Below are 57,534 nucleotides of genomic sequence, written 5' to 3'. Positions count from 1 at the left end.
TAGGGGTAGGCGTTGCCGCGCCGGGCGGCGCGCAGCACCTTCTGGCGGTAGTCGTCGAGCGGCTGGACCGGCTCGTCGGACGGCTTGCCGACGTGCAGGCTGGCGCCGTGGCCGGGGCCGAGCGTGATGCGCACGGCGACCTCGCTCAGCTCGCCCGAGGGGGTGCGCTGGCGGGCCACGAACTGGACCTCCTCCAGCCCGGCGCCCGCGGTGGTCGGCAGGATGCGCTGGACCAGCATGTTGAGCTCGTCGGTGGTCAGCTCGGTGGAGGGCCAGACGTACATCATGATGCGGTTGGTGTCGAAGCGCTTGTTCTGGGGGCGCTGGGCCTGGATGTTGCGGATCGCGTCGAGGCCGGCGTTGAGTGCGTCCTCGACGGCGGGCAGCGCGACCAGGCGGCCGTCGGCCTCGCGCAGCGGCGTCAGGTCGCGGACCTGGCCCATGGCGATGAGCCGCTCGTCGGCCGGGTTGCTCTTGGCGACGGCCTTGAACAGGTAGAGCTCCTCGTCGACCGAGGGCAGCCGGGTGAGGTCGAACTCCTGGAGCCGGTGCAGTTGCAGGCGCTGGGCGATCTGCGGGTGCAGGCCGCGGATCAGGCGGTCCTCGGCGAAGCCGGCGCCGTCGGGGCGGAAGGTGAAGTGGTGGTGCATGACCGCGCCGCTGGTGCCCAAGACGGTGGTGGTGATCCGCCGTACGCCCGCGATCTGCGGGCGCTCGGCCAGGACCTGCCCGAGCCGTACGGCCATCTCCTCGGCGTCGGGCTGGTCGTCCCAGGTGAGGTAGAGGTCGGCGACGAGCCCGCGCCCGCCCACGCCCTCGGCCAGCGCGCCGACGGCGTCGACGGCGGCGGGCAGGGCGGCGATGTCGACGGCGGTGGTGACCAGGCGGGTCACGCCGCGCGGGCCGCTGTGCTCGGCGGTGACGAACCGGCAGCCGGCGCTGTCGCGGGTGGCGACCTGCGACAGCCCGCGGTTGCCGTAGTAGCGGCGGGTCAGGACCTCCAGCAGCGGCGCGAGGTCGCGTTCCGGCCGGCCGATGCGCTGGCCGAGCAGCCGGACGAGCGGCTCGGAGCTGGCCACCATGGCCTGGATGCGCTCGGCGCGGTCGGGCGCGTCGGGGTCGCGGTCGAGGTGACGCAGCTCGTCGCGGACGGCGGCGTAGACCTTGGCGCGGTTGCGGCGCAGCAGCGGCTGGGCGAACCAGCGGAACACGACGCCGCGGGCCAGGTCGGCGACCACGGGGAAGCGCACCTGCGTGGCCTCGACCAGGTGCTCCAGGGCGAGCCCGGCCCGCTCGCCGAGCGACTCGCGCGGCGGCGCGCCGGCCAGCCAGGTGCGCAGCAGCTCCGACACGACGGCGACGCCGGCGGTCATCCGCTGCTGGGCCAGGAAGATCCGGAAGACCGCGGCCTCCAGCTCGGGGGTGCGGTCGAGCTCCTCGACGCCGTAGTGCCTGAGCATGCGGCGCAGCTTGGCCTGGAACGCCTCGGGCAGGCCGGCGCGCTCGACGTCGAGGCTCTGCAGGTAGCTGTGGAAGTACTCGCGCGGGCTGTGCACCGGGCTGCCCGGCTCGACGTCGAGCTCGCCGCCCGGCTTGTTGCGGCTCAGCTCGGACAGGTCGGCGAAGACGGTGAGCAGGTCGAGCTCGCCCTCGATCACGCGGTCGTCGAGCTCGGCCCGCGCGGCCAGGTAGCCCGACACCATGCGGGTGCGCTCGTGGCGGTCGGCGTCGAAGCCGAGCAGCAGCTCGCGCAGGTCCTGGACGCCGCGCTCGGCCCGTTCGGCGGCCGAGGCCCGCGGCGGGGCGGCGGGCAGGTCGATCGCGGGGGCGCCGGTCGCGGCGGCGGACTGCTCGGCCTCGGCGCCGGCAAGGGGCTCCAGGCGCATCAGCGGCGCGCCGGCCTCGACCTGGCTGCCGACCGAGACGCCGCACTCGCGGACGCGGGCGCGGAACGGCGCGCGCAGCACCGTCTCCATCTTCATGCTCTCCAGCACCAGGATCGGCGCGCCCGCCTCGACCTCGTCGCCGGCCGACAGGGGCGTCGCCACCACCAGCGCGGGCGCGGGCGAGCGGACGACGCCGCCCTCGTCGCGGCTGATGCGGTGGGTGACGCCGTCGACCTCGACCAGGTGGATCGGGCCGTGGGTGGCCGACATCAGGCGGAAGCGGCGGCCGTTGACGGTGATGCGGCCGCTGTGCTCGTCGAAGCGGTCGATCTCGACGTCGAGCGGGTGGGAGAGGTCGCCGTCGGAGATGCCGACGCGGAAGCGCCGCTGCCCGGCCCTGGCCACCGTGAGCCGGTAGCCGGCGCCGCGGAGCTTGAGTGTCAGCGGGCGGCCGGTCTCGTGCTGCACCTGCGGGCGTCCGCCGTGGGCCGTGGCCAGCAGCCGGTTGCGGCTGACCTCCTCCTCGTCCTGGTACGCCTCGATCGCGGCGGCGGCCAGGGCGACCGCGGAGTGGCGGTGGCTGACCAGGCGGCCCTCGGCGCGCACCCGGTCGATCCAGCCGGTGTCGGCGACGGCGTCGACGACCTCGGGCTGGTCGAGCAGGTCGAGCACGAAGCTCTTGTTGGTGGCGCCGCCCTCGATGATCACGGTGGTGGCGGCCATCGCGCGGCGCAGGCGGGCCAGGGCCTGCTCGCGGTCGCGGCCGTAGGCGATGATCTTGGCGATCATCGAGTCGAAGTCGGCGGGGATGGTGTCGCCCTCGCTGACGCCGGTGTCGACGCGGATGCCGGGCCCGGCGGGCAGCACCAGGCGGGCGATGCGGCCCGGCGCGGGGGCGAAGTCGCGGTCGGGGTCCTCGGCGTTGAGCCGGGCCTCCACGGCGTGGCCGCTCTCGGCCGGGCGGGGGCCGTCGAGGCGGCCGCCGGCGGCGACGTGCAGCTGCAGCCGGACCAGGTCGGTGCCGGTGGTCAGCTCGGTGATCGGGTGCTCGACCTGGAGCCGGGTGTTGACCTCCAGGAAGGCGAACATCTTGTCGCCCGGGTGGTAGAGGAACTCGACGGTGCAGGCGCCGCGGTAGCCGACGGCCACGGCGAGCCGCGCGGCCGACGCCTTCAGCTCGTCGGCCTGGTCGCCGGTCAGGACCGGGGAGGCGGACTCCTCGATGATCTTCTGGTTGCGCCGCTGCACCGAGCAGTCGCGCACGCCCAGCGCCCACGCGGTGCCCTGGCCGTCGGCGATGACCTGCACCTCGACGTGGCGGGCGCCGGTGACCAGGCGCTCCAGGAAGACCACGCCCGAGCCGAACGCGCGCTCGGCCTCCTGGCTGGTGCGCTCGTAGGCGTCGGCCAGCTCGTCGGCCGAGGCGACCATGCGGATGCCGCGCCCGCCGCCGCCGGCGGTCGCCTTGAGCATCAGCGGGTAGCCGATCTCGTCGCCGGCGCGCAGGGCGTCGGCGAGCGTGGCCACCTCGCCGCGGCTCCACGGCGCGACCGGGACGCCGACCTCCTCGGCGATGAGCTTGGCGCCGATCTTGTCACCGAGCCGGCGCATCGCCTCCGCGCTCGGCCCGACGAAGGTGACGCCGATCTTCTCGCACAGCTCGGCGAAGGCCGGGTCTTCGGCGACGAACCCCCAGCCGACCCACGCGGCGTCGGCCCCGGTCTCGATCAGCGCCCGCTCCAGCACGGCGTGGTCGAGGTACGGGCGCGCCGAGGCGGGCCCCAGCGGGTAGGCGACGTCCGCCTCGCGGACGAAGGTCGCGTCGCGGTCGGCGTCGGTGTAGAGCGCGATCGTCTCGATCCGCTTGCCGGTCTCCGCCGAAAGATCCCGGACGGCGTGGATGAGCCGCATCGCGGCCTCTCCGCGGTTGACGATGGCGACACGATTGAACACCGGTTGAGCCTCCCACGTACCCCGTACAAGTAGGCGAAGTCCGGGGGGTGTCCCGGAGCCTCGCCTGTCACTGTCTCTACCGTGCTCGATCACCGCCGCGTGTACCAATGTCCGCATAGTGCACGCCTGGGCTCCTGCTTTGTGCGGATCCCACAAAAACAGACCCCGCCACAGGGTTCGAGCGCCGGTTCCCGTGGCAGCCTGCCACAAGCCGTCACGGTACCGACGACTGTACCGGCGACCCGGGTCGCGCCTGCGCAGCCCTCGCCCGCCGAGCCGCTGCCCCAGGACGGAACGTCCGTGAATGTGGCAGAGTGCGGGCAACTACAAGATCGAAAGGTGCGTGCCTTGGCCGTCCCCCTCGCCGCCTCCCTCGCCGCCCTGACGCTGGCCTCCTCGCTCACCTCACCCGCCGCAGCCCTGCCCGCCGCAGCCCTGACCGCAGCGCTGCCCGCCTGCCCCCTGATCTTCGGGCACGGCGGCTACCCGACCGGCGCCAACGCCTGGGAGCGGGACCAGGTGCGCCAGCCCAACAACCCCACCGCGGTGAAGCGCTACAAGGGCTGGGGCGCCTCCGGCGTCGAGGCCGACCTCCAGCTCACCAAGGACGGCACCAAGGCCGTCATGTGGCACAACACCTCGACCTGGGGCCTGTCGGGCACGAAGAAGAACATCACCGAGATCTGGTGGGCGGCGGGCGACACCGCGCTCAAGGGCCGGACCATCGTGCGCGGCCTGTTCAAGGGCGAGACCGTCTACACCTTCCGCGAGTGGCTGGCCGCGATGAGGTCGGCCGGCATGATCGGGCTGGTCGAGATCAAGCCCGAGGCCCGCCAGTCGCTGCTCAGCTCGAACGCCACCGTCAAGGCGCAGGCGTGGAACGAGGTGCTCGGGCCGGTCAAGGAGAACTACCGGTCGCAGGAGATCATCCTGTACTCCCACGACAGCGCGATCGCCGCCGAGCTCAGGAGCCGCGTGACCGCCGCGGGCCTGAGCCAGGTGCTGACCGGCGGCCCGATCTGGCCGGAGGTGACCAAGTGGGAGGAGCCGCCGCCCTCCTGGACCCTGAACGAGAACGCCTGGAAGTCGGCGCTGGCCGGCGGGGCCAAGCGGGTGGCCACCGACTACACGCCGGAGTTCAGCGCGTGGCTGAAGGGCAGGTGCCAGTGACCGCGTCCTGAGGACGCGGGCGTCGTCGCCGATGGTGACGACCTCGCCCTGGGCCGGCCCGCCCGGCGGCCGGAGCCCGTCGCTAGCGCGGCTGGGCGTCCGGGGCGGGGGCGGGCAGCGGGAGGCGCAGGGCGAAGCAGGGGCCGTCCGGGGTGTCCTCGATCTCCAGGTCGCCCTGGTGGGCGCGGGCGATGGCGCGGGAGATGGCCAGGCCGAGCCCGCTGCCCTGGGGGTCGCGACGGCGTCCCTCCGACAGGCGGACGAAGGGGTCGAACACCCGCTCGCGGTCGTCGGGCGCGACGCCCGCGCCGTCGTCGCGGACCGAGACCACCGCCTGGCCGTCGCGGCGCTCCACCCGGACCTCGACCACCGTACGGGTGTGCCGCTGGGCGTTGACCAGCAGGTTCGTCAGCACCTCGCCGAGCTGGACGCGGTTGCCGAGCACCTGGAGGTCCTCCTCGACGTGCACGCGGATCAGCAGCCCCGCCCGCCGGCTCGCGACCTCCTCCCGGACCAGCTCGCCGAGCCGCACCGGCTCCCGGTCGTGCGGGGAGGCCGTGCGGACGCGGGCCAGCAGCAACATCTCCTCGATGATCGCCTGGAACCGGTCGGCGGTGGACAGGGCGTCGCGCAGGGCGGCGCGGGCGTCCACGTCGGGGTAGGTCAGGGCCTCCTCCAGCCGGGCGCGCAGGCCGGTCAGCGGCGTGCGCAGCTCGTGGGAGACCATGGAGGAGAAGTTGCGCTGCTGCTCGACCGCCTCCTCCAGGCGGGCCAGCGTCCTGTTGGCGGTGCGCGCGAGCTCGGCGACCGCGTCGCCGCCGGGCGGCTCGGGCACCCGCTTGCTCAGGTCGGTGACGGTGATCTCGGCCATCCTGGCCCGCATCGCCTCGACCGGCCGCAGCGTACGCCCGATCAGGAACGCGGCGATCCAGGTCAGCGACGCGCTGACGGCCAGGCCGCCGGCGACGATGATCAGCTCCAGGCGGTGGGTGGACAGCAGCGGCGGCTCCACCCGGGCGGCGTAGACGACGTGGGACGCGCCGTGCCACAGGAGCCGCTCCTCCTGCGGCGAGGGCCGGGTGGCGGTGAACATCAGGCACTCGCCCCCGTGGCAGGCCACGCCGTGCCGGATGCGGTCGTCGGAGGGCGGCCAGAGCGTGCTGACGGGCGGCCTGCCCAGTGCGGCGCGGTTGGCGGCGACCACCTGGCCGCGGGCGTCCACGAGCTGGAGGAGGTCGACGTACGACGTGGTGACCGGGGGCGGGAAGGTGGTGCCCATCGAGCCGATCCACTCGGTGGTGGCCCGCTGGGTGTCGGCGAAGACGTCCTGCCGCATCCTGTCGCGGATCAGCAGGTCGAGGGCGACGCCGATCGCCGCGCAGACGATGAGCGACAACACGGCGGTCGCCAGGATGAGACGCGCCTGGACCGAGAGCCGAAGCGGCCGCAGGGCCCCCACCCCCTCCCCGGTCTCGCCCGGGACTCCTGCCGCCCACATGCTCTCAACCCGGCTCTCATGGCACGCCCAAGGAGCGGCAATGGCCGCGTCGGCGGCGATACGCGGTTCAGCAATTGATCCCACAATGGCCACGCATATACACGATGAGCTGATTTACCGTGACATATACCGACCGTCAGGGCTGCCAATACAAATGCCGGGTTTGTTTCATGGCGACGGCCCGACTCCTGCTGTACGATCGCCATTCGTGGCAGCGGGGCTTTCCGGTGGCGTCGAACGGGTCGGGGGTTCTCGCGCGGGCAGTCAGGAGAGCATCGTGAAGATCGCACACGCCGCCGCCGCGCTGGCTCTCGTCGCGGGCCTGGCGGCCTGCGGCGGCGGCACGGCACCCACCCCCACCAGCGGCTCGGCGAGTTCCGGCGGGCTGGAGAAGACACAGCTCCTCGTCGGCGTGGTGCCGGTGCCGTCGGCGGCGCCGCTGTTCATCGCCGAGAGACGCGGTTTCTTCAAGGCCGAGGGCCTGACGGTCAAGACCGAGATCATCCAGGCCCCTCAGGCGGTCATGCCGAAAATACTCAACGGCAGCATGGACGCGTTCCTGACCTCCTACGTCTCGCTGCTGTCCATCAACGATTCCGGCGCGGCCAGGCTCAAACTGTTCCAGCACAGCCAGGATTCGGCCCCCGGAACCGCAGGCGTCGTCGTGCCCAAGGGGTCGCCGGTCAGATCCGCCGCCGACCTCAAGGGCAGGACGGTCGCGGTCAACGTGCTCAAGGCGCTGGGCCAGACGGTCACCAACGCCCACCTCCAGCAGGCCGGGCTCGCCCCCGACGCCGTCAAGTACGTGGCGATGCCGTTCAACGAGCAGCTCGGCGCGCTGGCCTCGGGCAAGGTCGACGCCGCCTGGCTGGTCGAGCCGTTCCTGACCGCCGCCAAGAAGGCGGGCGGCACCGAGGTGATCGACACCATGTCGGGCCCGACCGCGGGCATCCCGATCGACGGCTGGGGCGTGTCGGAGTCCTGGCTGGCCGCCAACCCCCGCACCGCCGCCGCCTTCCACCGCGCCCTGGCCAAGGCCCAGGGCGTCGCCGCCGCCGACCGCAGGGCGATCGACGAGGTCATCCCGACGTACACGCAGATCGACGCGGCGAGCGCGGCGGCCATGAAGCTCGGCGTCTTCTCGATGGAGCCGCCCCGGGAGGGCTTCCAGAAGCTGGCCGACCTGCTCGTCGGCTACGGCTACCTGAAGAGCAGGCCCGACGTCGGCACGCAGATCGCGACCGGCCTGGAATGATCACGCGCGGCGGGCGGCTGGTCCTCGGGACGGCGGGGGTCGCCGGGGCGCTGGTCCTGACCGAGGCCGCGGGCCGGGCGGGGCTCATCGACCCCGGGGTGCTGCCGTACGCCTCCGACGTCCTGGCCGCCGCGGCCGGGCTGGCCGCCGACGGCGCCTTCCACGCGCAGGTGCTGGCCACGCTCGGCGCGTGCGCGGCGGGCCTGCTGATCGCCATCGCGGTGGCGGTGCCGGCCGGGCTGCTGCTCGGCACGGTGCCGGTGGTGGAGCGCTCGGCGCGGCCGCTGGTGGAGTTCCTGCGGCCGATCCCGTCGGTGTCGCTGATCCCGCTGGCCATGTTCCTGTTCCCCGACAGCGCCGACGCCAAGACCTCGCTGATCGTCTACACCTGCTGCTGGCCGCTGCTCGTCAACACCATGTACGGCCTGTCCGACGTCGACCCGCAGGCCAAGGAGACGCTGCGCAGCTTCGGCTTCGGCCCGCTGGCGGTCGTGCTGCGGGTCTCGCTGCCCAGCGCCGCGCCGTTCGTCGCCACCGGCGTGCGCATCTCCGTCGGGGTCACCCTCATCGTCGCCGTGAGCGTGGAGCTCATCGCGGGCGGCGACGGCATCGGCACGTTCCTGCTCCAGGCCGGCAGCGCCAACCACGTCGACCGGGTGCTGGCCGGCACGCTGTGGGCGGGCCTGCTCGGGCTGGCGGCCAACCTGCTGGTCACCACGGCCGAGCGGCGGCTGTTCCGCTGGCACCACGCCCGCGCGCAGGTCGCGGCGTGACCCGGCCGGGGCCGGGCGGGGCCGTGGCGGCCGTCCGGCGGTGGGCGCGCCGCCACTGGCTGCTGCCCGTGGTGGCGGTGTCGTGGGAGCTGGCCGCCCGGCAGGCGGCGGCCGTCTACTTCCCGCCGCCCAGCACGATCCTGGCGCGGCTGCGCGAGATGTGGTTCTCCGGCTCGCCTGGCCGGCTGTTCCTCACCGACGAGGCGGTCGCCGACCTGCTGCCCAGCCTCGGGCGGCTGGTGGCGGGGTGGGCGCTGGCCGCGCTGGCGGGGGTGGCGCTGGGCCTGGCCCTGGGCCGCCTGGAGTGGCTGGCGGCGCTGGCCGAGCCGCTGCTGCACCTCGGCCGTTCGGTGCCGCCCGCGGCGCTGCTGCCGGTGTTCCTGCTGCTGTTCAAGATCGGCACCCCGATGCAGCTCGCCTCGATCGTGTACGGGGTCGTGTGGCCCGTACTGATCAACTCGATGGACGGCGGCCGCCACGTCGACCCCGGCTACCTCGACACCGGCCGGGTCTTCCGCCTGTCGGCGGCCACCCGCCTGTTCCACGTCGTCCTGCCCGCGGCCGCGCCGAAGATCCTGGCCGGGCTGCGGCTCAGCGTGTCGCTGGCGCTGATCATGATGGTGATCTCCGAGCTGTACGGCAGCAGCGAGGGCATCGGCCACCGGCTGCTGGAGGCGCAGAGCCAGTTCGACATCCCGGCCATGTGGGCCGGCATCGTGCTGCTCGGCGTGCTCGGCGTGGCGCTCAACTCGACCTTCCTGGCGGCCGAGCGGGGGCTGCTGCGCCGCTACGCCCGCGCCTGACGCTCAGCCCCGGCCGTGCAGGCGGTCGATGACCTCGCGCTGCCGGGCGACGTGGAAGCCGCGGTCCGGGGCGGCGTCCAGGTCGGCGGGCCGTTCGACGTCGTGGGCGGCGTACTCCAGGGCCCACAGCCCGGTCTTGACCCGGCTGGGCAGGTTCGCCATGCCGGGCCTGCGGCGGGCGCGGCGCAGCGCGGCCAGGTCCAGCTCGGCGGCGGCGACCAGCGTCTCCCCCGGCCCGGCCTGGGCCAGCGCGCGGCCCTCGAAATCGATCATCTCCGAGCCGCCGTTGACCGAGTCGCCCGGGATCGCGATGCCGGACAGCCCGGCGGTGTTGGCCGAGACGACGAAGGCCAGGTTCTCCACCGCGCGGGCGCGGCGGGCGACGGCCTTGGGGGTCAGGGCGGGCGAGTACGCCTCGGAGGTCGGGTTGCAGAACACCTCCGCGCCGCGCAGCGCCAGCGCCCTGGCCAGCTCGGGCACCAGGATCTCTTCGGAGGCGAGCGCGGCCAGGTTGCCGATCTCGGTGCGCGCGACCGGCAGCACGCCGTCGAGGCCGTACCGGTCGAGGTAACGCTCCCACACGTCGTACGGCGTGGGCGTGAACAGCGAGTGCAGCCGCCGGTAGCGCAGCACCGCCTCCCCCGCCGGGGAGAGGATCACGCACGCCTGGAAGTACAGGCCGGGGAAGTGCTCGTCGCGCTCGTAGGCGTTGACGCACAGGAACACGTCGTTGTCGGCGGCGATCGCGGCCAGCGCCCGGTACTCGGGCCCCTCTACGTCGAGGGCGGCCTTCTCGCGCCACTCGGCCGGGCCCTGCCCGGCAGGGAAGCCGGTCAGGACGTACTCCGGCAGCACCACCAGCCGCAGGGCGGGGCCGAGCCACGCCTTGCTGCCGCCGACGCGCTCGGCCACGCGCCCGACGGCGGCGGCCAGGTCGGCGCGGTCGGTGACGGCCCTGGCCGCGATCTGGAGCGCCAGGGCGGTGCAGGCGGTCATGTCAGGCGGTCCTGCGCTCGTCGATCAGCGTGCGCCGGACGCACTCGCCGTTCCTGATCCACTGCCAGGTGCGGCTGCGGGAGTCGCCGTCCGGGCTCAGCACGATCAGCTCGAACAGCCGCAGGTCGTCGCCCTCGGCCTTGAAGCGCCAGGTCAGGTAGATGGTGCTGTCGTCGAGCTCCCAGAACCGGCCGGTCAGCCGGTCGGTGTCGAACGCGCACCGGCCGCCGCCCAGGTACGTGCCGGGGAACTCGTGCACCTCGGTGCGGCCGTCGTCCCAGCGGTAGCGGTTGGTCTGGTGGTAGGCCGTGTCGTCGACGATCGCGCAGGTCATCTCGACGTGGTGGCGGTCGATCACGGCGCCGTCCTTGTCGACGTGCACGTACTGGCCGGCCCACTCGCCCTCGTGGCGGGCCAGCAGCGGCATCTCGGCACGCAGTCCCATGCTCTATCCCTCCCTGGGGTGCCACCACGGGTCGGCGGCCCCGGACCGGTTGATCAGGTACGCCCTGCGGCGCAGGAACCGGCCGATCGAGGCGGCGCCCATGCGCGAGCCGCCGAGCCCCGACAGGCCGAAGGAGTTCTTCTCGCCCTCGTGGACGAGCGCCGTCAGCGCGGCGTCGTTGACGCTGACCGCGCCGGCGTTCAGCCGGGCCGCGACGGCCAGCGCCTCCTTCTCGGTGGCGGCGAACACGGCGGCCGACAGCCCGTACGCGCTGTCGTTGGCCAGCTCCACCGCCTCCTCCGCCCCGGACACCGCCATGACCGGCAGCACCGGCCCGAACGTCTCCTCCGTCATGACCAGCATGTCGTGCCGCACCCGCGACAGCACGGTGGGACGGCACCACAGCCCGCCGCCGTGCCGCTCGATCGCGCCGCCCGTGTGGGTCAGCGCGCCCTTGGCGGCGGCGTCGGCCAGGTGGGCCGCGATCACGCCGGCCTGCGCGGGGTCGATGATCGGCCCGATGGGGCCGCCCTCGCAGGTCAGCCGGGTCCGCGCGGCCCGGCCGGCGAGCAGGCCGAGGAAGGCGTCGTACGCGCCGCGCTCGACGTAGACGCGTTCGACGGACTGGCAGGACTGCCCGGCGTTGGCCGTGCCGCCCCACAGGACGGCCTCGGCCGCCCGTTCCAGGTCGGCGCCCGCCAGCACGATCGCCGGATCCTTGCCGCCCAGCTCCAGGTGGGCGGGGACGAACGCGCGCGCCGCGGCCTCGGCCACCCGGCGGCCGGTCGGCACGCTGCCGGTGAACACGACGGTGTCCACCAGGCCGACGAGCTGTTCGCCGGTCTCGGCGGCCCCTTCGACCAGCCGCAGCGGCAGCTCGGCGGGCACCAGCCGCATCAGCGGCTCGATGAAGCGCGGCGTCACCTCGCTCGGCTTGACCAGCACCGCGCAGCCGGCCGCCAGCGCGGGCACCGCGTCGATCAGGGCGAGCAGCAGCGGGAAGTTCCAGGGGCTGATCACCCCGGCCAGCTCGTACGGCACCGCGTCGCCGCCCACCGCGATCCCCGGCAGCGCGGCCGGCCGTTCGGGCGGGGGCGCGAGCAGGGCGGGGGCCTGGCGCGCCCAGCGTTCGGCGAGCCCGGCCGTGAGCTGCCGTTCCAGCCTGGACTCGGCCTCCCGGCCCGTGTCGGCCACCAGCGCGGCCAGCAGCTCGTCGTCGGCCGCCACCGCCCGGCCGAACGCGGCCAGCACCTCGCCGCGGTCGGCGGCCCGGTCGGCGGGCCGCCAGGCGGGGGCCATCGCGCGCAGCCCGGCCGCGATCTCCGCCAGCCGGCCGGGGCCGACGGGCGCGAGCGGCCGCTCGGCCCGCCCGGTGAGCGGGTCCCTGACGACGTGCGCGGTCGAAGGCGTCACGACGCCCATTCTGAACACGTTGACCATCGTGGTGTCCAGCCGTACGCTACCCCGAATGATCTTCGATGCCGGGGAGCTGCTGCGGGTGCGCGCGGCGCTGCGCGCGGCCGGCTGCCAGATGTGGATCGCCGGCGGCTGGGGCGTCGACGCCCTCGTCGGCCGGGTCACCCGCGACCACCACGACCTCGATCTGCTGCACCGGGCCGAACAGGAGCCGGGGGTGATCCGGGTGCTGGAGGCGCTCGGCTACACCGAGCGGGACGGCGCGGCGCCCGGCCGTCCGGCCCGTTTCGTCATGGCCGACGACCTCGGCCGCGAGCTCGACCTGCATCCGCTCCGCTTCGCCGCGGACGGCTCGGCCGTGCAGGACCTCGACGACCGGGGCGGCGCGCTTCGCTACCCGGCGGCCGCCTTCACCTCGGGCACGGTCGCCGGGCGGCGCGTGCCGTGCCTGTCGGCGGCCCAGCAGCTCGCCTTCCACCAGGGCTACGAGCCGAGGGAGCGCGATCTGCACGACCTGGCCCTCCTGCGGGACCTGCCCGGGGCCACCGGCGGCTGAACCGACCAACCGGGTCGACCAACCGGGCCGGTCAGCCGGGCCGGTCAGCCGGGGGGTCAGCCCTGGAGGAGTGCCGCGATCGTGGCCAGCAGCGCGATCGGCCCCATGACGGCCACCGTCACCACGGTCGCGCTGCGGCCGGGCAGGAGGCGGGCCAGCACGCGCGCGGCCCTGCGCCGCGCGGGCCCCGCGCCGGGCAGCACGAACAGCCCCAGCGTGAACGCGCCGGCGGCCAGCGCCTCGGCGTGGCTGGTGCTCGATCCGGCCGCCTCCAGCAGCCCGGCCACGCCCAGGCCGCAGGCCAGCGACAGCAGCAGGTTGCCCATGGCCACCAGCGCGGCGCGGGTCGGCGTCGGCCGTTCCTCGGACAGGAAGTGGTCGGCGGCGCGCAGCGCCAGCGAGAGCGCCACCGCCAGCAGGCCGCCGACGACCGGCGTGACGACGGTCGTGGCCGACAGCGTCACCAGCGCCAGCACGCCGACGAACGCGCTGCTGGTCACGAACCGCCGCAGGTCGAACGGCTCGGCGGGGGCGGCGGGCGCCGGGGCGGGCCGCGGGCGCTCCCACTGCCGGTCCGCGTGGACGGTCGGCGCGGGCGGCGCCGGCTGCTCGTGGTGGCCGCGCGGCGCGTACTCGACCGGCGGCAGCAGGGCGGAGACGGCGTCCATGGTGAGCGTGCTGGCGCCGGGCGGTTCGGGCGCGAGCGGGCGGCCGCCGGGGTCGAGCGCCCCGGCCTGCCGCAGCAGCTCCCGGGCGACGGGCCGGGCCGCCGGGTCGACGCGCAGCGCGCCGGCCAGCCAGCCGCGCAGCCACGCGGGCGCCTCGTCGAGCCGCGCCCGTCCCTCCATGGTGTTGAAGCAGACGGCCTCGAACGACCCGGTGCCGAACGGCGGCAGCCCCGTGGCGGCGAAGAACACCGTCGAGGCCAGCGCGTGCACGTCGGCCGCCGGGGTGACCTGCGAGGCCCGGATGATCTCCGGCGCGAGGTAGCCGGGCGTGCCGACGAACATGCCCGACTGCGTCAGCCGGGCCGCGTCGACCAGGTGGGCGATGCCGAAGTCGATGACCAGCGGCTCGCCGCCGACCAGCATGACGTTGGCCGGTTTGAGGTCGCGGTGGATCACGCCGGCCGCGTGGATGTCGACCAGCGCCTGGCACAGTCCCCGCGCGAGCCTGACGACCGCGTGGGGCTCCAGCGGGCCGTCGGTCAGGACGGCCTGCTCCAGCGTGCGCCCGTCGGCGAAGCGCGTCACGACGTAGGGCCGGTGGGCGTCGAACTCGGCGTCGACGACCTCGGCGACGTGGCGGCTGCGCACCCGGCGCATGGTCTCCACCTCGCGCACCAGGCGGTCGCGCGCCTTGAGGTCGGCGGCGACATGCGGATGCAGCACCTTGATCGCGACCTGGCGGCCCGCGCCGTCGAGACCGAGGTGGGCGACCCCCATGCCGCCCTCGCCGATCTTCCTGATCACCCGGTAAGGGCCGAGATGCTCCTGCGTCTGAGCACTCATCCTCGACGTCATCCTCCGTGTTCCCCCGTTGTTCCCCCGCTGGCCAAACACCGGCGCGCGGCGAGGAACATTCTCCCGCAGCGCACCCCCCGAGATGCACAGTAAGCGAAGATCGACCGAAGTGCGGCGATATGGACGGCGGTATGGAATCAGAGCCAGCCGCGGGCGGCCGCCTCCGCGCCCGCCTGGAAGCGGCTGGTCACGCCGAGGCTCTCCACCACGGCGGCGATCTTGCGGGTGGCCGTCCTGGGGCTGACGCCGAGGTGGCGGCCGATGGCCTCGTCCTTGAGCCCGGCATTGAGCAGGCGCAGCACGAGCAGGTCCGCCTCCGCCGGGCGTTCCTGCGCCGCCTGCGGCAGCCCGGTCAGCGGCCGGCCGCGCTCCCAGTAGACGTCGAACAGCTCGACCAGGGCGTCCAGCAGCCGCGACGGGTGCAGCAGGGCGATGTTGTCGTAGACGCCGTCCACCAGGGGGAACAGGCCGATCCTGCGGTCGGCGATGCGCAGCTTGAACGGCAGGTGCGCGACGAACCTGGACCGCTCGCCCTCCTCGGCCAGCCGGATCAGCGTCTCCAGGCGGCCGGGCCGGTCCAGGGACTCGGCGCAGTAGACCACCCGGATGTCCACGCCGCGCGCCAGCAGTTGCCGGGTGCCCTCCAGCTCCGACTCGTTGGTGTCGTGCGAGTCGTCGGGGCGGCCCACGTACGGGGGGCGGTCGAAGCCGAGCAGTTCCACGCCGACCGTCCGCTGCAACTCGGTGATCACCCGCTTGACGGCCTCCTCGCCGGCCAGCACCTCCACCACCCCGGCGGGCCCGGAGCCCATCCGGCCGGAGTGGTAGAGCTGGGCGAAGTCCGACACGACCGTCCGGACCGCCGCGAGCCGCGCCTCGGTCTCCAGGCGCCGGCGGTCCACCAGCCACTCGATCGCCGCCTCCGGCGGCACGGCCTCGTAGCGGCCGGGGCCGGTGCGGCGCAGCAGCCCGGCGTCGGCCAGGCGGGCCAGCCCGGCGCGCACGCGGGCGGGGCCGGTCTCCAGCGCGGCCGCGGCCTGGGCCGTGCGCAGGCCGGGCCCGCGCAGCAGCAGCCGGTAGAGCCGCTCGTCGAAGTCCGACAGGCCCACCGCGGCGAGCACAGAGCCGTCCGCCACAAAGCACCTTCCGAAAATGTCGTTTTTGGTCACATGGCCGAAAATGTCAGCACTATATCTCGACACCGATCTCCACTGGACGCTTGACTCCAGGACGGCCCTCCGGTGATCCTCCCCGGACGGGTGACCAGGCTCGTCCCCCCTTGAGGAGCAATGTCCCGCAACACCCGCGTTCATCGCGTACTGGCATCGGCCGCCGCGCTGGCGGTCACCGCCGCCGTCCCGGCCGTGGCCGGGCCCGCAGCGGCCTCCACAGCGGCTTCCACAGTGGCCTCCACAGCAGCCGCCGCCCCCTCCCCCTACATCGTCACGCTGGCCGAGTCGCCCCTGGCCACCTACGACGGCGGCGTCACCGGCATCGCGCCCACCAAGGGCGGCAAGGGCAGGAAGGTGGACACCACCAGCCCCCACGCCAGGCGCTACCGCGACCGCCTGACCACCCGGCAGGACGAGGTGGCCCGCAGCGTCGGCGCGTCGGCCACCGGCCACCACGTGGTGGCCTCCAACAGCTTCACCGCCGACCTCACCCCCGCCCAGGCCCTGCGGCTGCACGCCACCCGCGGCGTGCTCTCGGTCACCCCGGACGTCGTGCACAAGGCCCTGGACGACCGGAACTCCGCCGACTTCCTGCGCCTGTCCGGCGACCGCGGCCTGTGGGCCGCCCTCGGCGGCACGGGCAAGGCGGGCAAGGGCGTCGTCGTCGGCGTCGTCGACACCGGCATCTGGCCGGAGAACCCGTCCTTCGCCGGCCCCGCCCTCGGCACGGAGCCGCCCGCCGGCGCCGACCCGTACCGCCCCTACCTCAAGGACGGGGCCACCGTCATGCGGAAGGCCGACGGCTCCACGTTCACCGGCCTCTGCCAGACCGGCGAGCGCTACACCGCCGACCTGTGCAACGGCAAGCTGATCAGCGCCCGCTACTTCGGCGAGCAGTGGCTGCGGCAGACCCCGCCGGAGCAGCGCGGCGACTTCGTCTCGCCGCGCGACGCCCAGGGCCACGGCTCGCACACCGCCGGGACCGCGGCGGGCAACCACGGCGTCCCGGCCGCCGCGAACGGCATCGACTTCGGCGCGATCTCCGGGGTCGCGCCGGGCGCGGCGATCGCCGTCTACAAGGCGCTGTGGCAGGGCAAGGACGGCGGCACGACGGGCGGCTTCAGCTCCGACCTCATCGCGGCCATCGACCAGGCGGTGGCCGACGGCGTGGACGTGATCAACTACTCGATCGGCAGCACGATGTCGGAGTCGTCCGCCGACGACCCGATCCAGCTCGCGTTCCTGGCCGCCGCCCAGGCCGGCGTCTTCGTCGCGACCGCCGGCGGCAACTCCGGTCCCGGCGCCTCCACGCTGGACAACACCGCGCCCTGGACGACGACCGTCGCCGCCGGCACGATCGCGCCCCGCCGGGGCGAGGTCCGGCTCGGCGACGGCGCCGCCTACCGGGGCATCAGCACCTCGGTCGTCGCGCCGCTCGGCCCCCGGCCGCTGGTCACCGCCGTGTCGGTGAAGGCCGGCCAGGCGGCCGACGCCGACGCCGAGGTGTGCGCGGCCGGCTCGCTCGACCCGGCCAAGGCGGCCGGGAAGATCGTCTACTGCGCGCGCGGGACGACACCCCGCGTGGAGAAGTCGGCCGAGGTCCGGCGGGCCGGCGGCGTGGGCATGGTGCTGGGCAACCCGACCCCGCAGTCCACCGACGCCGACCTGCACGCCGTGCCGACCGTGCACGTGGACGCGCCCGACGCCGGGCGGATCGCGGCGTACGCGGCCACGCCGGGCGCGACGGCCACCCTGCTCCCGGCCCCCGCAGACGGCGTGGCCTACCCTGAGGTGACCAGCTTCTCCTCGCGCGGCCCCGCCCTGTCCGCCAAGGGCGACCTGCTCAAGCCGGACATCACCGCCCCCGGCGCGGCGATCCTGGCCGCCGTGGCGCCGCCCGGCAACGACGGCAAGGACTTCGACTTCTACTCCGGCACCTCGATGGCCACCCCGCACATCGCCGGCCTGGCCGCCCTCTACCTCGGCCGCCACCCCCAGATGTCGCCGATGGCGATCAAGTCGGCCATGATGACCACCGCCTACGACACCAGGACCCCGGACGTCTTCGCGCAGGGCGCCGGGCACGTGGACCCGTCCCGCATGTTCACCCCCGGCCTGGTCTACGACGCCGGGCCCGAGGACTGGTACGGGTTCCTGGAGGGTCTCGGCGTGGCCACCGGCACCGGCGTCGCGCCGCTGGCCGCCTCCGACCTGAACTACCCGACGATCGCGGTGAGCGAGCTGTTCGGCTCGCGCTCGATCACCCGCCGGGTGACGGCGCTCACGCCGGGCGTCTACCACGCCGCGATCGAGGTGCCCGGGGTCAGGGCGAAGGTCAAGCCGTCCACGCTGGTGTTCAAGGAGGCCGGTCAGGCCAAGGAGTTCACCGTCACGCTGGAGACGCTGCCCGAGGCCACCGGCGAGACCGCCACCGGCCGGCTCACCTGGACCGGGGCGGGCATCGGCGTGCGCAGCGCGATCGTGGTCACGCCGCTGAGCGCCAGGGCGCCCGCCGAGGTGCGCGGCGCGGGCGCGACAGGGTCGCTCTCCTTCGAGGTGACGCCGGCGCTGAAGAAGTTCCAGGTCACCCCGTACGGGCCGGTCTCGGGGGCCGAGACGCCCGGCACGGTCGGCCAGGACGAGGTGTGGGGCCGTGAGATCCCGGTCACGGTGCCCGAGGGCGCCAGGGTCGCCGCGTTCCGCATCAAGGCGGTGAACCCGCAGGCCCAGGTGGGCGGCCTGCTCGTCCGCGAGGACGCCGGCGGGCGCGAGTTCGAGGCGTGGCTGTCCAGCCCGGACGGCGACCACCGCGCCGTGCTGTCCCGCCCGCGGCCCGGCAGGTACACCCTGATCGTGCTCAGCCTGGGTGACCTGCCGGGGACGACGTCCACGGCGTTCACCACCCAGACCGACATCGTCGAGGCGGGCCACGCGCGTGGCGCGCTCACCGTGACGCCGGCCCGGCCGAAGGTGACCGCCGGCACGCCGTTCCCGCTGACCGTGTCCTGGACGGGCGCGACGCAGCGGGTCAACACGGGCTACGTCGAGTACCCCAACGGCGCCGGGACGATCGTCACGATCAACTAGCCGCCCGCTGCTCCGCCCGCTGCTCCGGCCGCCATGGGAGGACCCGTCCGAACCGGACGAGTTGCCCGTAGTGGCCGGGGTCCACCGGGCCGAGCGCCAGGTCGAGCAGGGGGACGGCGGCCTGCTCCGGCGAGGGCGCGCCGCTGACGTCCCACCACAGGCCCGACGTCGGCGTGTTGATCATCCCCGGGCAGACGGCGGCCAGCAGGATGCCGCGGCGGGCGTCCTCATCCCGCCGCCGTCCGGCCAGCGCCCGCACCGCGGCGACCTGCCAGACCTTGGACGGGATGTTGACGAACCCCGGCCAGGACTGGGCGCGGGCGCTGCCGTCCTTGACCGCGTCGCGCCAGGCCGCCACCTGAGCGTCCACCTCCTCCAGGCTGGTCAGCCCGTCGAACCGGTCGTGCAGGACGGGGGCCAGGTGGTGCAGCGTGCCCAGCGAGCTGCCGACCACCAGGAACCGGCCGCCGTCCCGGAGCAGCGGGGCGAAGGCGCGCAGGAGCCGGGTGGTGCCGAAGTTGTTGACCTCGGTGTAGGCGTCGATGAGGGCGCGCATGTCGTCGTCCGGTCCGACGCGCATGACGGCGTTGCCGGCGACGACGTCCACGCCGCCGTGCCGCTCGCGCAGCAGGGCGGCGAGCTCGGCGGCGGCCCGCGGGTCGGCCACGTCGAGCAGCTCGCCGCGGACGCGGGCGCCGGTCGCCGGCATCGCCGCCGCGGCCGCGGCCACGCGGGCGGCGTCGCGCCCGGTGAGGTAGACGGTGTCCTCCGGCGTCATCCGGCGGGCCAGCCCTTCGACGAGGGCCAGCCCGAGCCCCTGCGTCGCGCCGGTCACCAGGGCGACCTTCGGGGTGGTGCTCATTGTCGCTCCTTAGGGAAGTGCTTGTGCGGGCCGGTGCGCGCTCCCGGCACCGGTCACGTTAGGAGCGGACGGAGGCATTCGGGTAGCGAAAGTTCCTCAAGTCCGGTATGCGTGATCGTCATGGCCTTCACCGACGCGTCGCTCACCGCCCTGCGGGTCTTCCGGGAGGTCGCCGAGCGCGGCACGCTCACCGCGGCGGCCACCGCCCTCGGCTACACGCAGTCCGCCGTGTCCCGGCAGGTCGCCGCGCTCGAACGCGCGGCCGGGGCCCGCCTGCTGGAGCGGCGGCACGACGGCGTGCGGCTGACCGCCGCCGGACGGCTCGTGCTGCGCCGCGCCGCGGCCGTCGTGGACGAGGTCGACGCCGCGGCCAGGGAGCTGGCCGGGCTGCCCGGCGAGCCGGCGACCGTCCGGTTCGGCTGGTTCGCCAGCGCGGGGGCGGCGCTGGTGCCCCGCGCGCTGGCCGAGCTGCGCCGCACGCGTCCGTCCATCGCGGTCACCGGGCGGGAGGACGGCAGCTCGGCCCTGGTCCGCGCGTTGCGGGCCGGCACGCTGGACGTGGCCCTGCTCAGCTCGGCCCCGCCGTTCCGCGCCCCGGACGCCGAGACGCCGCCGCTGGAGATCGAGATCCTGACCGAGCGCGGCCTGCGCGTGGCCGTCCCCGCCGGGCACCCGCTGGCCAGGGGCGAGTACGTGGACGTCGCCGACCTGCACGGCCGCGCCTGGATCGCCGGCCCGGCCGCCCCGGCGGGCGAGACCCCCACCCTGGGCGTGTGGCCGGGCCTGGACGAGCGGCCGCAGACGGTGCTCGTCGTCCGCGACTGGCTGGCCAAGCTCGCCCTCGTGGCGGCCGGTTGCGGGCTGACCACGGTGCCGGCGTCGATGGGCCCGGCCGTGCCGGAGGGCGTACGGGTGCTGCCGGTGCGGGGCGGCCCGCGCGAGCAGCGGCGGCTGCTGCTGGCCCGCCTGCCCGGCCCCGTCCCCGGGCCGGTCGCGGACCTGGCGGGCGCGCTGCGCGCCGCCGCCGTCGGCTCCTGAGACGGCCACCGGTTATGGTGTGGCCTGTGATCCGTGCCGTGGTGGTTGATGTCGACGACACCCTGTGCCTCACCGAGGCCGCGTGCTTCGAGCTGGAGAACGAGGTCCTGGGGCGGCTCGGCCACGGGCCCATGTCCAGGGCGGCGCACGTGGCGACCTGGGGCCGGCCGCTGCACGAGGCCATGCCGCTGCGCTCGCCCGGCCTCGACCTGGCCGCCTACCTGCCCCTGCACCACGCCGTGCTGCGCGAGTACGTGGCGGCCGGGCTGGTCGACGTCGTCCCGGGGGAGAACCTGCGCGCGATCGACGAGCTCAACGCGGCCGGGCGCGAGGTCATGCTGCTGACCTCGCGCGACGAGGCCGAGATGGAGCACCTGATGGCGCCGGGCCACGCGCTCGACGGCCGGATCGCGGCCGTCTACCACGCCGGCAACACGCGCTTCGGCAAGCCCGACCCGCGCGCCTTCGACGAGCTGCTGGCCGCCACCGGACTGGCCCCCGACGAGTGCCTCTACGTGGGCGACTCCCCCACCGACGCCGCCGCGGCCACCGGCGCGGGCCTGCGGTTCGTCGCCTGCATGCAGAGCGGGCTGCGCAGGCCCGCCGACTTCGACCCGCACCCGGTCGACGCCTTCATCGACGCCTTCCCCGCCCTGACCGGCGCCGTCGCCCTGCTGGAGGAGGCCGCCCGCGGCCCGCTGACGACTGCCCTCGACTGACGCGTCCCGTCGTCTGGACACGGGGGCCGGGGTGGCGTGGAGCCGAGGGCATGAGCGCCTCGGAACTGCCGGACGACGAGCTGCGCGCCGCCGTCGCCGCTGAGGGGCCGGGTCAGCCGCGCCGCCGGATCCTCAGCACGTTGTCGACGCGGACGGCCGGCGTGCCGTCGGGGGCGGTCTGGGCGCGTTCGAACTCCTCGGCGCGCAGCACCTCCCACTCCCCCTCGGCCAGTTCCAGCGCGTCGAGCACCTGCCGCGGGGTGGGCAGCTCGACGCCGGCGTCGGGCTGCCACGGCGGGGGGCCGGCGTGCCCGAGCACCAGGAGCTGGCCGCCGGGCGCGACGGCCGCGGCCGCGGCGCGCAGCACCTTCTCGCGCGACAGCTCGGCCGGCGAGTGCAGGTAGCTGGCGGTGACCAGGTCGTACTCGCCCTCGGGGAAGGACTCGGCCAGGTCGTGGCGCTGCCAGTCGACGCGCTCGGCCACGCCCGCGTCCGCGGCGTGGGCGGCGGCGCGGGCCAGGGCCACGCCGGAGATGTCGGCGGCGGTGACCCGCCAGCCGCGGCGGGCCAGCCACACGGCGTCGGCGCCCTCGCCGCAGCCCAGTTCCAGCGCGGTGCCGGGCGCCAGGTCCGCGACCTCCTCGACCAGGCGCGCGTTGGGGTTGCCGCTCCAGATCCGTTCGGACTGCCCGTAGCGGTCGTCCCAGAACTGCTCGCCGGAGACCGGCGCGGCGGCGTGCACCGCGCGGCGGGTCTCCTCCTCGATCAGGTCGGCGTTGATCGCCGCCGCCGCCCTGACCCCCGCGGCGGCGGCGCCGATGACGTTCTCGCCCAGGTTGGCCACGTTCCCGGCCACCCACACGCCGGGGACGCCGGTCGCGCCGGCCGGGTCGGCGGGCACGTGGACGCCCATGACGTGCCCGTTCATGAGCTGCTCGGCCGTCTCGACGCCGAGCCCGGCCAGCAGGGCGGAGCGGGCGGTGAAGCGCGGGGCGACCACGAAGGCCCGGCACGGGACGACGTCGCCGTTCTCCAGGGTGACGCCGGTGAGCGGGCCGGAGTCCGGCGACAGGCCGGCGACCCGCCCTTCGACGACGGTGACGCCGCGCGCGGCCAGCCTGGCCCGGTCCTGCGCGCCGAGCGGCGGGGCGGTGTGCGTGAAGAGCGTCACGTCGTCGCTCCACTGCCGCCACAGCAGCGCCTGGTGGGCGGCGATCGACCCGGCGGCCAGCACGCCGATCGGCTGGTCGCGCACCTCCCACCCGTGGCAGTACGGGCAGTGCAGCACCTCCCGGCCCCACCGCTCGGCCACGCCGGGCAGGTCGGGCAGCTCGTCCACCAGGCCCGTGGTGACCAGCAGCCGGTCCGCCACGACCGCGGACCCGTCGGCCAGCCGCACGCGGAAACCGCCGGCGTCCAGGCGTTCGGCCGCCACGGCGGAGCCGGTGACGAGCTCGCCGCCGTACCCGGTCACCTCCTCGCGGCCGGCGGCCAGCAGGTCGAGCGGCGGGGTGCCCTCCCGGCCCAGGTAGGTGTGCACGCCGTCGGCCGGGGCGTTGCGCGGCCGGCCCTCGTCGATGACCAGCACCCTGCGGCGGGCCCGGCTCAGGGTCAGGGCGCCGCTGAGCCCGGCGGCCCCGCCGCCGACGACCACCACGTCGTACTTGTCGTCCATCTTGTCGTCCATCTTGTCGTCCACGCGTTCCTCCAGAGATGTGCCGATGGCACACTGTGCGTCCCGGGCGACGAGGTTGACAAATGTCGTTGCCGAAATGGCAAGCTGGGCGCATGGACGGGACACCGGATCTCGACGAGGTCCTGCGGGCGGTGGGGCCGCGGCTGCGGGCGTTGCGGCAGCGGCGGGGCGTGACGCTGGCCCAGCTCGCCGAGGCCACGGGCATCTCGGTCAGCACGCTGTCGCGGCTGGAGTCGGGCGGCCGCCGGCCCACGCTGGAGCTGCTGCTGTCGCTGGCGCGCGCCCACCAGGTGCCGCTGGACGAGCTGATCGACGTGCCGCCGACCGGCGATCCGCGGGTGCACCTGCGGCCGGTGTCGCGCTACGGCATGACCTACATCCCGCTGAGCCGGCGTCCGGGCGGGATCCAGGCGTACAAGCAGATCTACCCGCCGGGCTGGCCCCACGGCGAGTACGAGCAGCGGGCCCACGAGGGCTACGAGTGGCTCTACGTGCTGTCCGGGCGGCTGCGCCTGCTGCTCGGCGAGCACGACGTGGTGCTGACCGCGGGCGAGGTGGCCGAGTTCGACACCCGCGTGCCGCACGCGTTCGCCAATCCCGGCCCCGACCCCACGGAGGTGCTCGCCCTGTTCGGGCGGCAGGGCGAGCGCATGCACGTGCGCGCCCGCCCCACCGCCGCCGGATGAGCGACCGGCCGGGACGCGGCGGTCAGGAGGTGCCGAAGCCGTCCAGCTTCTCGCGCTCCTCGGAGGTGGCGAGCTCCTGGAAGACGGTGATGTGCAGGCCGCCGGGCGCGTCGAGGCGGGCGTTGAGCGACTGCCAGGGGGTGAGCGTGGGCGGAGCCACCTCGTCCGCGCCGGCCGACACCAGGCGGGCGGTGGTCTCGCGGGAGTCGTCCACCTCGAAGGCGACCCGGAGCTTGGGCGCCACCTGCCGGCCCACCTCGACGTCGTCGATCATCTTCTTCTGGGCCGGGTTCGCGATCTCCAGGGTGGCCCGTCCCGCGTCGAGGATGGCCACGCGGGCGCCGTCGCCGGAGGAGTAGGCGGCCTCCTCGGGCAGGCCGAGCACGTCGCGGTAGAAGGTCAGCGCCGCCTCGTAGTCCTCCGCCTCGACGACCAGCCGGAGCTGTCGGACGGCCGGGGCGTCGGGGTGGTCGTTCATGGGTTCTCCTCATCGGATGCGGACGATCACCCCCGCCAACCCGCGCCGCGGCCGGTAAATTCCCTTTCCGGGCCCCGTTCAGGCCGCGGTCAGGGCCTTGACCAGGTCGTCGAGGACGACGCCGGCGGCCAGCGGGGCGCCACGGGTGCTCCAGACCGAGCCGTTCACCGGCACGACGTGCCCGGCCTTGACCGCTTTCAGCTCCTTGAACGCGGGCGTCCGCCGCACCTCGTCGAGCGTCTTCTGGCCGTCGGCGGTCAGCGTGGAGACGAACAGCCATTCGCCGTCGATGTCCGACAGCGCCTCCAGGCTGAGCGGCATGGAGTGGGCGGTGCCGTCCTTGTCCTGGGCGGCGGGACGGGTCAGGCCGAGGTCGGTGGCGACGAAGCCGGCGAACTGCCGCTTCTCCATCCAGCTCGGGCCCTGCGGGTTCCAGCGCACGATGCTCACCTCGGCCGGCTTGATCCGGGCCTTGGCCGCGGCGACGCGGGCGTCGTAGTCGGCCATCACCTTCCTGGCCGCGTCCAGCTTGTTGAGCGCGTTGCCGACGCCCATGAACGACAGTTTCCAGTCGTCGGAGGGCGCCATCGTGACCACGGTGGCCGGGGTGACCTTGCGGAGCTGGTCCAGCAGCTGCTGGTCCTGGAGGTCGCCGGCGAGGATGAGGTCGGGCCTGGCCTCGACGACCTTGTCGATGACCGGCTGCAGCAGGTTGCCCACGACCGGGACGCCCTTCACCCGGTCGGCCAGGTAGGCGGGCGGCGTGCCGATGCCCTGGCCGTTGGTGATGCCCACCGGGGTCACGCCGAGGGCCAGGACGGCGTCCAGGTCCTCCTGGGTGAGGGTGACCACGCGCCTGGGCTCGGCCGGGACCTTGATCAGGGTGCCGGTGGCGTCCTTGACCTCCCGGACGGCCGGCGCGGCGGCGGACGCGCCCGGCGCGGCGGGTGCGGAGGACGCGCCGCACGCCACGGCGGTCAGGACGGCGGCGGCGGCGACGAGCAGTCCGCCGACCCTGCGGAGAGGGGCCATACGAGCTCCCGAGCTAAGAAATTAGGAAAGCCTTACCTTTTTTAGGTTAGCCTTACCTTATGTTTACGCAAGTCCGCGCCTTCGGACTCGGCGCCGCCGCGCTGCTGGCCCTGTGCGCGGCGTCCATGCTCACCGGCGCGGGCCGGGTCGCCCCCGGGCAGGTCCTCGGCTACCTGCTCGGCGGCGGCGGGGACGGCCACCTGCGCATGGTGGTGGACACCCTGCGGCTGCCCCGGACGCTGGCCGCCCTCGTCGTCGGCGCCGCGCTCGGGGTCTCGGGCATGCTGCTGCAGTCGGTCACCCGCAACCCGCTGGCCGAGACCGGGCTGCTCGGCGTGAACGCGGGCGCCGCCCTCGGCGTCGTGACCGGGATCGTCACCGCCGGGGCGCAGACCGGCGGCGCGTACCTGGGATGGGCGCTCGGCGGCGCGCTGCTGGCCACCGGGACCGTGCTCGCGGTCGGGGCCCGGCTCTCGCCCCTGAAGCTGGTGCTGGCCGGCGCCGCCCTGTCGGCCACGCTCACCGGGATCACCACGGCCGTGCTGGTGGCCGACCCGGTGACGTTCGACCAGTACCGGTACTGGATCCTCGGCTCGCTGGCCGGGATCCCCATGGACCGGGTGCTGGCGATCGCGCCGGCGGTCGCGGCGGGGCTGGTCATGGCGGCGGTCGCGGCCCGGCCGCTGGCGGCGCTGGCGCTCGGTGACGACCTGGCCGTCGCGCTCGGCCACCGGCCCGGGCGCACGCGGCTGTGGGTGACGGCGGCGGTGACGCTGCTCAGCGCCGCGGCGGTCGCGGTCGCCGGTCCGATCGGCTTCCTCGGCCTGCTGGCCGGATACCTGTCCAGGTCCCTGGGCGGGGGGCGGGTGGGGGCGCGGATCGTGCTGTCCGGGCTGGCCGGGGCGGTGGTGCTGCTGGGGGCCGACGTGCTGGCCCGGGTGGTCGCGCGGCCGTACGAGGCGCCCGTGGCGCTGCTGGTCGCCGTGCTGGGGGCGCCGGTGCTGGTCGTGGTGGCCCGGTCGCGGGCGGTGGCCGCCGGGCCCGGTGACCTGCTCCCGTCCGGGGCGCCGCGGCGGCGGCCCGTCCGCGGGGGCGCGCGGGCGGGCGGGCCGTCGCCTTCCGGCGCGCGGGTCGTGCGGGGGCGGGGCTGGTCGGTGCTGGTGCCCGTACGGTCGTCCGTGGCGGCGGCGGCGCTGCTGGCGGTCACCGCGGCGGCCGTGGTGGCGGCGGTGGCGGCCGGGCAGTCGGACATGACGGCCGGGCAGGCGCTGAGTGCGCTGGCGGGCTCGGGCGAGGGCGGGCACGTGCTGCTCGTCCAGGAGATCAGGCTGCCGCGGGTGGTGGCGGGGCTGGTGGCGGGGGCGGCGCTCGGGCTGTCCGGCTGCCTGACGCAGGCGCTGGCGCGCAACCGGCTGGCCACCCCCGACCTGCTCGGCATCAACCAGGGCGCGGTCATCGCCATCATGGTCGCCGGGACGGCGTCCGCCTCGGGCACGCTGTTCGCCCACTGGTGGATCGGCCCCGCGGGCGCGCTGGCCGCCGCCGTGGCGGTGTTCGCCGTCTCGGGCGGCGTCGGCCGGCAGGGCTACCGGTTCATCGTGACGGGGCTGGCGCTGACCACGCTGGCCGGCGCGCTCACCCAGTCGCTGCTGGCCTGGCAGGGGCTCGGCTCGGCCACGGCCGTGCACTCCTGGAGCGTGGGCAGCCTGGCCGGGCGCGGCTACTCCGTCGCCCTGCCGGTGGCCGCCGGGCTGGCGGTGCTGGTCCCGGCCGCGCTCGCGCTGGCCCGCCGGGTGGCCGTGCTGCGCTTCGACGAGGACGTCAGCGCCGGGCTCGGCGTCGATCCGGGCCGCACCAGGATCGCCCTGCTGGCGCTCGCCGTCGTCCTGGCCGGGCTGGCGGCCGGTGTGGCCGGGCCGGTCTCGTTCGTGGCCCTGGCCGCGCCCGTCGTCGCCGCCCGGCTGGCAGGACCGGCCCGGCTGCCGCTGGTCGGCGCGCCGCTCACCGGCGCGGCGCTGGTCGTGATCGCCGACACGGCCGGGCGCGTGGCCGCCGACGGCGCCGAGATCCCCGTGGGCGTCGTGACCAGCATCCTGGGCGGCCCCTTCCTGCTGTGGACCCTGCTGTCGGACCGGAGGCCGTGACATGACACCCGCAACCACCCCGATCGTCGAGCCCGGCGGCACGCCCGGCCGGTGCAAGGTGACGTTCCTCTGGCGGCCCAGGTCGCGCGGCGAGCAGGCGGTCGTGCTGATCAACACGATGACCGACCGCGACCGGCACGCGGGCGACATCAGCCGGCATGTCATGACCCGCCGTCCGGGCAGCGACCTGCTCCACCTCACCTACGAACTGGACGCCGACCTGCGCGCCGGCTACCAGATCCTGCCTTGCGACCGGCTGCCGGGCACCGACCGGGACTCCTGGCTCCAGGTCCTGCGCGCGGCCGTGCCGGATCCGGGCAACCCGCTCACCGTGCCAGGACCGCCGGACCGGCGTCCGTCCTCGCTGCTGGAGCTGCCGCAGGCGCCGCCGCAGCCGTACCGGGAGCGCCGGCCGGGCGTGCCGCGCGGCCGGGTCGGTCAGGCTCGGTCGGGCGGGCGGCGGGTGTGGGTCTACACGCCGCCCGGCCCGGCCGCCGGTCCCCTTCCCGTCGTGGTGCTGCTGGACGGCGAGGTGTGGGCCGGGCGCGTCGCGCCCACCCTGGACAACCTGGTGAACGAGGGCCGCCTGCCGCCGCTCGTCGTGCTGATGCCCGACTCGGTGGACCGGCCGTCCCGGCTGCGGGAGCTGGCCTGCCACGAGCCGTTCGTCCGCTACCTGGCCGACGACCTGCTGCCGTGGGCGGAGCGCACGTGGCGGGCGACGAGCGATCCGGGGCTGACCGTGATCGCGGGGCAGAGCCTCGGCGGGCTGACCGCCTCCTACGCCGCGCTGCTCGCGCCCGGACGGTTCGGCAACGTCCTGTCGCAGTCGGGGTCGTACTGGTGGCCGGACGAGGATCCGGAACGGCTGACCCGCCGGTACGCCGCCGTCCCGAGGCTGCCGGTGCGCTTCCACGTCGAGGCCGGCCGGCTGGAGTGGATGCTGCTGGAGGAGAACCGCCGCTTCGCCGGCGCCCTCGCCGCCCAGGGGTACGAGGTGAGCTACACCGAGTACAACGGCGGCCACGACCCGGCCTGCTGGCTCGGCGGCCTGGCCGACGGCCTCACCGACCTCGCGGCGGGCTGGCTGTGAACGTCAGGGACGCCGTCCGCCGCCGCGCCGAGGCCCGCGCCCCCGAGCTGGTCGCGCTCAGCCACCGGATCCACGCCCACCCCGAGACCGCGTTCGAGGAGCACCGGGCGGCCGCCTGGACCGCGGGCCTGCTCGAAGCGGGCGGCTTCGCGGTGACGGCGGGCGCGGGCGGCCTGCCGACGGCCTTCTCCGCCGTCCGCGGCAGCGGCCCGCTGACCGTGGCCTTCTGCGCCGAGTACGACGCGCTGCCCGGCCTCGGCCACGCCTGCGGCCACAACGTCATCGCCGCCGCCTCGACCGGCGCGGGCCTGGCGCTGGCCCCGTTCGCAGACGAGCTGGGGCTGACCGTGAAGGTCGTCGGCACCCCGGCCGAGGAACGCGGCGGCGGCAAGGCGCTGCTGCTGGAGGCCGGGGTGTTCGACGGCGTGGACGCCGCGATGATGGTGCATCCCGGGCCGTTCGAGACCGTCCGGTTCCGCTCGTTCGCGCTCGGCACCCTGGACGCCGAGTACACCGGACGGGCCGCGCACGCGACCCTCGCCCCGCACGAGGGCCGCAACGCGGCAGACGCGATGACGCTGGCCCAGGTGGCGATCGGCCTGATGCGCCAGCAGCTCCCGCGCGACCTGCGCGTGCACGGCGTGGTCACCTCGGCGGGCGAGGCGCCCAACGTCATCCCGGCCAGGTCCACGGCCTCCTACGAGATCAGGGCCGCCGCCGCGGCCGGCCTGGCGGGGCTGCGGGCGCGGGTGGAGTCCTGCTTCCGCGGCGCGGCGACGGCGACCGGCTGCGAGCTGCGGCTGACCCGGCCGGAGCCCGACTACCTGGACTTCCGCGACGACGCCGCGCTGGCCGGTCTGTACGCGGCCAACGCCGCCGCGCTGGGCCGTCCGGCGGCGGTGGAGCGTGAGCCGTTCGCGGTGACGGACATGGGGAACGTGTCGCACGTCGTGCCGGCCGTCCATCCGATGCTGGACATCGGGGCGGGCGGGGCCGCGCCGCACGAGCCGGGGTTCGCGGCCGCCGCGGCGGCCCCGGCGGCCGACCGCGCGCTGGTCGAGGCGGCCGTCCTGCTCGCGCTGACGGCCGCCGACCTGGCCCTCAGCCGGTAGTCCCGGGCCCACCAGGCTCTCAGCCGGTGGTCCCGGCCTCTCGGGCGACGGTGGCGGCGGGCCGCAGCAGGGCGGCGGCGCCGTAGGCCGCCAGCAGGAACGCCGCGGCGGCCAGCAGCGCGGCGGGGTACCCGGCCAGGGCCGCCGCGGCGGCGCACACGCCGACGCCGAGCCCGCCGCCGAGCATGCGCAGCGACTGGAACAGGGTCATGGCCCGGCCCATCACCCGCGGCCCGACCGTCGTGAACGCCGACACCTGCACCGCCGTCACGGCCTGCCCGAGCACCAGGCCGACGGCGAACATGACGGCCCGCAGCGTCCACGGCCCCGGCTCGGCCAGCGCGAGGAACGCGAACAGCGCCGCGCCGCCGAGCAGCCCGGCCGCCACCACGCGCCGCTCGCCCCAGCGGGCGCAGGCGCGGTCCACCAGGAACCCGGCGGCCATGAGCCCCAGCGCCTCGGGGAAGACCACGAGACCGGCGTCGGTGGCCGTGGCCGCCAGCGCGTCCTGGTACATCACGGGGAAGGCGAACAGCATGCCGAGCAGGCCGGCGGCCGACAGCGCGGCGGTGGCCGCGCCGCGCAGGAAACCGCGGTCGGCCAGCAGCCCGAGGTCCAGCAGCGGCGGCTCGGCGCGGCGCGCCTGCCTGACCAGCGCCCACACCAGGGCGGCCCCGGTGGGCAGCGCCGCCCAGGCGAGCGGCGACATGCCGGCCGCGGCCTGGTTCAGCCCGTACATCAGCAGGCCGGACCCTCCGCCGGCGAGCAACAGGCCGCGCACGTCCAGCCGCCCGCCGCCCGCGCCCCCACCCATGCCGGGGGCGGGGGCGGGGGCGGGCCGCGGGGGGGGGGGGGCCCCCCCCCGGCGGCCGGGCCCCCCCGCCCGCGGGGGGGCGGGCGCCCCCCCCCCCCCCCCCCCCCGCGGCGCCCCCCCCGCCCCCCCCCCCCCCGCGGGCGAGCAACCGGCCGGGCACGTCCCGCCGCCCGCCGCCCGCGCCCCCCCCCTGGCGGGGGGGGGGGGGGGGGGGGGGCCGCGGCGCGGCGGCCCCGGCGAGCAGGGCCGCCGCGCCGAGCGGCAGGTTGACCAGGAACGCCCAGCGCCACGAGAGCGTGTCGGCCAGCAGGCCGCCGAGCACCGGGCCGAGCGCGGGCGCGAGCGCGGTCGGCACCACGATGTGCCGGGACAGCCGCATGCGCTCCTCGGGGGCGTAGGCGGCGAACAGCATGGCCATCCCGGCGGGCGTCAGCACGCCGCCCGCCGCGCCCTGGAGCACCCGGAAGCACACCAGCGACCCCAGGTCCCACGACAGCGCGCACAGCCCGGAGGCTGCCGTGAACGCGGCGAGCGCGGCCAGGAAGACGCGCGACGCGCCGTACCGGTCGCACAGCCGGCCGGCGACCGGCATGGCGATCGCGAGGCTGGCCAGGAACGCCGACTCCACGGCGTTCGCCGCGGCGGGCGGCACGCCGAGGTCGGCCGCGAGGGCGAACAGCGCCGGGTTGACGATCGTCGCGTCCAGGCCGCTCACGCACATCGCCGTGACGTAGGCGGCCAGTACGCGGCCCCTCACCGGCGCAGACTGCGGGGGCGCAGGTCGGTCCAGGACGCCTGGACGTAGGCCAGGCAGGCGGCCCGGCCGTCCGGCCCGAAGCGCACCGACCAGCCGTCGGGGACGGCGGCGAAGGAGGGCCACAGGGAGTGCTGGTCCTCGTCGTTGGCCAGGACGAGGAACCGGCCGTCCGGGTCGTCGAAGGGGTTCACGGGGTGTGCTCCTGGGTCTTGGGGGCGGCGGCGTCGCGGGGGCCGGGGCCGCCGGGTCGGTCGAGGTGGTCGAGTCGGTCGAGGCGGTCAAGGTGGTCGAGGCGGGCGGCGACGATCGCGGCGATCTCGGCGATCGGGCCCGGCTGGGTCATGTCCTTGTGGCTGCAGGCCACGTCGTGCGTCTCGATCGTGCCGCCGACGTGCGGGCGCCAGGCGTCCGCGGTCAGGGTGTCGTCCACCGTGTCGACGGTGGCGCGGAAGAACAGCACGTCGCCGTCGAAGCGGCGGGTGTCGAGGGCGCGTACGAGGCGGTTGGTGTTGAGGTAGAGGTCCTTCAGCTCGGCCAGCGTCCCGGCCGGCAGCCCGGCCAGGGGGCTGGACTCGCGGCGCAGGATCTCCGCCACCCGCTCCAGCGTGAGGGCGGCGTCGGGGGCGAAACCGCCCATCGTGAGCAGCGCCTCCAGCGCCTCGGCCTCGTCGGAGGGCGGCAGGTCGCGCATGCCCTCGGCGGGGTAGGCGTCCAGGACGGCCAGCAGCGCGACCTGCTGCCCGGCCAGCCGGAGCTGCACGGCCATCTCCTGGGCGATGATCCCGCCGGTGGACCAGCCCAGCAGGTGGTAGGGCCCGCGCGGGCGCACCAGCCTGAGCTGGGCCACGTAGTCGGCGGCCAGGCGGCGCAGCGAGGTGGGCAGGTGGTCGCGGCGGGCCTGCAGCCCGTAGATCGGGCGGTCCCGGACATGCCGGATGAGGCCGCCGTAGCACCAGCTCAGCCCGCCCGCCGGGTGCACGCAGAACAGCGGCGGCCGCGAGCCGGACTCGCGCAGCGGCAGCAGCACCCGCAGCGGGTCGGTGCGCGCGCCGCCCTGCGCCAGGGCGGTGAGCGCGGCGGCGGTCGGCGCCTCGAACAGCGCGCCGACGGACACCTCGGCGCCGAACACCTCCTTGACCCTGGCCACCAGCCGGACCGCGAGCAGCGAGTGGCCGCCGAGGTCGAAGAAGCCGTCGTCCACGCCGACCCGGGGCAGGCCGAGCACCTCGGCGAACAGGGCGCACATCGCCTCCTCGCGCGGCCCGTCCGGCAGCCGGCCGCCGCCGGTGGGGGCCTCGGGGGCGGGCAGGGCGGCGCGGTCGAGCTTGCCGTTCACGGTGAGCGGCAGCGCGGGCACCCGGACGACGGCGGCCGGCACCATGTAGCCGGGCAGCACCCGCGCCACGAACGCCCGCACCTCCCCCACGTCGGCGATCCCGGCGTCGGCGGCCCCCACGTCGGCGTCCCCGGCGTTTGCGGCCCCGGCGTTTGCGGCCCCGGCGGAGGCGGCCCCGCCGGAGGCGGCCCCGCCGGAGGCGGCCCCGCCGGAGGCGCTTCCGGCGGAAGCACCTCCGGAGGTGCTTCCGGAGGTGCTTCCGGAGGTGCTTCCGGCTGCGGCGGTTCCGGAGGTGCTTCCGACCTCGGCGGTTCCGGCGGGCGGGACGACGTAGGCGGTGAGGCGCTGGTCGCCGGGCCGGTCCTCGCGGACGATCACGGCCGCCTGGGCGACCGACGGGTGCCGCAGCAGGGCCGCCTCGACCTCGCCCGGCTCGATGCGGAAGCCGCGCACCTTGACCTGCTGGTCGGCGCGGCCCGCGTAGTCGAGCGTGCCGTCGGCGCGCCATCGGGCCAGGTCGCCGGAGCGGTACATGCGGGTGCCGGGACGCCCGAAGGGGTCGGCGACGAACCGTTCGGCGGTCAGGCCGGGCCGGCCGAGGTAGCCGCGGGCGAGGCCGTCCCCGGCGACGTACAGCTCGCCGACCACCCCCGGCGGCACCGGCCGCAGGCGGTCGTCCAGGACGTAGACCCGCAGGTCGGGGATGCCGCGCCCGATGGGGCTGCCGTGCTGGTCGCCGGGCGGCAGCACGTGGTGGGTGACGTGCACGGTCGTCTCGGTGATGCCGTACATGTTGACCAGGCGCGGCAGGTCCGGGCGGCGGGCCCGCCAGGGGGCAAGGCGGGCCGGCTCCAGCGCCTCGCCGCCGAAGATCACGTACCGCAGGGCCAGGTCGCGGCCGTCGTCGGCGGCGATGAGCTGGTAGAACGCCGACGGCGTCTGGTTGAGCACGGTGACGCGCTCGCGTTCCAGCAGGTCGAGGAGGTCGCCCGGGGACCGGCTGGTCTCGTACGGCACCACGACCAGGCGGCCGCCGTACAGCAGGGCGCCCCACAGCTCCCACACCGAGAAGTCGAAGGCGTAGGAGTGGAACAGCGTCCACACGTCGCCGGGGCCGAAGCCGAACCGGGCGTCGGTGGCCGACAGCAGGCGGACGACGTTGTGGTGGGTGACGACCACGCCCTTGGGCCGCCCGGTGGAGCCGGAGGTGTAGATGACGTACGCGGCGTCGCCAGGACGCAGGTCGCGCTCCGGGTCGTGGTCCAGCCAGTCGCCGAGGTCGTCCAGCCAGGACGCGTCCACGACGCACACCGGCCCGGCGTCGGCGATCATGTGGTCCGTCCTGGCGGCCGGATGGGACGGGTCGAGCGGCAGGTAGGCCGCGCCCGTCTTGACCACCGCGAGCAGCGCCGCCACCAGGTCGGGCGAGCGGGGCAGCGACAGCGCGACGACGGCGCCGGGACGGGCGCCGTGGGCGATGAGCTTGTGCGCCAGCCGGTTGGCGCGCGCGTTCAGCTCGGCGTACGTCCAGGTGTGCACGGCGACGGCGTCCGGGGTGCGGCGGGCCTGGGCCTCGAACAGGCCGGGCAGGGTGCCGCCGGGCTCGCTGACCAGGTCGCCGTTCCACTCCTCGACCAGGGTGCGGCGTTCGGCGGCGTCGAGCAGGTCGTAGGCGCCGAGCGGCCGCTCCGGGTCGGCCACGGCCTGTTCCAGCAGGCGGGTCAGCCGGCCGGCGAGGGCGCGGACGGTGGCCCGGTCGAACAGGTCGCTGTTGTACTCCAGGAACCCGGCGCCGGACGGGCCGACGTTCAGGGTGAGGTCGAACTTCGCCGTCCCGGTGTGGACGACCTCGACGCCCGGCGGTTCGGCGGCGTCCTGGTGGACGAGCATGACCTGGAACAGCGGGTGCCGGTCGCGCGACCTGGGCGGGTTGAGCGCCTCGACGAGCCGGTCGAAGGGCAGCTCGGCGTGGTCGAACGCGGCCAGGTCGGCGGCCTTGACCCGGTCCAGCAGCTCGGCGAACGACGGGTCGCCCGAGGTGTCGGCGCGCAGCACGAGGGTGTTGACGTAGAAGCCGACGCCGCCGTCCAGGGCGCTGTCGCCGCGGCCCGCGACGGGCGTGCCGATCGGGAGGTCGGTGCCCGCGCCGAGCCGGGTGAGCAGGGCGGCCAGGGCGGCGTGCAGCACCATGAAGACGCTGGCGCGGGCGCGGCGGGCGAGCGCCCCGACCGCGGCCATGAGGGCGGGCGGGAACGCCACGGGGACCGTGCCGCCCGCGCTGCCCAGCACGGCGGGCCGTGGCCGGTCGAAAGGCAGGTCGAGCCGGTCCGGCAGGCCGGCCAGCGTGGCCCGCCAGTGGTCCAGCCCGGTCAGCGGCAGGTCGCGCTGCCACAGCGTGTAGTCGGCGTACTGGACGGGCGGCGGCCCGAACGCCGGCGCCCGTCCGCTCCGGCGGGCCTCGTAGGCCGTCCTCAGGTCCCCGACCAGCGGCCCCGCCGACCAGCCGTCGCCCGCGATGTGGTGCAGGACGAGCATCAGCACGTGCTCGTCGCGGCCGAGCCGCAGCAGGTGGGCGCGGAGGGGCGGCTCGGCGGCCAGGTCGAAGCCGCGGCGGGCGATCTTCCGCATGGCCGCGGCGGGCTCGTCCGGCTGCCAGACGGGCATCGGGACCCTGTACCGGTCCAGGATCCGCTGGCAGGGGACGCCGTCGCGTTCGGGGAAGACCGTGCGCAGGATCTCGTGCCGGGCCACGACGTCGTCGAGCGCGGCCCGCAGGGCGGCGCGGTCCACGTCGCCGCCGAACCGCAGCGCCAGCGGGATGTTGTACGTCGGGTCCGGCCCCTGCATCCGGTACAGGAACCACAGCCTGGCCTGCGCGGACGACAGCGGCACGGGGTCGGGCCGCGGCCCGGTCCTCAGGGCCTGGGCCAGGGGCGGCCGGGGGGCGGCGGTGACGCCGAGCCGGGCCGCGAGCCCGGCCGGGGTGGGGGCGTCGAACACGGCTCTGATCGGCACGGCGGCGCCGAAGGTCTCCCTGATCCGCACGGTGAGGCGGGCGGCCAGCAGCGAGTGGCCGCCCAGGTCGAAGAAGCCGTCCTCGGGGCCCGCCGCCGGGAGGTTCAGCACCTCGGCGAACAGGGCGCACATGGTCTCCTCGGCGGCGTTCGCGGGACCGCGGCCGGTGGCGATCCTGGTCTGGGGGGCGGGGAGCGCGGCGCGGTCGAGCTTGCCGTTGGGCGTGCGAGGCAGCGCCTCCAGCGTGACGACCTGGGCGGGCGCCATCCCGGCGGGCAACCGCGCAGCCGCGAACCGCACCAACTCCACACCCGTCGGAAGGTCCTGTCCGAGCGGGAGGTCCGCGCCCGTCGAGAGATTCTGACCGGACGGGACGCCCACGCCCGGCGAGAGGTGCTGGCCGGGTGGGTTCGTGACGACGTAGGCGATCAGGCGGTCGGCGTGGGGGGCGACCGCGGCGGCGGCCACCGACGGGTGCTCCTCCAGCACCGCCTCGACCTCGGCCGGCTCGATCCGCACGCCGCGCACCTTGACCTGGTCGTCGGCCCGGCCCAGCAGCTCCAGCCGTCCGGGGGCGGCCCAGCGGGCGCGGTCGCCCGTCCGGTACAGCCGCGACCCGCCGGGACCGGCGACGAACCGTTCGGCCGTCAGGTCGGGACGCCCCAGGTAGCCGCGGGCCAGCCCCTCCCCCGCCAGGTACAGCTCGCCGACGGCGCCCGGCGGCGCCGGTTGCAGCGCGTCGTCGAGCACGTGCGCCGACGAGCCCGCGGTGGGACCTTCCGAGCCGTCGCCGAGCCAGGTGTAGGCGTCCACGGTGGCCTCGGTGGGGCCGTAATGGTTGACGGCGAACGTGCGTCCGCGCAGGGTCCGCCACAGCGGGCCGGGCACGGCCTCGCCGCCGACCACGACGACGCGCGGCGGCTCGGCCAGCAGGCCGGGCAGCTCCTTCAGGTGGGACGGGGTCAGGTCCAGGTAGTCGACGCCGTGCTCGCGGACGTAGGCGGTCAGGGCCTCGGGGTCGCGGTAGCGGTCGTCGCCGAGCAGGTGCAGCTCGTGGCCGCCGATCATCCACAGCAGCGGGTCCAGCGAGGCGTCGAACGAGAACGACGCGGTGTGCGCGACGCGCAGCCTCCCGCCGTCCGGGAACAGGCGTTCGCGGTGGGAGTCCAGGAGGGCGGCGAGGCCGCCGTGGGTGCCCACGACGCCCTTGGGCCGGCCGGTGGAGCCGGAGGTGTAGATCACGTACGCGGCGTCGCCCGGCCCGGGGAGGGGCGGCGGGTCGGGGGTGCCGGGCGCGTCCCCGGCCCAGCCTGGGGTGAGCACGACGGACGGGGCGGCGTCGGCCAGCATGAAGGCGCGCCGCTCCGCCGGGTAGGAGGGGTCCACCGGCAGGAAGGCCGCGCCGCTGCGCAGCACCGCCAGCAGCGCCACCACCAGCTCGGCCGAGCGCGGCAGAATGACGGCCACGACCCGCTCCGGGCCCGCACCGAACGCGGCCAGCCGCCGGGCCAGCCGGTCCACCCGCGCGCCCAGCTCCTCGTAGGTGAGCCTGTCGCCGTCGCACACCAGGGCCGTCTCGGCGGGCGTCCACCGGACCTGCTCCAGAAAGGCGTCCACCACCGTCCGCCCATCGGTCCGGCTGGTGGCGCGACCGTCGGTCCGGGCGTCGGTCCGGGCGTCGGTCCGGGCGTCGGTCCGGGCGTCGGGCCGCCCGGTGGTCCGCTCGGTGGTCCGCCCGGTGGGCCGCCCGGTGGGCCGCCCAGCAGTCCGTCCAGGGGTCCGCGCGGCGGCGCGGCCGGTGCGGCCGGGGCGCGGCGCGGTATCGGTGGGCAGGGCGGCGCGGTCCTCGTCGGTGAGGAGGGGGAGGCGGCCGAGCGGGGTGTCCGGGGAAGCGCCGGTCAGGGTGGTGAGGAAGGCGGCCAGGCGCCGGGTGTGGGCGGCCAGGGCGGCCGGGTCGTAGTGGGCGGCGTTGCCGTCGAGTTCCAGGGTGAGGCGGTCGCCGTCGGGCAGGAGGGCCACGGCCAGGTCGTCCACCGGGCCGGCGGCCAGGTTGGTGACGGCGCCGGTCGCGCGGCCGAACTTCGTCTCGGCCGGGAACGGCTTGATGTTGAGCAGCGGGCCGAACAGGGCCCGCGACGTCCCGCCGAGGCGCAGGTCGCGGCGCAGGTCCTCGATGCGGTAGCGGCCGTGGCGGCGGGCCTCGGCGATCCGGCGGGCGGCCTGGCCGACCAGGTCGCCGACCGTCCGGCCGGGCCGTACGTCGAGCCGGAGCGGCAGGACGTTGACCGTCAGGCACGGCACGCGGACGGCGGCCCCGGTGCGGTTCATCAGCGGCAGCCCGATCAGCACGTCGGTGCTGCCGGTGAGCCGTCCCACGTAGCAGGCCAGGCCCGCGGCGGCGACGTCGGCCCAGGTGGCGCGGGCGGCGCGGGCCAGGCCGTCCCACCGGGGCAGCGGCGGCAGGCAGGCGCGGCGCCGCACGACCTCGCGGGCCGACAGCCCGGCCGTCCCGGCAAGCCCGGCAACCTCGGGAGCCGACAGCGCCGCCGTCCCGGCAAGCCCGGCGGGCTCGCGAACCGACAGCGCGGGCGTCCCGGCGAGCACGGCGGGGGCGGGGGCGGCGGCCAGCCGTTCCAGCCAGTACGCCCGGTCGCCGGCCCGCCGTTCCGAGGCCAGGTACGCCTCCTCCTCGGCCAGCACCGCCGCCATCGACCCGAACGGCCCCGCCCCCGGCGCCAGCCTGTCGGCCAGCGCCGTGTAGATGTCGGCGGTCCGGCCGACCAGCATCGACAGGGCGTAGGCGTCGATGAGGATGTGGTGGGCCCGCAGGTACCAGACGTGGTGGTCGCCGTCCAGGCGCAGCAGCGCGTGCCGCGACAGGGGGCCGGTGACGACGTCCACGGGCGTGGCCAGGTCGGCCCGCATCCAGGCGTCGGCCGCCGCCTCCGGGTCGGGCTCGCCGCGCAGGTCCAGCACGGTCAGGCAGCCGCGCAGCGAGTCGTAGTCGGGCAGGTACTGGGCGGGTTCGGCGGTGAAGCGCAGGCGCAGCGGCTCGGCCTCGGCCAGGCAGCGTTCCAGCGCCCGCGCGAAGAGGGCGGGGTCGAGCGGGCCGCGCAGGTCGATGCGGTCCGCGGCGTTGTAGACGGGGTTGGCGGGGTCCAGGCGCTGGGCGAGCCAGATCCCGGCCTGGGCGCCCGTGAGCGGCATGGTCTGCACGGTCACGTGAGCAGCTCCGCCCAGGCCGCGATGGTGGGCCGGTCCACGAGGTCGGGGAAGCCGAGGTCGCGGCCCTCCCGCTTCCACCCCTCGATGAGCGTCATCACCCTGATGGAGTCCAGGCCGGCGTCCAGCAGGTCGTCGTGCAGGCCGAGCTCGGACGGCTCGACGTACAGCAGGCCGGCGATCTGGGCGCGCAGGCGCTCCTCGGCCTCAGACACCGGCCACCGCCCCCGACAGGGCCCGGCTGACGCGCGTGGTCGTGGTGGTGACGGCGCACCGCTCGGCGGCGTAGGTCAGGGCCATCTCGTGGTGCTGCCGGGAGAAGTCGGCGACGGCGTCGGCGACCACGAACGCCTGCACGTCCCGCATGAACGCCTCGCAGGCGGTCATCAGCACGCCGATGTGGGCGTACACGCCGCAGATGACGAGCTGGTCGCGGCCCTGACCGGCCATCAGCTCGGCGAGCCCGGTGCGCTGGTAGGCGCTGTAGCGCCACTTGGTGAGCAGCACGTCGCCGTCGCCGGGCGTCAGCTCGTCGGCGATCGCGGCCTCGCGCGGGTCGGCGCCGATGCCGGAGCCCCAGAAGTCCAGCAGCAGGCCGCGCTGCTCGGCGCTCTGGGCGCCGGGCTGGGCGGAGTAGACGACGGGCACGCCCAGCTCGGCGCACCGCTCGCGCAGCGCCAGCACGTTGGCCATCAGCTCGACCATCGGCGAGCGGCCGGGGGTGAAGGCGCGCAGGAAGTAGTTCTGCATGTCGTGCACGAGCAGCACGGCCCGGCGCGGGTCGGGCCGCCAGTCCACCCGGTTGGCCGGGAGCTCGGACGGCATGGCGTACGGTTCGATCCTGGGGATCGGCATGTCATGTCCTTTCGCGGAGGTGGCGCTTGCTGACCTTGCCGACCGCGGTCTGCGGGAAGGCGTCGACGAACTCGAACCGGTCAGGGATCTTGTAGGCGGCGATGCCGCGCCCGCGCAGGAACGCGCGCAGCTCGGCCGCGGTGGGCGGGTCGCCGCGGCAGATGACGTAGGCGCAGGCCCGCTCCCCCATGTAGGGGTCGGGCACGGCGACCACGCTGGCGTCGTGGACCGCCGGGTGGGCCAGCAGGTGGTTCTCGACCTCCTCCCCCGCGATCTTCTCGCCGCCCCGGTTGATCTGGTCCTTGGCGCGACCCTCGACGACCAGGTGGCCGGTGGGGGTGCGCCGGACGATGTCGCCGGTGCGGTAGAAGCCGTCGCCGGTGAAGGCGGTCCTGTTGTGCTCCTCGGCCCGCCAGTAGCCGCGGATGGTGTACGGGCCGCGGGTCAGCAGGTGGCCGTGGTCGCTGTCGCGGCCGTCGTCGTCCAGGACGCGGATCTCGTCGTCGGGCGAGATGGGACGTCCCTGGGTGGCGACGATGGTCTCCTCGTCGTCGTCCAGGCGGGTGTAGTTGACCAGGCCCTCGGCCATGCCGAACACCTGCTGGAGCGTGCAGCCCAGCTCGGGCCGCACGCGTTTGGCCGCCTCCCGGCTGAACTTGGCGCCGCCGACCTGGAGCACCTCCAGGCTGGACAGGTCGTGGCCGGTGGTGGCGGCGGCGTCCAGCCAGACCAGGGCGAGCGGCGGGACGAGTGCCGCGATCGTGACCCGCTCGCGCTCGACGAGCGGGAAGCAGGTGCCGGGGCTGGGGTCGGGGGCCAGCACGGACGCGGCCCCGGCGCTCAGCGCCCCGAACACGCCGGGCGAGCTCATCGGGAAGTTGTGCGCGGCGGGCAGGGCGCACAGGTAAACGCTGTCCGGCCGCAGCGCGCAGATCTCGGCGCTGGCGCGGAAGCTGTAGATGTAGTCGTCGTGGGTGCGCGGGATGAGCTTGGGCAGGCCGGTGCTGCCGCCGGACAACTGAAGGAACGCGACGTCGCCGGGCGCGGGGCGGTCCGGGCCGCTCTCGCTCGGATCGTCTTCGTCCGGGTCGGTCTCGGGGAGGTCGCCGAGGACGTGGGCGGGGGTGCCGGGGGCGTAGGCGCGGTGCTCGTCGTCGGGGCAGATGTAGGCGGCGGCCTCGGTGAAGGAGCAGAAGTAGGAGATCTCGGCCGAGCGGTGGGCGGGCAGCGCGAACACCGGCCAGGCGCCGATCCGGAACAGCGCGAAGCACACCTGGTGGAACTCGGGCACGTTGGGGAGCTGGACCACGACGCGGTCGCCGCGGCCGATGCCGCTCGCGCGCAGCCCGGCGGCCAGGCGGTCGGCGCGCTCGTCCAGGTCGCGGAAGGTCCAGCGGGCGGTGGGCGAGATCAGGGCGGGGCGGGGGCCGTACGCGGCGGCCAGGTCGCGCAGCAGGCCGCCGAACGTCTCGCCGCGCCAGTAACCGGCCGCCCGGTACCGCGCCGCCTCCTCCTCAGACCAGTGCACCCCGCACCTCCCCGGCCCGTGACGGGTGAAGGGGCGCAGGCGACCGGTCCCCGGCCTGTGGGGGCGATTGCTTTTCGGGGTGTCGGGTGGGATCAGGCGAGGGCATCGGAGACTCCCAGGGCGCGCAGCATGGTGCGGAACTTGGCGGCGGTCTCGGCCAGCTCGGCCTCGGGGTCGGAGCCGGTGACGATGCCCGCGCCGGCGTACAGGCGCAGGGTGTGCTCGGCCACCTCGGCGCAGCGGATCGCCACGGCCCACTCGCCGTCGCCCGCGGCGTCGGTCCAGCCGGCCAGACCGGCGTAGAAGCCGCGGTCGAACGGCTCCAGCTCCTCGATCATCCGCCGCGCCCCCTGCTCGGGCGTGCCGCAGACGGCGGGCGTCGGATGCAGGGCGGCGGCCAGCGCGAGCACGCGGGTGTCGGGGTCGCGCAGCGTGCCGGTGACGCGGGTGGACAGGTGCCACATGGTCTCGGTGGAGGTCAGCTCAGGTGTGACGGGCACCCGCAGGCCCGCGCAGTACGGCGCGAGCGCGTCGGCGACCGCCTCCACGACCAGCCGGTGCTCGCGCAGGTCCTTGGCGGAGGCGGCCAGCGCGGCGGCCCTGCGCCGGTCCTCGGCGGGGTCGGCGCAGCGGGCCGCGGAACCGGCCAGCGGGTTGCTGACCACCGCGCGCCCGTGGCGGGAGACCAGCAGCTCGGGGCTGGCGCCGGTGAGCGTGCGGCCGCCGGGCAGCGGCGCGGCGAAGGAGTAGCCGTGCCCGAGCAGCGGGCGCAGCAGTCCCGGCAGGTCGATCGGCTCGTCCGAACGTAGTTCCACGGTCCTGGCGAGCACCACCTTGGCCAGGCCGCCGCGCTCCAGCTCGGCCAGGGCCCTGCGCACCGCGGCGGCGTACGCGGCCGGCTCGGGCACCCGCCTGCTCCACCAGCCGCCGCCGGCCAGGGGGGCGGCGCCCGGCGGCAGCGGCGGCGACCAGGTTTCGGACTCGGGCTGGATCAGGTGGGCCGTGCCGTCGAAGCCGATGGCCCCGGCTGCCGGGCCGTCCACCCTGCCGGCCAGCGTGGCCAGGTCGCCTCCGGCGACGCCGCGCACCCCGCGGGTGAGCAGCGTGCCGCGGGCGGAGGCGAACAGCACCGACTCCGCGCGGTCGTAGCCCGCGAGCGGATCCGCCGCGGTTGTCAGCAGATGCAATGGAGGTCCAATCTCGATCGGTCCAATCTCGGTCGGTCCATCCGGTCCGGCCCGGGGGCGGGATCACGGGGTGCGGGTTCGGACGGCCCCGGCGGGCCGGGGCGGGTCAGGTGTGGAGGGTGGCGCCGCCGTCCACGAGGAGGTCGTGCATGGTGATGTGCCTGGCCCGTTCCGAGCAGAGGAACAGCACCGCGTCGGCCACGTCGGCCGGGTCGGCCACCCGGCCGAGCGGGATGCCGACGCGGAAGGCGGCCGGGTCGCCGTGCAGGGTGGCCGACAGCGCCTCGTCGGGGTCGGCGCCGTCCCACAGGGCGCGCAGCATGGCGGTGTCGGTCGAGCCGGGTGAGACGACGTTGCACCTGATGCCGTGCCGGGCGACCTCCAGGCCGAGGCAGCGGGTGAACATCCGGGCCGCCGCCTTGGAGGCGGCGTAGGCGGCCATGCCGACGCGAGGCACGCCGGCCGCGTTGGAGCCGACGGTGACGATCACGCCCCGCCGCCGCGGCGTCATGCGCCGGGCGACGGCGCGGGAGACGTGGAAGACGCCGTCGGCGTTGACGGCGAAGCTCTGCCTCCAGTGGTCGTCGCCGGTGCCGTCCACCTCGCCGGGCAGCAGCACGCCCGCGGTGTTGACGCAGATCGCGATCGGGCCGAGGTCCCGCTCGACCGCCGCGACGACGCGCTCGACGTCGTGCGGGTCGCGCACGTCCAGGCGGTACGGCCGCCCGTCGCCGCCGGTCACCGGTCGCAGGTCGGCCGCGGCGACCACGGCCCCGGCCCCGGCCAGGGCGGCGCAGACGGCCGCCCCGATGCCGCGGGCCGCGCCGGTCACCAAGGCGGTCCCGCCGTCGATCCCGTCCATTGCGGCACGTCCTCCCCGAATGCTTTAGTTAGGTAAGCCTTGCCTAATTTGAAGGCAAAGAGACCGTCTGTCAAGACCGCCGTCCGGGCCCGGCGACGGGCGTCAGGAAAGCCGCGTGAGGAGCGAGATCGGGGATGTCACCGCAGGTCGGGGACGCGAAAAGGCGGCGTGGCCGCGGCTGGGAGCCGCGGCCACGCCGCCGGTGCGAGAAGGTGGTCTCAGGTCAGCGCCGGCCGGCGCAGGGTCGGGTAGTCGGTGTAGCCGGTGTGGTCGCCGCCGTACCAGTGCTCGACGCGGACGGGGTTGAGCGGGGCCCCGGCGGCCAGCCTCTCGGGCAGGTCGGGGTTGGCCAGGAAGGCCCGTCCGAGCGACGCCAGGTCGGCGCCCGCGTCGAGCAGCCGTTCCGCCTCGCGCCGGGTGGCGCGGTCGTGCCGGGGCGGCTGGCCTGGCTGTACGCCTACGCCCTGTTCAGCGCCGGCGACCCCGGCACGGGCGCGCTCGACGTCGCCGCCGCCTCCGGCGACCGGTGGACCGCCCCCGCCACGCTCGCCCTGCGCGCACCGCGCCCGCGACCTGCACGAGCGCGCGCGGGACCTGGCCGCGCGGCAGGGCCGCCTCTACGGCGAGGTGCACGCGGTGATGGGCCTGGCCCTGGGCGCCCGGCGGTCCGGGGCTCTCGACGCCGCCGAGTCCTTCCTGGCCCGCCTGCGCGACGTCCATCCCTCCTCACCGGCGGGGCGCGCACCTGGCCCACGCCGAGCTGGGGTTCGTGGCCGAGCTGCGCGGCGATCACGCGTCGGCCGCCGCCCGCCACCGGCGCGGCCTGGAGATCGCCCGCTCGGCCGGTGAGCCCCGGACCCTGGCGCTCTCCCTGGAGGCGCCGGCCGGGGCGGCGGAACGGGCCGCGCTGCTGCTGGGCGCGGCCGACGGGTCGCGCGGCAGCGTGGGCGCCCCGCCGCCGGCCGCCGAACGCGGCGACGTGGAGAGGATCACCGCGTCCGCCGTCATCGTGCTGGGCCGGGACGTGTTCGCCGCGACGTTCCTGCACGGCACAAACAACTTTCTTGACATCGCCGAAAATGCCGGGTCGAACTTTTCATGAGTCCTGCTCGGGCCGATGCGATCTCATTCGCCGGAACATAAGGCCAGGTAAGCGGCGCGCCTGAGGGGACGACGCCCCTTCCTTGATCTATTACTCCCGGTCAAAAAATCAGTATGACAGCCCCTTGCCCTCCCTGGGGATTTTGTTCATATTTGCGGGCAAGTCACCCCACCCTCAGGAGGCTCCAGTGAGCATCCATGGCTTACGGATCCGGCGCGCCGCACTGATCGTCGCCACCGCCGGGCTCCTCACCGGCGCGGTCACGGGCGTACCCGCCCAGGCGTCGCCCGCGCCGGCCCAGCCCGCCGCCGACCCGGCCGCCGCCGCGGCCAGGCTGGAGGGGCAGCTCGGCGCCCGCACCGCCGGCTCCTACTTCGACCAGGCACAGGGCAAGATGGTGGTCACCACCACCGATCCGGCCGACGCCGAGGCCATCACCGCCTCGGGCGCCGTGCCACGTGTCGTGTCCCGCAGCGGCCCCGCGCTTGAGGCCATCATGTCCTTCCTCGACCGCACGGCCGCCGTCCCCGGCACCGCGTGGGCCGTCGACCCGGCCTCCAACCAGGTCGTCGTCTGGGTGGACAGCACCGTCGCGAGCAGCGCGCGCACCAAGGTCCAGATCGCGGTCCAGCAGGCCAACACCCAGGCGGCCGCCGCGCAGGGCCAGAGCGCCGAGGCGGCCACGCCCGCGGTGCGCGTCGAGAACGAGCCCGGCAGGTTCAGCCTCTTCATCCAGGGCGGCGACGCCATCTACGGCGGCCAGTACCGCTGCTCGCTGGGCTTCGACGTGGTCAGCGGTTCGACCTACTACTTCCTGACCGCCGGCCACTGCGGCAACATCGCCTCCACGTGGTACGCCAACTCCGCGAAGACCACGACCCTGGGCAACACGACGGGCTCCAGCTTCCCGGGCAACGACTACGCGATCGTCAAGTACACCAACACGAGCATCGCCCACCCGGGCGGCGTGGACCTCTACAGCGGCTCGCGGGACATCACCAGCGCGGGCAACGCCTACGTCGGCCAGTCCGTGCAGCGCAGCGGCAGCACGACGCACGTGCACAGCGGCTCGGTGACGGCGCTCAACGCCACCGTGAACTACGCCGAGGGCACCGTACGCCAGATGATCAAGACCAACGTCTGCGCCGAGGGCGGCGACAGCGGCGGCGCGCTGTTCTCCGGCGGCGTCGCGCTCGGCCTGACCTCCGGCGGCAGCGGCAACTGCTCCAGCGGCGGGACGACCTTCTTCCAGCCGGTCACCGAGGCGCTGAGCGCCTACGGCGTGAACGTCTTCTGATCGGCCGCTGACGGCGGGTGAAGCCGATCACCGTGCGGGCCGCGCCCAGACGCGGCCCGCACGTGTGCGTAAAGGAACCTATACAAAACAGACAAAACGCCCTAATGTGGGCATCGCCCCGGTCGGCAACGACCGGGGCGCCAAACCCCCTCCGCCGGCGCGCGCGACGACCGCCCATGGCGCCCCTTTTCCGGACAATTCCCCTTGCGGCCGCCCTCCGCCCCCCTTCCTTACGTATCGTAACGACTGTGTTACTGTCCGCGTTATGAACAAATCGGCCACTGAGCGGCAGATCGAAATTCTCTGGCCCACCATCGGCGTATCGGTCACAGCAGACCTCGACGGACGCAACCGCGACCTCGCCGACGCGTTGTGGCAGACCCTGCCCTACCGCAGCCTGCAAGGCCACGCCCTCGTGGCGGGGCACCACCTCTACCACCTGGCCCCGATGCCCGAGTTGCTGCACGTCCCGGGCGTCCACAAGATCGACCGGCGGATCGCGCCCGACGGATCGGTGTTCTGCTCCCGCCTCCAGCACCTCGGCATCAAGTACGGCCCGCTGAGCGAGCCCATGCCCGCCACTCCCATCGGCACCGTCCGCGAGGAGGACCTCGACGCGCTCGCCGAGGCCGGGCAGGCGGTGTGGCAGTCGGTGTACTCCGGCGGCGAGCCCGTGATCGTCGAGGTGCGCAGGGCCGGCGACAGCGGCGGCCACCAGCTGCGGCGCCCGACGGCCCGGCACGCCGAGGCCGAGCAGCTCCTCGCCGAGCTGCACGACGAGATCGAGCGCATCTGGCTCGACCCGCCCCAGGAGCTGGTCGACCTGCACGAGGGCCGGATCGCCTCGGGCGCGGGCAGCTTCGGCACCACGCTGACCACCATGCTGTTCGTCAACGGCGAGACCCGCCCGCTCGGCTACTGCTGCTACTCCGGCCTGGTCAGGGCCGCCCAGCAGCAGCAGCTCCCGCTGGAGTTCCTGCAGCAGATGGCGCGCATCATGGCCGCCACCCCGGCCGAGTTCCTGGGCTACTGCGGGCTGAACAAGCTGCACCAGTTCACCGAGCGCGCGCTGGAGGTCGCCGACCAGCTCCAGGACCGCGAGGACTTCGTCGCGCTCATGAGCCACATGGCTCTGTACGTCAACTGCCTGGGCGCCTGGAACCTCCAGCTCTTCCCGTGGCAGGTCGACGAGCACCTGCGCGCGGACGGTTCGGTGGCCCCGATCTCCGGCTCGATGCTGGCGCCCTTCGAGAGCGGGACGGTGGCCCCGGCATGAGCCAGGCCGACCGGGCCGAGGTGGTGGTCATCGGCGGCGGCGTGATCGGCCTGTCGATCGCGGCCCACCTGGCCGAGGCAGGGGTCGAGACCGTCGTCCTGGAACGCGACGACCTGGCCTCCGGCGCCTCGCGGGCCACCGCGGACGTGCTGCGCTCCTACTTCTCCGGCGACCCGGTCAGCTCCGCGATGGCGGTGCGCAGCCTGTCGGCCTACCGGTCGTTCCCACGCTGGCCCGGCGCCGACCTGCCGATGCGGCAGGTGGGCTACCTCGTGCTGTTCACCGAACGGGAGCAGGTGAACAGGTTCGAGGACGAGCTGCCGGCGCAGCGGGCCGCGGGCGTGGACGTGTCGCTGATCGGCGCCGAGGAGGCCCGGCGGCTCAACCCGCTGGTCGAGGAGCCGTCGCTGCTGGCGGCCGCGTGGTCGCCGCAGGCGTTCGTGAGCGACACGGCCGCCATCGTGGAGGCGTACGCGGAGGGGGCGGCGCGGGCGGGGGCCTCGCTGCGCACCGGCTGCCCGGTCACCGCCGTCGACCCGGCCACCGGGCGGGTCGAGACCGCGGACGGCACGCTCACCGCGCAGGCGATCGTGTGCGCGGCCGGGGCCTGGTCGGGCTGGATCGCCTCGACGGCGGGCGTGGACCTGCCGCTGACCGGGCCGGCGGTGCAGGAGCTGCTCACCACGGGCCCGCTGCCCGAGGTGCCCGACATGCCGGTCACCCTGCACGCCGCCAGCGGGCTGCTGATCCGCCGGCGCGGCGACCGGGTCCTGATCGGCATGGGCAACCCGGGCACCGACCGGGACGCCTGGTTCGTCAAGGCCAGGGCCCAGCTCGCCGCCACCTACCCCGGCCTGGACCTGTCCGGGCTGGAGACGGCGGTGCGCGGCCCCAGGGACGCCAGCCCCGACCGGTCGGCCTTCATCGGCCGGCTGCCCGGATCGCCGGCCTTCCTGTACGCCACCGGCTTCTCCGGCCACGGGCTGTGCAATGCCCCGGCGGCCGGCGAGCTGGTCCGTGACCTGTACCTGGGCCACGACCCGGCGGACACGTTCGGCTTCGACCCGATGGAGCTGGCGGCCGGGTCGCGGCGACGCTCGCGCTGACACCGGGCCCGGAGTCGTGCCGCCCGCGCCGACGCCGCATCCTTTCCGTGATCGAGGCGTGGCGTTGCCGCGGGTTGGCACGGCAGCGGGTACGACCGGCACCGGGGGAGGCAACGATGACCACGAATCCGTACGCCACTGCGCCCGTCGGCTACGCGGCCGAGCCGACGGCCGCGCCGTACTCGATCGTCGAGCTCATGCCCGGCGCCCGCAACCTGGTGCACTACCTGCGGGTGGCGCCGGGCGAGCGGGTGCTGGTGCTGGCCGAGCACACCGTGGACCCGGTGGTCGTGCAGGCCATCGCGGCCGCGGCGGCCTACCGTGACGCCGACGTGCACATCCTGTCGGTGGCGCCGTTCAGCCCGGGGGGCTGGGACAGCGGCGCCGGGCACCACGTCGAGCGGGCCGCCGTCGGGGCGTCCGACGTCGTCATCGCCTGCACCTGGTGGGGCGAGGTGCACACCGCGCCGCTGTTCTTCGACGAGATCGCGGCCCTGCCGGTCCGGTTCGCGTCCCTGCACATGAGCGCCACGGCGGGCGCGCTGCTCACCGGCGCCCGCCTGCCCAACGAGGTCTTCTACGCCCTGGCGCACCGCACGCTGGAGAAGCTGGCCGCGACGAGCAGGATCCGGGTCACCTCCACGGCCGGCACGGACCTGACGCTGTCCGGGCTGACCCTCATGCCGGACGCCGAGCCGCCGGGCCCCGGCCAGTGGCGGCCCTTCCCGTACGGGGGCGTCAACTTCTGGCCCGCCGACACCGAGGGCGTGCTCGTCGTCGAGGACTGCACGGTGACCGGCGTGCCCGAGGAGCCGCTGAGCGTGCACCTGGCCGGCAACGTCGTGCAGAAGATCGAGGGCGGGACGGCCGCCGACCGGCTGCGCCGCTTCTCCCCCGGCGGCTTCTACCTGCGGCACGCCCTGATCGGGCTGAACCCGAAGGTCCGGGTGGCGGGCGGCAGCCAGTTCGAGCGGGAGAAGCACGCCGGCGCGTTCTACTGCGGGCTCGACGCGCTCACCGACGGCGTGGCCGTCACCACCGCGCCCGGCTTCGCCCACTGCGACTGCCAGGTCGACCGGCCCACCCTGTACGCCGACGACGAGCCGCTCGTCCTCGACGGCCGGCTGCTGCTGCTCGACGACCCCGAGATCCGCCGGGTGGCCGAACGCTTCGGGCCGCCGGACGTGATCCTCGACGACAACCCGGTCATGGTCCTCCCCCGCCGCTACAGCGGGGCGACGTCGAGCCGATGACCGCCCGACCGCACCAGACAGACAGGATGACCATGGAACCCGAGTTCGTCCTCGACCCGGCCACCCTCGACCTGCACGACAGCGACGAGCGGCTGCGCCGGGCCGGCCCGCTCGTCCCGGTACGGGTCGAGGGGGTGCTGGCCTGGGCCGCCACCAGCCACGCGACGCTGGAGGCGGTGCTGTCGCACCCGGCGATGACGCGCGACATCCGGTACTGGGACCCCGAGGCCCGCGCCGCGGCCCCTCAGGGCACGTCGCTGATGCGGCTCGTCACCGACGCGTCCATGCTCAACGCCGACGGCGAGGACCACCGGCGGCTGCGCGGCCCGCTGGTCAAGCTGTTCAGCGCGCGCCAGGTGCAGCGGATGGAGCCGTGGATCACCTCCATCGTCGGCGACCTGCTGGAGGACCTGGCGGCCAGGCCGCCGGGCGAGCCGGTGGACCTGCGCGCCGAGTACGCCTACCCGCTGCCGTTGCGCGTCATCGTCGAGATGCTGGGCGTGCCCGACTCCCACCGCGAGCGCCTGCGCGCGCTCACCGACGAGGTGGTGCAGCTCGACCAGAGCCCGCCGGACAGCCCGGAGGGACGCAGGGCGCTGTTCGAGCTGGTCGGCGAGATCATCGAGGTGCGGCGCGGCACGCCCGGCGAGGACCTGACGAGCGAGCTGATCGCGCTGCACGCCCAGGGCCGGCTGGACGACGCCGAGCTGCGCGACACCGTGCAGGTGCTGCTGATCGCCGGCCACGTCACGACGATCAACCTCATCGCGCACGCGGTGCGCGCCCTGCTGGGCCGTCCGGAGCAGCTCGAACTGCTGCGCTCGGGGGCCGTGCCGTGGAGCGCGGCGGTGGAGGAGGCGCTGCGCTGGGAGTCGCCCAACGCCTACTTCCCGATGCGCTACGCCATGGAGGACCTGGAGATCGAGGGCGTCCGGCTGCGGGCGGGCGAGGCGGTGCTGGCCTGCTTCTCCGCCGCCGGGCGCGACCCCGAGCGGTTCGGCGAGAACGCCGCCGACTTCGACGTGACCAGGCCGGCCGTGCCGCATCTGGCGTTCGGGCACGGGCCGCACTTCTGCCTGGGCGCGCCGCTGGCCCGGTTGCAGGCCGAGGTGGCGCTGCCGGCCCTGTTCGCGACGTTCCCCGAGATGCGGGCCGCCGGGCCGCTCGACGACCTGCCCCGGCTCACCTCGCTGCTGGACAACGGGGTGCGGGCCCTGCCGGTGCTGCTCGGCCCGCGCGCCGCCGGCTGAGCTCCGCCGGTTTCTCCGTGCGTGCGGATCTTCGCGGGCGGCTTTCTCGGAGAGTGCCGCATGTGAACGGGTCCGTTGCGGCGGGCGTGCCGGGCGTTCTTTGCTGAATATCCAGGTTCGGACAAGACCAGGATCGACCTTCCAGGGGTATTCATGCAGACGCCCATCGCCCCCATCGGCGCGCACGGCATGCTCGTGTTCCTGCTGCAGATCGGCTTGATGCTCGCCCTCGCCCTGGGGCTCGGGGCGCTGGCGGCCCGGTTCCGGCTGCCGGCCGTGGTGGGCGAGCTGTTCGCCGGGGTCGTGCTCGGGCCGTCGATCCTGGCGCACGTCGCGCCGGACCTCCACCGCTGGCTCTTCCCCGCCGACCCCGGCCAGTTCCACCTGCTGGACGCCGTCGGGCAGGTCGGCGTGCTGCTGCTGGTCGGGCTGACCGGCATCCACATGGACCTGAACCTGGTGCGGCGGCGGGCGGGCACCGCGGCCGGGGTCAGCGCGGGCGGTCTGATCATCCCGCTCGGGCTCGGCATCGCCACCGGGTTCCTGCTGCCCCGGATGATCGTGCCCGACGGCACCGACGAGACGGTGTTCGCGCTGTTCATGGGCGTGGCGATGTGCGTGAGCGCGATCCCCGTGCTGGCCAAGACGCTGATGGACATGCGGCTGCTGCACCGCAACATCGGCCAGCTCACGCTCACCGCCGGGATGATCGACGACGCGTTCGGCTGGTTCATGCTCTCGATCGTCAGCGCCATGGCCGTCAACGCGGTCAGCACCGGCACCGTGATCACCTCGCTGGCCTACCTCCTGGCCATCGTCGTGGTGGCCCTGACCGTCGGGCGGCCGCTGGTGCGCGGCGCGATGCGGCTGGCGGCCCGCTCGCCCGAGGCGGGCCCGACGGTCGGCATGGCGATCGTGCTGCTCGTGCTGGCCTCGGCCGGGACGCACGCGCTCGGCCTGGAGTCGGTCTTCGGCGCGTTCGTGATGGGCATGCTCATCGGCGGCGCGGGACGGGTGGACCCGGCCCGGCTGGCCCCGCTGCGCACGGTGACGCTGTACGGCTTCGCCCCCGTCTTCTTCGCCACCGCCGGGCTGCGGATGGACCTGACCGCGCTGACCCGTCCGCCGGTGCTGCTGGCCGGGCTCGCGGTGCTGGCGGTCGCGATCGTCGGCAAGTTCGTCGGCGCGTACGCCGGCGCCCGGCTGAGCCGGCTCAACCGGTGGGAGGCGCTGGCCCTGGGCGCCGGGCTCAACGCGCGCGGCGTGATCGAGGTCGTGGTGGCCATGGTCGGCCTGCGGCTGGGCATCCTCAGCGTCGAGGCGTACACGCTGGTGGTGCTGGTCGCGATCGTCACCTCGCTGATGACGCCGCCCATCCTGCGCGCGGCGATGGCCCGGGTGGAGCAGACGGCCGACGAGGAGATCCGCGAGACGGCCCACCGCGCCTGGACCACCACGGCGAGCTGACGGAGACGACGCTTCTCGCGGCACGCCCTACAGTTGCCCCATGTCCGAAATGCCGTCACGGGTGGAGCTGCACCCGCTCACCCTCTCCGACCAGGACGAGTTCTGCTCGCTCGTCCGGGCCAGCGCCGAACTGCACCGGCCGTGGATGCAGCTGCCCTCGACCGCCGAGGAGTTCCGTACCTGGATGCGCCGCTTCGACGACGGCCTCAACCTGGGCTTCCTGATCCGCGTCCGGGAGAGCGGCGCCACCGCGGGCACGGTCAACATCAACTCGATCATCCGGGGCCGCTACCAGGGGGCCTCCCTCGGCTACGCGGCCTTCGCCCCGTCCGCCGGGCGCGGCTACATGACCGACGGGCTCGCCCTCGCCCTGCGGCACGCGTTCGGCGACCTGCGGCTGCATCGGCTGGAGGCCAACATCCAGCCGGCGAACAAGGCGTCCCTGGCCCTGGCCCGGCGGCTGGGCTTCCGCTACGAGGGGCTGTCGCCCGACTACCTCTACATCGACGGCGCCTGGCGCGACCACGAACGCTGGTCCATCACCGCGCCGAACCCCTGGCAGCCCGATCCCTCCCTGCCGGAGGTGTGATCGGCTCGGGGCCCGTCAGGGCGCCGGCACCACCCGGGTGGCCGTCACGAGGTCGTGCAGGGCGGCCCGGTCGCGGCGGGTCAGCACCAGCACGACCGAGGCCCCGGCCAGGGCGTACGCCGCGACCAGCAGCGGCATGGCGACGGCCGACTCCGGCTCGCGGACCAGCCGGGAGACCGCCATGTGAGCGCACTGCCACGGGAGCAGCTTCACCAGGGCGCGCGCCACGATCCGGGCCGCGCCGGGCCGCCCCCCGCCGGCCAGTGCCACGACGAGCCCCGCGCGCCGCTTGCCCCACGTGGCCTGCCGCCGCCCCGCCTCCCCCGCGACCAGGTACGCCCCGAGTGGCAGCACGCTCAGCGCGGTGATCAGCAGGTCGGTGCCCAGGGCGCCGACCCCGCCGAACCCGGCTCCGGCCCGGCTCAGCGGCACGAACACGCCGGCCAGCGCCGTGAGCCAGGCGGCGATCACGAGATAGTCCCACCCGGCCGCCACCAGCCTCGGACGTAACGCCGTCCGGCCGCCTCGCGTCCGCTCCCGCTCGTTCAGCACGTGTCGCCTCCTTGACCATGATCCTCGAACGGCGGCGACGCCCCCGCGGGCCTCTCGTCTCAGCCGGAGACGTACGTGATGGAGCCGGTCCAGCGGTTGGCCGCGTCCTGGTAGACCTGGAACAGCCCCGTGTCGAAGTACGGGGAGATGCCGGTGTCGTACCGCCCGTCGGCGTCGGTGTCGGCGACGCTGATCGTCAGGCCGCTCAGGTAGCCGGCGCGGGTCCCGGCGTCGTACCCGGTGACCCACGCCGCGCCGGGCGAGGCCGTGAACGGCGAGTCCACCCCGACGGGCCGGTCCGCGCGCAGGCCGGCGGGCTTCACCGCGAAGACCGGGCCGGTCGAGCGTTCGAGGCTCTGGCCCGTGTACGGGCCGGTGCCGTCGGGGTGGAGCCCGGAGGGGTGGCCGAGGACGTCGGCCGCGGGCGGGAGCGGCTGGTTGGCCGCGATCCCGAGGCCGCCGACGCTGTCGCCGAGGCGGGCGACGGTGGTCAGCGTGTCCGGGGCGGACAGGACGACGCCGTTGTAGACGGTGGCGAAGGCGTAGCCCCGGTCGAAGTCGTGGAGGTCTTCGAAGTCGTAGTGGGTGATGCCCTGCTTGCCGACGTACAGGCCGTAGGGGGTGGCGCCGTCGGTGTAGGCCGGGACGAAGACCCACTTGCCGAGCGCGCCCATCGGGGCCTCGATGTCGAACACGCAGTGGCCCGCGGTGGCCACCAGGTTGCGGTACTTCGACTGCACGGAGGTGCCGGTGCACCAGTGGGGCCGGCCGTCGCTCCCGATGAAGAACACCTTGCCGGACGTCGCGAACTCCTCGCCGGGCGGCGGGTTCTCGGCCCCGATCGGCTGGACCGCGATCGCGGGCCCGTCCGGGACGATCCCGGTGGACAGGCGTTCGCCCCCCGCCGCCGTGGCCAGCACGGTGTACGGCGTGGCGGCCCGCAGGTTGGCGGCGTCGTCGGCGAGCCAGAACCCGGCCACCTCCCGGGCCTTGTCCACGACGGTGGCCAGCGGGACCGTCGCGACGGTGGCCGCCCGCGCGGGCCCGGCCGCGACGAGGGGGGCCAGCAGGCTCAGCGCGGCGGCTGACACGATCGTTGCACGCCTCAAGGACATCTCCGTCCGGTAGAGCCGGCCGGACGGCCCGGCCGGCGAACACCAAGATCGTAAGCACGGCCGGCGGAAGAAGCCCACAAGTTTTAGATCACATGTTCGAAACGACGCGACGCTCGACACACGGACGGCCCGCCACCCGGAGGTGACGGGCCATCCCGGAAGGGGAGCCGCGCGGGTCAGGACCGCTTGCGGCCCACCGCGCACAGGTGGTAGTCGCCGTCGATCGGGGACGGGTCGGTGTCGGGGTCGGGACGCCACTCGCGGGTGTTGACGATGCCCGGCTCCAGCAGGTCGAAGCCGTCCAGCATGGAGGCGAACACCGACCGCCTGCGGGCGGTGAACGGCGAGGTCGCGTTGCGGTAGACGGCGCTGACGTCGTCGGCCTTGCTCGGCATGGTGTCGGGGGCGACGTGCGTCAGCACGATGTGGCTGCCCGCGGGCAGCAGGTCGCGGTAGCGGTGGACGACGCCGACCGGGTCCTCGGCGTCGGTGACGAAGTGCAGCAGCGAGACCACCAGCAGCGCGATCGGCCGGGAGAAGTCCAGCACCTCCGCCGCCCGCTCCATGACGGCCTCCGGCCGCCGCAGGTCGCCCTCCTGGACGGTGACGTCGGGCGAGTGGCCGAGCAGGGCGCGGGAGTGGGTGAGCACGACCGAGTCGTTGTCCACGTAGACGATCTTCGCGCCCTCGATCACCTCGTGCACGTGGCCCGCGGTCGGCAGCCCCGAGCCGATGTCGAGGAACTGGTCGACGCCCGTCTGCCGCAGGTGGCGCACGGCGCGCTGCAGGAAGGCCCGGCTGTTGCGGGCGTCGCCCCTGATCTCGGGGATGATCGACAGCACCTTCTCCGCGGCGGCCCGGTCGGACGCGAAGTTGTCCTTCCCGCCGAGGTAGTAGTCGTACATCCGCGCCACGTTGGGCACCGCGGCGCTGACGCCCGGCGGGACTCGGTCACTCATCATGTGCCAAACCTAGACGATCTAGGGCGAACGTTGGGATGATCTCTGCCATGTTAGGTCTCGACCCCGCGACGGGCATCAGCAGGACCAACCTCTGGGCGTGCATGGGGCTCGGGCTCCTCGGCACGGCGGTCATCACGTTCCTGCCGGCCGCGCAGCCGTACCTGCTCACCGACGCGCTGGGGCTGTCCGGCGACGACCTGGGCCGCACGACCGGCTACCTCCAGGTCGCCGCGGAGGCGGCGCTCATCCTGAGCCTGGCCTGGTACGGCGCGCTCGCCGACCGGATCGGCCGGCGGCCGGTCGCCGTGGCGGGGCTGCTGCTGTGCGCGCTCGGCGCGGCGCTCTACCCGTTCGCGGGGAACGTCGCCGTCCTGGTCGCGCTGCGGGTCGTGTTCGCCCTCGGGATCGCCGCCCTGAACGTCACCATGTCCGCGATCACCGCCGACTACGTGCGCGACCGGGCGCGTGGCAAGGCCTACGGCTGGCTCGGCCTGTTCAGCGGCATCGGCGCGGTGGTCGCGGTGCTGGTGCTGGTACGCCTGCCGAACATGCTGGAGGCCGGCGGCATGGCCCCGGCCACGGCGGCCCAGGTGGGCTTCCTGGTGGTCGCCGGGCTGGTGCTGCTGGGCGCGCTGGCCCTGCGCGGCACGCTGGCCCCCGGCCTTGCCACGCCCGCCGAGCCGCCCGCCGGGCAGCCGTCCGGAGAGCGAGCCGGAGAGCGGGCCGGGCTGGCGCGGCTGGTCGTCGAGGGGGTGCGGCTGGCCCGCGACCCCGGCGTGGCGCTGTCGTACGCGGCGTCCTTCGTGGCCAGGGCCGACCTGGCGCTGGTGGCGAGCTTCCTGTCGTTGTGGATCGTGGACCACGCCAAGGCCGTGCGCGGCATGTCCGCCACCGAGGCCCTGGCCAAGAGCGGCGCGATCGTGGGCGTCGCGTACATGGTGATCGTGGTGGGCGCGCCGCTGTTCGGCTGGCTCGGCGACCGGATGCGGCGCCAGGACGTCGTGATCCTGGCCCAGGCGCTGGCCGGGGCCGCGTACCTGTCGACGCTGCTGGTCAGCGACCCGCTCGGGCCGGGGATGATGCTGGTGGCGGCGGCCGTCGGGCTGGGCGAGATCGGCGTCATCACCACGGCGGGCCCGCTGCTGGCCCAGCAGGTGCCGGCCCGCTACCGGGGTTCCAGCTTCGGCGTCCAGACGCTCTGCGGCGCGATCGGCATCTTCGTCATCTCCGGCGTCGGCGGCTGGCTCTACGACCTGTGGCGGCCCGCGGCCCCCTTCGCGCTGGCGGGCGCGTGCGGCCTGCTGGTCGCCCTGTTCGGCCTGGCCGTGCGCCGCCGGGTGACCCCCGTCCCCGAGGCGGTCCCGGGGGCCGTGCCCGCGGCCTGACGGAAGGAAGAGGGCGCCCCGCGCAGGAGGCGCCCTCTTCGCGGTCAGGCGACCAGCCGGCGGTCGGCCGCCCGGACGGTCTCGCGCACCACGCGGCAGATGCCGGCGATGTGCCCGGCGTCCACCGTGGGCCCGGTGGGCAGGGACAGGACGCGGGCGGCCAGGCCCTCGGCCCGGGGCAGGGGCAGCGGGAAGTGCCTGCCCGGGTCCGACCGGTACGGCTCGACCTGGTGGCAGATCGGGGAGAAGTAGCGGCGGGCGTGCACGTTCTCCACCAGCAGCGCCTCCAGCACCGCGTCCCGCGACACGCCGGCGACGGCCTCGTCCACCTCGATGACCAGGTACTGGTGGTTGGCCCGTTCGCCGGGCGCCTGGCCGCGCACCACGACGCCCGGCAGCCCGGCGAGCAGTTCCTCGTAGACCCGCTGGTTGCGCCGGTTGGCCTCGACGATCGTGTCGATGGCCTCCAGCGAGGTCAGCCCCATGGCCGCGTGGAACTCGCTCATCCGGGCCACCGTGCCGGCCCCGGAGATCCGCCCGGCCGCGTCGATGCCCTGGTTGCGCAGCTCCCTGACCCGCGCGGCCAGGTCGTCGTCGTCGGTGACGATCGCGCCGCCCTCGACGCTGTTGACGAACTTGGTGGCGTGGAAGCTGAAGATCTCGGCGTCCCCTGACGTCCCGATCGGCCTGCCCCGGTAGGTGCAGCCGAGCGCGTGCGCCGCGTCGAACAGCAGGACCAGCCCGTGGTCGCGGGCCAGGCGCTCCAGCGCGTCCACGTCGCACGGGTAGCCGAAGACGTGCACGCCGAGGATGCCGCGGGTGCGCGGGCCGATCAGGCGCTCGACGTGGTCGGGGTCGGCGTTGCCGGTGATCTCGTCGGAGTCGCAGAAGACCGGGACGATGCCGATCCACTCCAGCGCGTGGGCGGTGGCCACCCACGTGAAGGAGGGGACGATCACCTCGTCGCCCGGCCGCAGCCCGGCGGCCCTGGCCGCGATCTGGATGCCGGTGGTGGCGTTGCACGTCGCCACGGCGTGCCGGGCGCCGGTCAGGTCGGCCAGGCGCGCCTCGAACTCGCGCACCAGCGGGCCGTTGTTGGTCAGCCAGAGCCGGTCGAGCACGCCGCCGAGCCGTTCCAGCAGGCGCGCCCGCTCCCCCGCGTTCGGCCGGCCGACGACGAGGGGCTCACCGAGGGCCATCGCCGTCCCCCT

The 57,534-nt window shown here is 75.0% G+C and carries 45 protein-coding genes and 1 pseudogene (2 of these 46 running past the window's edge); 21 read left to right on the top strand and 25 right to left on the bottom strand.

Translation table 11 applies throughout. From position 1 onward, the window contains the following. Positions 1-3,839, bottom strand: partial view of a carboxyl transferase domain-containing protein gene (locus ACIBQ8_RS34890; RefSeq protein WP_397194098.1) — the 5' portion only. 1,657 nt of this gene lie to the left of the window's left edge; the window shows 3,839 of its 5,496 coding nt (coding positions 1-3,839); the start codon lies at positions 3,837-3,839; its stop codon lies off the left edge, out of view. A gap of 348 nt (positions 3,840-4,187) precedes the next feature. Between ACIBQ8_RS34890 and ACIBQ8_RS34885 the strand changes: the two genes are divergently transcribed. Further along, positions 4,188-5,009, top strand: coding sequence for a glycerophosphodiester phosphodiesterase family protein (locus tag ACIBQ8_RS34885; protein ID WP_397179004.1), 822 nt, complete (start codon positions 4,188-4,190; stop codon positions 5,007-5,009). A gap of 82 nt (positions 5,010-5,091) precedes the next feature. Here the strand turns inward: ACIBQ8_RS34885 and ACIBQ8_RS34880 are convergent, their stop codons facing one another. Then, on the bottom strand, positions 5,092-6,507 hold the full coding sequence (locus ACIBQ8_RS34880) for a sensor histidine kinase (protein ID WP_397179003.1): 1,416 nt from the start codon (positions 6,505-6,507) through the stop codon (positions 5,092-5,094). A 277-nt stretch (positions 6,508-6,784) separates the two neighbouring features. Between ACIBQ8_RS34880 and ACIBQ8_RS34875 the strand changes: the two genes are divergently transcribed. The 3 genes from ACIBQ8_RS34875 to ACIBQ8_RS34865 are packed head-to-tail and all read left to right on the top strand — an operon-like array spanning position 6,785 to position 9,338. After that, positions 6,785-7,762, top strand: coding sequence for an ABC transporter substrate-binding protein (locus ACIBQ8_RS34875; protein ID WP_397179002.1), 978 nt, complete (start codon positions 6,785-6,787; stop codon positions 7,760-7,762). After that, complete coding sequence (locus ACIBQ8_RS34870; RefSeq protein WP_358297708.1) at positions 7,759-8,535, top strand: ABC transporter permease; 777 nt, start codon at positions 7,759-7,761, stop codon at positions 8,533-8,535. The genes ACIBQ8_RS34875 and ACIBQ8_RS34870 overlap by 4 nt, the downstream gene beginning before the upstream one ends. Beyond that, a complete protein-coding gene (locus tag ACIBQ8_RS34865) occupies positions 8,532-9,338 on the top strand; it encodes an ABC transporter permease (protein ID WP_397194097.1) in 807 nt (268 codons plus the stop codon). Before ACIBQ8_RS34870 ends, ACIBQ8_RS34865 begins: the two co-directional genes overlap by 4 nt. 3 nt (positions 9,339-9,341) lie before the next feature. Here ACIBQ8_RS34865 and ACIBQ8_RS34860 read toward each other — a convergent pair whose 3' ends face one another. The 3 genes from ACIBQ8_RS34860 to ACIBQ8_RS34850 are packed head-to-tail and all read right to left on the bottom strand — an operon-like array spanning position 9,342 to position 12,192. Next, on the bottom strand, positions 9,342-10,334 hold the full coding sequence (locus ACIBQ8_RS34860; protein WP_397194096.1) for a nitrilase-related carbon-nitrogen hydrolase: 993 nt from the start codon (positions 10,332-10,334) through the stop codon (positions 9,342-9,344). A gap of 1 nt (position 10,335) precedes the next feature. Then, positions 10,336-10,779 carry a hypothetical protein gene (locus ACIBQ8_RS34855; protein ID WP_397178999.1) on the bottom strand — a complete coding sequence of 148 codons (444 nt, stop codon included), beginning with the start codon at positions 10,777-10,779 and terminating at the stop codon, positions 10,336-10,338. 3 nt (positions 10,780-10,782) lie between these two features. Further along, positions 10,783-12,192, bottom strand: coding sequence for an aldehyde dehydrogenase family protein (locus ACIBQ8_RS34850; RefSeq protein ID WP_397194095.1), 1,410 nt, complete (start codon positions 12,190-12,192; stop codon positions 10,783-10,785). A 55-nt stretch (positions 12,193-12,247) separates the two neighbouring features. On the opposite strand from ACIBQ8_RS34850, the gene ACIBQ8_RS34845 reads away from it, so the two are divergent. Continuing rightward, on the top strand, positions 12,248-12,751 hold the full coding sequence (locus ACIBQ8_RS34845) for a nucleotidyltransferase domain-containing protein (protein ID WP_397194094.1): 504 nt from the start codon (positions 12,248-12,250) through the stop codon (positions 12,749-12,751). A 56-nt stretch (positions 12,752-12,807) separates the two neighbouring features. On the opposite strand, the gene ACIBQ8_RS34840 is transcribed toward ACIBQ8_RS34845, so the two are convergent. Further along, positions 12,808-14,262: a serine/threonine-protein kinase gene (locus tag ACIBQ8_RS34840; RefSeq protein WP_397178996.1), complete on the bottom strand. Its 1,455-nt coding sequence runs from the start codon at positions 14,260-14,262 to the stop codon at positions 12,808-12,810. Between the two features lie 149 nt (positions 14,263-14,411). Next, positions 14,412-15,410, bottom strand: a complete 999-nt coding sequence (locus ACIBQ8_RS34835) for a hypothetical protein (protein ID WP_397178995.1) — start codon at positions 15,408-15,410, stop codon at positions 14,412-14,414. A 153-nt stretch (positions 15,411-15,563) separates the two neighbouring features. Between ACIBQ8_RS34835 and ACIBQ8_RS34830 the strand changes: the two genes are divergently transcribed. After that, entirely contained in the window at positions 15,564-18,533 is a 2,970-nt protein-coding gene (locus ACIBQ8_RS34830; RefSeq protein ID WP_397194093.1) for a S8 family serine peptidase, read from the top strand. Here the strand turns inward: ACIBQ8_RS34830 and ACIBQ8_RS34825 are convergent. Then, entirely contained in the window at positions 18,526-19,395 is an 870-nt protein-coding gene (locus tag ACIBQ8_RS34825; protein ID WP_397194092.1) for an SDR family NAD(P)-dependent oxidoreductase, read from the bottom strand. The two genes, ACIBQ8_RS34830 and ACIBQ8_RS34825, sit on opposite strands and share 8 nt — an antisense overlap. A gap of 120 nt (positions 19,396-19,515) precedes the next feature. Here ACIBQ8_RS34825 and ACIBQ8_RS34820 point away from each other — a divergent pair, with 120 nt between their 5' ends. Continuing rightward, positions 19,516-20,433 (top strand): LysR family transcriptional regulator, encoded by a 918-nt coding sequence (locus ACIBQ8_RS34820; protein ID WP_397194091.1) that lies wholly within the window; start codon positions 19,516-19,518, stop codon positions 20,431-20,433. Positions 20,434-20,471: 38 nt separating this feature from the next. Continuing rightward, positions 20,472-21,152: an HAD family hydrolase gene (locus ACIBQ8_RS34815; protein ID WP_397178991.1), complete on the top strand. Its 681-nt coding sequence runs from the start codon at positions 20,472-20,474 to the stop codon at positions 21,150-21,152. 112 nt (positions 21,153-21,264) lie between these two features. On the opposite strand, the gene ACIBQ8_RS34810 is transcribed toward ACIBQ8_RS34815, so the two are convergent. Then, the gene (locus ACIBQ8_RS34810) at positions 21,265-22,851 is read right to left on the bottom strand and encodes an FAD-dependent oxidoreductase (protein ID WP_397194090.1); all 1,587 of its coding nucleotides are present in this window, start codon (positions 22,849-22,851) and stop codon (positions 21,265-21,267) included. Positions 22,852-22,940: 89 nt separating this feature from the next. Here ACIBQ8_RS34810 and ACIBQ8_RS34805 point away from each other — a divergent pair, with 89 nt between their 5' ends. Further along, positions 22,941-23,534: a helix-turn-helix domain-containing protein gene (locus ACIBQ8_RS34805; RefSeq protein ID WP_397194089.1), complete on the top strand. Its 594-nt coding sequence runs from the start codon at positions 22,941-22,943 to the stop codon at positions 23,532-23,534. A 22-nt stretch (positions 23,535-23,556) separates the two neighbouring features. On the opposite strand, the gene ACIBQ8_RS34800 is transcribed toward ACIBQ8_RS34805, so the two are convergent. Next, the gene (locus tag ACIBQ8_RS34800) at positions 23,557-24,012 is read right to left on the bottom strand and encodes a VOC family protein (RefSeq protein ID WP_397178988.1); all 456 of its coding nucleotides are present in this window, start codon (positions 24,010-24,012) and stop codon (positions 23,557-23,559) included. Between the two features lie 78 nt (positions 24,013-24,090). Continuing rightward, positions 24,091-25,044 (bottom strand): ABC transporter substrate-binding protein, encoded by a 954-nt coding sequence (locus ACIBQ8_RS34795; protein WP_397178987.1) that lies wholly within the window; start codon positions 25,042-25,044, stop codon positions 24,091-24,093. 59 nt (positions 25,045-25,103) lie between these two features. Here ACIBQ8_RS34795 and ACIBQ8_RS34790 point away from each other — a divergent pair, with 59 nt between their 5' ends. The 3 genes from ACIBQ8_RS34790 to ACIBQ8_RS34780 are packed head-to-tail and all read left to right on the top strand — an operon-like array spanning position 25,104 to position 29,393. Then, a complete protein-coding gene (locus tag ACIBQ8_RS34790) occupies positions 25,104-27,188 on the top strand; it encodes an iron chelate uptake ABC transporter family permease subunit (protein WP_397194088.1) in 2,085 nt (694 codons plus the stop codon). A gap of 1 nt (position 27,189) precedes the next feature. Then, positions 27,190-28,281: an enterochelin esterase gene (fes, locus tag ACIBQ8_RS34785; protein ID WP_397194087.1), complete on the top strand. Its 1,092-nt coding sequence runs from the start codon at positions 27,190-27,192 to the stop codon at positions 28,279-28,281. Continuing rightward, positions 28,278-29,393, top strand: a complete 1,116-nt coding sequence (locus ACIBQ8_RS34780; RefSeq protein ID WP_397194086.1) for an amidohydrolase — start codon at positions 28,278-28,280, stop codon at positions 29,391-29,393. The genes fes and ACIBQ8_RS34780 overlap by 4 nt, the downstream gene beginning before the upstream one ends. 19 nt (positions 29,394-29,412) lie before the next feature. Here the strand turns inward: ACIBQ8_RS34780 and ACIBQ8_RS34775 are convergent, their stop codons facing one another. The 9 genes and pseudogenes from ACIBQ8_RS34775 to ACIBQ8_RS34735 form a co-directional block, all read right to left on the bottom strand. Next, a complete protein-coding gene (locus ACIBQ8_RS34775; RefSeq protein ID WP_397194085.1) occupies positions 29,413-30,207 on the bottom strand; it encodes an MFS transporter in 795 nt (264 codons plus the stop codon). Positions 30,208-30,439: 232 nt separating this feature from the next. After that, a pseudogene (locus tag ACIBQ8_RS34770) lies at positions 30,440-30,928 on the bottom strand (MFS transporter); the annotation flags it as partial. Positions 30,929-30,960: 32 nt separating this feature from the next. Beyond that, complete coding sequence (locus ACIBQ8_RS34765; protein WP_397178982.1) at positions 30,961-31,155, bottom strand: MbtH family protein; 195 nt, start codon at positions 31,153-31,155, stop codon at positions 30,961-30,963. Beyond that, positions 31,152-38,537 carry an amino acid adenylation domain-containing protein gene (locus ACIBQ8_RS34760; protein ID WP_397194084.1) on the bottom strand — a complete coding sequence of 2,462 codons (7,386 nt, stop codon included), beginning with the start codon at positions 38,535-38,537 and terminating at the stop codon, positions 31,152-31,154. The genes ACIBQ8_RS34765 and ACIBQ8_RS34760 overlap by 4 nt, the downstream gene beginning before the upstream one ends. Further along, positions 38,534-38,752: a phosphopantetheine-binding protein gene (locus ACIBQ8_RS34755; protein WP_397194083.1), complete on the bottom strand. Its 219-nt coding sequence runs from the start codon at positions 38,750-38,752 to the stop codon at positions 38,534-38,536. The genes ACIBQ8_RS34760 and ACIBQ8_RS34755 overlap by 4 nt, the downstream gene beginning before the upstream one ends. Beyond that, a complete protein-coding gene (locus ACIBQ8_RS34750) occupies positions 38,745-39,392 on the bottom strand; it encodes an isochorismatase family protein (protein ID WP_397178979.1) in 648 nt (215 codons plus the stop codon). The genes ACIBQ8_RS34755 and ACIBQ8_RS34750 overlap by 8 nt, the downstream gene beginning before the upstream one ends. 1 nt (position 39,393) lies before the next feature. After that, the gene (locus ACIBQ8_RS34745; RefSeq protein WP_397194082.1) at positions 39,394-40,920 is read right to left on the bottom strand and encodes a (2,3-dihydroxybenzoyl)adenylate synthase; all 1,527 of its coding nucleotides are present in this window, start codon (positions 40,918-40,920) and stop codon (positions 39,394-39,396) included. 92 nt (positions 40,921-41,012) lie between these two features. Beyond that, positions 41,013-42,107 (bottom strand): isochorismate synthase, encoded by a 1,095-nt coding sequence (locus ACIBQ8_RS34740; RefSeq protein ID WP_397178977.1) that lies wholly within the window; start codon positions 42,105-42,107, stop codon positions 41,013-41,015. 106 nt (positions 42,108-42,213) lie between these two features. Then, positions 42,214-42,969 carry a 2,3-dihydro-2,3-dihydroxybenzoate dehydrogenase gene (locus ACIBQ8_RS34735; protein ID WP_397178976.1) on the bottom strand — a complete coding sequence of 252 codons (756 nt, stop codon included), beginning with the start codon at positions 42,967-42,969 and terminating at the stop codon, positions 42,214-42,216. Between the two features lie 769 nt (positions 42,970-43,738). On the opposite strand from ACIBQ8_RS34735, the gene ACIBQ8_RS34730 reads away from it, so the two are divergent. The 8 genes from ACIBQ8_RS34730 to ACIBQ8_RS34695 all read left to right on the top strand — a co-directional run bounded on the left by ACIBQ8_RS34730 (position 43,739) and on the right by ACIBQ8_RS34695 (position 52,309). Then, positions 43,739-44,071, top strand: coding sequence for a hypothetical protein (locus ACIBQ8_RS34730; protein ID WP_397194081.1), 333 nt, complete (start codon positions 43,739-43,741; stop codon positions 44,069-44,071). Between the two features lie 187 nt (positions 44,072-44,258). Next, positions 44,259-45,368, top strand: coding sequence for a S1 family peptidase (locus tag ACIBQ8_RS34725; RefSeq protein WP_397194080.1), 1,110 nt, complete (start codon positions 44,259-44,261; stop codon positions 45,366-45,368). A gap of 265 nt (positions 45,369-45,633) precedes the next feature. Beyond that, complete coding sequence (locus ACIBQ8_RS34720) at positions 45,634-46,644, top strand: hypothetical protein (protein WP_397174858.1); 1,011 nt, start codon at positions 45,634-45,636, stop codon at positions 46,642-46,644. Next, complete coding sequence (locus ACIBQ8_RS34715; RefSeq protein WP_397174857.1) at positions 46,641-47,750, top strand: NAD(P)/FAD-dependent oxidoreductase; 1,110 nt, start codon at positions 46,641-46,643, stop codon at positions 47,748-47,750. Before ACIBQ8_RS34720 ends, ACIBQ8_RS34715 begins: the two co-directional genes overlap by 4 nt. A 116-nt stretch (positions 47,751-47,866) precedes the next feature. After that, entirely contained in the window at positions 47,867-49,003 is a 1,137-nt protein-coding gene (locus ACIBQ8_RS34710; protein WP_397174855.1) for a hypothetical protein, read from the top strand. A 26-nt stretch (positions 49,004-49,029) separates the two neighbouring features. Continuing rightward, positions 49,030-50,253, top strand: coding sequence for a cytochrome P450 (locus tag ACIBQ8_RS34705; protein ID WP_397194079.1), 1,224 nt, complete (start codon positions 49,030-49,032; stop codon positions 50,251-50,253). A 153-nt stretch (positions 50,254-50,406) separates the two neighbouring features. Next, complete coding sequence (locus tag ACIBQ8_RS34700) at positions 50,407-51,720, top strand: cation:proton antiporter (protein WP_397174852.1); 1,314 nt, start codon at positions 50,407-50,409, stop codon at positions 51,718-51,720. A 40-nt stretch (positions 51,721-51,760) separates the two neighbouring features. Next, on the top strand, positions 51,761-52,309 hold the full coding sequence (locus ACIBQ8_RS34695) for a GNAT family N-acetyltransferase (protein ID WP_397174850.1): 549 nt from the start codon (positions 51,761-51,763) through the stop codon (positions 52,307-52,309). Between the two features lie 15 nt (positions 52,310-52,324). On the opposite strand, the gene ACIBQ8_RS34690 is transcribed toward ACIBQ8_RS34695, so the two are convergent. The 3 genes from ACIBQ8_RS34690 to ACIBQ8_RS34680 all read right to left on the bottom strand — a co-directional run bounded on the left by ACIBQ8_RS34690 (position 52,325) and on the right by ACIBQ8_RS34680 (position 54,938). Next, a complete protein-coding gene (locus ACIBQ8_RS34690; RefSeq protein ID WP_397194078.1) occupies positions 52,325-52,861 on the bottom strand; it encodes an RDD family protein in 537 nt (178 codons plus the stop codon). A gap of 59 nt (positions 52,862-52,920) precedes the next feature. Then, positions 52,921-53,970 (bottom strand): trypsin-like serine peptidase, encoded by a 1,050-nt coding sequence (locus ACIBQ8_RS34685; RefSeq protein WP_397194077.1) that lies wholly within the window; start codon positions 53,968-53,970, stop codon positions 52,921-52,923. 182 nt (positions 53,971-54,152) lie between these two features. Further along, on the bottom strand, positions 54,153-54,938 hold the full coding sequence (locus tag ACIBQ8_RS34680; RefSeq protein WP_397174846.1) for an SAM-dependent methyltransferase: 786 nt from the start codon (positions 54,936-54,938) through the stop codon (positions 54,153-54,155). A 47-nt stretch (positions 54,939-54,985) separates the two neighbouring features. On the opposite strand from ACIBQ8_RS34680, the gene ACIBQ8_RS34675 reads away from it, so the two are divergent. Beyond that, positions 54,986-56,323: an MFS transporter gene (locus ACIBQ8_RS34675; RefSeq protein WP_397194076.1), complete on the top strand. Its 1,338-nt coding sequence runs from the start codon at positions 54,986-54,988 to the stop codon at positions 56,321-56,323. Between the two features lie 44 nt (positions 56,324-56,367). Here the strand turns inward: ACIBQ8_RS34675 and ACIBQ8_RS34670 are convergent, their stop codons facing one another. Together ACIBQ8_RS34670 and ACIBQ8_RS34665 are read right to left on the bottom strand one after the other, a co-directional pair. Then, positions 56,368-57,522 (bottom strand): aminotransferase class I/II-fold pyridoxal phosphate-dependent enzyme, encoded by a 1,155-nt coding sequence (locus tag ACIBQ8_RS34670; RefSeq protein ID WP_397194075.1) that lies wholly within the window; start codon positions 57,520-57,522, stop codon positions 56,368-56,370. Beyond that, positions 57,509-57,534: the 3' end of a class I SAM-dependent methyltransferase gene (locus tag ACIBQ8_RS34665; protein ID WP_397174841.1), read on the bottom strand. Its footprint extends 730 nt past the window's final position; 26 of the gene's 756 nt are visible here — the last part of the coding sequence; its start codon lies beyond the right edge, outside the window; it ends in the stop codon at positions 57,509-57,511. Before ACIBQ8_RS34665 ends, ACIBQ8_RS34670 begins: the two co-directional genes overlap by 14 nt.

The sequence above is a fragment of the Nonomuraea sp. NPDC049646 genome, assembly GCF_044465525.1.
Classification (GTDB): domain Bacteria; phylum Actinomycetota; class Actinomycetes; order Streptosporangiales; family Streptosporangiaceae; genus Nonomuraea.
This window is presented reverse-complemented; position numbering and strand designations above follow the sequence as displayed.

Bases quoted from the DNA above. Each gene is read 5' to 3' on its own strand.
- ACIBQ8_RS34880 (WP_397179003.1), bottom strand. From the start codon at position 6,507: ATGTGGGCGGCAGGAGTCCCGGGCGAGACCGGGGAGGGGGTGGGGGCC.
- ACIBQ8_RS34870 (WP_358297708.1), top strand. From the start codon at position 7,759: ATGATCACGCGCGGCGGGCGGCTGGTCCTCGGGACGGCGGGGGTCGCC.
- ACIBQ8_RS34860 (WP_397194096.1), bottom strand. From the start codon at position 10,334: ATGACCGCCTGCACCGCCCTGGCGCTCCAGATCGCGGCCAGGGCCGTC.
- ACIBQ8_RS34855 (WP_397178999.1), bottom strand. From the start codon at position 10,779: ATGGGACTGCGTGCCGAGATGCCGCTGCTGGCCCGCCACGAGGGCGAG.
- ACIBQ8_RS34845 (WP_397194094.1), top strand. From the start codon at position 12,248: ATGATCTTCGATGCCGGGGAGCTGCTGCGGGTGCGCGCGGCGCTGCGC.
- ACIBQ8_RS34840 (WP_397178996.1), bottom strand. From the start codon at position 14,262: ATGAGTGCTCAGACGCAGGAGCATCTCGGCCCTTACCGGGTGATCAGG.
- ACIBQ8_RS34830 (WP_397194093.1), top strand. From the start codon at position 15,564: ATGTCCCGCAACACCCGCGTTCATCGCGTACTGGCATCGGCCGCCGCG.
- ACIBQ8_RS34825 (WP_397194092.1), bottom strand. From the start codon at position 19,395: ATGAGCACCACCCCGAAGGTCGCCCTGGTGACCGGCGCGACGCAGGGG.
- ACIBQ8_RS34820 (WP_397194091.1), top strand. From the start codon at position 19,516: ATGGCCTTCACCGACGCGTCGCTCACCGCCCTGCGGGTCTTCCGGGAG.
- ACIBQ8_RS34805 (WP_397194089.1), top strand. From the start codon at position 22,941: ATGGACGGGACACCGGATCTCGACGAGGTCCTGCGGGCGGTGGGGCCG.
- ACIBQ8_RS34800 (WP_397178988.1), bottom strand. From the start codon at position 24,012: ATGAACGACCACCCCGACGCCCCGGCCGTCCGACAGCTCCGGCTGGTC.
- ACIBQ8_RS34795 (WP_397178987.1), bottom strand. From the start codon at position 25,044: ATGGCCCCTCTCCGCAGGGTCGGCGGACTGCTCGTCGCCGCCGCCGCC.
- ACIBQ8_RS34790 (WP_397194088.1), top strand. From the start codon at position 25,104: ATGTTTACGCAAGTCCGCGCCTTCGGACTCGGCGCCGCCGCGCTGCTG.
- fes (WP_397194087.1), top strand. From the start codon at position 27,190: ATGACACCCGCAACCACCCCGATCGTCGAGCCCGGCGGCACGCCCGGC.
- ACIBQ8_RS34775 (WP_397194085.1), bottom strand. From the start codon at position 30,207: ATGGGTGGGGGCGCGGGCGGCGGGCGGCTGGACGTGCGCGGCCTGTTG.
- ACIBQ8_RS34750 (WP_397178979.1), bottom strand. From the start codon at position 39,392: ATGCCGATCCCCAGGATCGAACCGTACGCCATGCCGTCCGAGCTCCCG.
- ACIBQ8_RS34735 (WP_397178976.1), bottom strand. From the start codon at position 42,969: ATGGACGGGATCGACGGCGGGACCGCCTTGGTGACCGGCGCGGCCCGC.
- ACIBQ8_RS34720 (WP_397174858.1), top strand. From the start codon at position 45,634: ATGAACAAATCGGCCACTGAGCGGCAGATCGAAATTCTCTGGCCCACC.
- ACIBQ8_RS34715 (WP_397174857.1), top strand. From the start codon at position 46,641: ATGAGCCAGGCCGACCGGGCCGAGGTGGTGGTCATCGGCGGCGGCGTG.
- ACIBQ8_RS34710 (WP_397174855.1), top strand. From the start codon at position 47,867: ATGACCACGAATCCGTACGCCACTGCGCCCGTCGGCTACGCGGCCGAG.
- ACIBQ8_RS34705 (WP_397194079.1), top strand. From the start codon at position 49,030: ATGACCATGGAACCCGAGTTCGTCCTCGACCCGGCCACCCTCGACCTG.
- ACIBQ8_RS34700 (WP_397174852.1), top strand. From the start codon at position 50,407: ATGCAGACGCCCATCGCCCCCATCGGCGCGCACGGCATGCTCGTGTTC.
- ACIBQ8_RS34695 (WP_397174850.1), top strand. From the start codon at position 51,761: ATGTCCGAAATGCCGTCACGGGTGGAGCTGCACCCGCTCACCCTCTCC.
- ACIBQ8_RS34680 (WP_397174846.1), bottom strand. From the start codon at position 54,938: ATGATGAGTGACCGAGTCCCGCCGGGCGTCAGCGCCGCGGTGCCCAAC.
- ACIBQ8_RS34675 (WP_397194076.1), top strand. From the start codon at position 54,986: ATGTTAGGTCTCGACCCCGCGACGGGCATCAGCAGGACCAACCTCTGG.
- ACIBQ8_RS34670 (WP_397194075.1), bottom strand. From the start codon at position 57,522: ATGGCCCTCGGTGAGCCCCTCGTCGTCGGCCGGCCGAACGCGGGGGAG.